The following is a 57124-nucleotide window of genomic DNA, read 5'->3' as shown; positions in this document are numbered from 1 at the left end:
ATCTTCCGACTGCCCTGGTCGCCCGATCCGGAGTACGCCGGTGAGCTACAGGTAGAGGCGTTCGAAGCACTCACGTACGACGCCTACCGCGCGTTGTGGGGCCTGCTACTCGATTTCGACCTCACCAAACGCGTAGTGGCCGGACGGCGCCCGGTCGACGAGCCGCTGCGCTGGATGCTGACGAACTCCCGGGCACTCAAACTGACCCGAACGCGCGACAACCTCTGGCTGCGCATCCTCGACGTACAGCGCGCGCTGGAAGCCCGTACGTACGCCGCGACCGACACGCTGGTGCTCGAGATCGACGGACAGGCCTGGCAACTGGAGGCCGGTCCCGACGGTGCGGTCTGCAACCCGACCTCCCAGGACGCCGATGTGAGCCTCACAGTGAACGAGCTGGGGTCGCTGTACCTCGGCGGCGTCCCGGCAACCAGTTTCCAGTACGCCGGCCGGCTGCAGGAGCACACCGGTGGCGCAGTGACCCGGCTGGACGCGCTGTTACGTCCGGACCGCGCTCCGTACAACGCAGTGGGGTTCTGAGGCCCGTGACTGTACGTGGTGTGACGTAATGGTGACGCACGTGTCGGATGGCGGGGTTGCCCCTGCAGGTTAGGGTGGTCCGCGTTGTTGACCGTGGATCGCGAGAGGCGCAGACCGCGCCGGGATGTTTCGAGGTGCAGGTTCGTGCGCAAGTTGCTGAGTCTGGTCGCTGTGGTGGCCCTGGGGTCGTCGATGGTGGCCTGTGGTTCCGACAAGAAGGACGGCTTCGGAGCCGGTGGAATCAAGGTGACGTCGGAGTTCGGCCAGAAGCCGACCATCACGCACCGCGAGGGTGACCCGGACAAGGCCCTGGTGACCGAGGTCCTCAAGGAGGGCGACGGTCCCGAGGTGAAGAAGGGCGAGCTGCTCACCGCGAACTACCTCGGCCAGATCTGGCGGGACGGCAAGGTCTTCGACAACTCCTACGACCGCGGCGCGCCGTCGTCGTTCCCGATCGGCGTCGGCGGCGTCATCGGCGGCTGGGACGAGGGGCTGGTCGGCAAGAAGATCGGCAGCCGCATCCTGTTGTCGATCCCGTCCGACAAGGGCTACAAGGAGAAGGGCAACGAGCAGGCCGGTATCAAGGGCGACGACACGCTGATCTTCGTCGTCGACCTGGTCGGCTCCGCCGCCAACGACACCAAGCTGGACGCCGACCCGGTCGCCCCGGCCGCGGACGCCAAGATCAAGGTCGCCGGCGAGCTGAACGCCGCGCCGACGGTCACGGTCGCCGCGGGCCTCAAGGCCCCGGCCAAGCCGGGTAAGCCGGTCGTCGTCGCCAAGGGCAAGGGCAAGCCGATCGAGAAGGGCAGCCAGCTGATCGGCCGGTACGTCGTCTTCGACTACACCGGCAAGAAGCAGGCCAGCACCTGGGACGGCCAGCCCGCCAGCCAGACCGCGCCTGCGCAGCCGGGCGCCCCGACCGACCAGCTCCAGGTCGGCCCGGGCCCGAACGGACAGGCCGGCGCCCTCGACGGGCTGGCCGGGGTTCCGGTCGGCAGCCGCGTCCTGGTCGAGCTCCCGGCGTCCAAGGACGCCAAGGGCAAGTCCGTCAGCGCTTTCGCCGTGATCGACGTGCTGAACGCGTTCCCGGCGCCGAAGCAGCAGGGCCAGTAGTTTCCCGCAGACCGCCTGACCACACCCGTGGTCAGGCGGTTTTGTGTTGCTGGAACCACCTGTTGGTCTGTGGGTGGAAGCTGAGCGCCAGAGCGGTCAGTACGGCGGTCAGATGCACGCTGCGCAAGGCGAACGTGAGCACGGACGACGGCGTCCAGTCAAGGCTGCTGAGGTCGTGGTCCAGCAGCCAGGTGATTGGCCCCCAGACGAGTGAGGCGACGCCGACGGTTCCGAGGAGGCCGGCGAGCAGGTAGCGGGACCAGCGGACGCCGTGCCGGAAGTAGCGGTCGATCACGACGAACAGGGCGCCGTACAGGAGGGCGCGGACGGCGACCTGGGCAGCGAGAGCGGGCATCGGAGCGCCGTCCTTGATCGCACCGACAACTCCGACCACGGACTCCGCGACTCCGGCCCCGACGGCGAGCAGCCACAGCATGGTGGCCCACCGTGCGGTCAGTGGGGCTTGGAAGGGGTTCATGCTTCCAGAGTCGGCCGAAAGGCCGTCGCAATCAGGAGTACTGCGACTACACCCCGGGTGGTGGTACGTCCACCAACCGGGCCGCATGCCGGCCCGCAGCGGCCGCGGCCTCGAAGTACGCCCGGTCTTGGTCGAGCGCCCGACCCATGGTGGACAGCTTGACCGGTGCGGCCTGCAGTACGTCGTACAGGCCTTCGACCCCGACGCGGACGACGCGGTGCCGTGCCTTGAGCGGTTCGGCCGCGTCTCGGACCGCATCCCCGAACTCGCCGTCCAGATCCGGTACGACGACGTCCGCGGGCTGGAGCGCGACCCTGCCGTACGCCGTCAGGCTGTGGTGGGAGATACCGCGGTGTCGTGGTCGCGGGTCAGCCTCGGAGATGCGGAGCGATGCGACGGCTCGGCCGCCCAGTGTCCCGACCGCGTTGACGGCCTCACCTGACTGCACGCCGCTGAAGCCCCAGCGGGTGCCTGTCCCCAGATTGCCCGGCCCCTGAGTCAGTACGACCAGCTCGGCTGTCAGGACGTGCACGGCGGTCAGAAGGCCGGTGTGGACCGTAACGGCTTCGCGATCACCGCCGTACGCCTGTCCGACAGTCACAGTGCCGCTCAGCCAGCCGCAGTCCCGTAGCGACGCCACGGTCCGCGAGAAGGCGAGCGGCAGGGCGCCACCGTCAGTCATTACGTACACGACCCGCGTGTTCGGCCGGGCTTCGTACACCCCAGCCAGGACGGCGGGCAGCGCCGAGTGCAGGTCCGCCACGACGACCGGCGTCCCGAACAGGTCGTCCGCATCCCGCAGTACGGCGTGGTCCGGGGAGTCCTGCTCGTCGGCACCCAGCACCATCGCCTGCAGCGGCGTGTAGCGCGCCTTGACCAGATGCCCATGCTCCGGCGGGTCCTCCGGCAGGCGGTCCGGCAGAGCGACCACCAGCGCGTACCCGCCCGTACCGAGCCCTTTGTCGAGTGCGCCGACGTTCAGCAGCACCCGGTCGCCCGCAACCGGCGTACCGACCAGCTCCGGGTACGCCAGCGCCCGAACCGGCTGCTCACCAACCAGCACCATCAGCTCGACCGCACCGGCCCAGCTCCGACCAACCTGCGTCACCAAACCATCCCGCCACCGAATCACAGGGCGACTCTAGGGGACCGAAGTGCGGTCCGAACACTTGTTCGGTGGGGGAGGGGGGATTTGGCTCGGTCAGGCCGTAAGGTGGTCGGGTGTCGGCGCGCAAGAGTGAGCGACTGCTCAACGTGGTCATCTGCCTCCTGGTGGCGCGCACGTATGTGACCAAGGAGCGCATCCGGGAGGTCGTCGAGGGGTACGCCGGTCAGACCGACGACGCCTTCGAGAAGATGTTCGAGCGCGACAAGGACGAGCTGCGCGACCTCGGCATCCCGATCGAGATGGGCACGATCGACAAGTTCTTCTCCGATGAGGTCGGCTACCGGATCCGTCGGGACGTGTTCGAGCTGCCCGAGGTCCAACTGGAGCCGGACGAGGCGGCTGTGCTGGGTGTTGCTGCGCGCGTCTGGCAGCATGCGGGTCTTTCCGAGGCGACGACGTCCGCAGTGCTCAAGCTGAAGGCCGCCGGGATTCAGACCGACCAGTCCGCGCTCAGTGCGATCGAGCCGCACGTCGGGGCCTCGGAGCCGGCGTTCGACCCGCTGTGGGCCGCGGTGGTCAGTCGGCGGGCGGTGCGGTTCCAGCATGTCCGCAGCGGCGCTTCTGAGCCCACGACGCGCACACTCGAGCCCTGGGGCATCGTCTCCTGGCACGGGCGCTGGTACGTCGTCGGCCGGGACAGGGATCGTCAGGCGACCAGGATGTTCCGGCTGTCGCGCATCGGCGGCGACGTGAAGACAGTCGGTGATGCGAACGCGTTCACCGTCCCGGAGGGCACAGACCTGCGTTCGCTGGTCTCCGAGCTCGCACCGCCGCGGCCGACGTCCGAAGCCAAGGTCCGCGCGCGCACGGGCTCGTGCGTCAGCCTGCGCCGCCGCTCGAACGCCATCGAGCCGTACGAAGCGGGCTGGGACCTGCTCCACGTCCCGTACGCCGATTCCGCCGTACTCGCCGAGGAGATCGCCTCCTACGGTCCGGATGCCGTGGTCGAAGGCCCCGGTGAGGTCCTCGACGGAGTGCTGCGGAAACTCCGGACGGTGGCTGGTGTCTAAGAGGACATCTGGCGACCCCACGTCTACTGCGCTGCACTCGGCACGGCATCTCGCCGCACGGGTGCAAAGGGCACGATCCTCCGCATCGAACCCTCCGCCCCCGCACACCGAGCTACCGCACCGAGTACATGCTCGCTACGACGTGGAGTCCCCAGATGTCCTCTAACGCGCGTGACCAGGTGCAGCGGTTGCTCGCCCTGGTGCCGTACCTGCGGGAGAACGACGGCGCCCGCGTCGAGGACGTCGCGAAGGAGTTCGGTGTCCGCCCGAAGCAGATCCTGGCCGACCTGAAGGTGCTGTGGTTCTGCGGGCTGCCGGGCGCCCAGATGGGCGATCTGATCGAGATCGACATCGAGGCCGCCGAGGGCGACGGCGTCATCCACATCAACAACGCCGACTATCTGGCCCGGCCGTTGCGCCTCGCCGCGGACGAGGCGCTCGCGCTGCTGACCGCGCTGCGGACGCTGCGGGAGGTGACCGCGGGTCACGACCGGGACGCCGTCGACCGGGCGATCGCGAAGCTGGAGCGTGCCGCCGGCGAGGCCGCGGCCGCTCACGAAGGCTCCGCCGCACACGTCCACGTCGAGCCGGCCGACCCCGAGATCGCCGCGACGGTCAACCGGGCGCTGGCCGGGAAGCGCCGGCTGCACCTGACGTACGACGTCCCGTCGCGCGACGAGACCACCGAACGGGATGTCGACCCGATGCGCCTGGTCGTCTCCGACGGCCGCAGCTACCTGGAGGCCTGGTGCCGTCTCGCCGAGGACGTGCGCCTCTTCCGGCTGGACCGGATCGCCGCGGTGAAGCTGCTCGACCTGCCGAGCGAGCCGCCGCCTGAGGCGACCCCGCGAGACCTGTCCAACGGCATGTTCCAGCCGTCCGAGCGTGACCTGCTGGCCACCATCCGGCTGGCGCCGCCAGCACGCTGGGTTGCTGAGTACTACCCGAACGAATCGGTCGAGGAGGGCCCGGAGGGCTCGCTGATCGTCAAACTGCGTGTTGCCGACACCGCCTGGCTGCAGCGGCTGGTGCTCCGGCTCGGCGGGGCCGCCACCGTTCTGGACCCGGCTGAGCTGTCGGGCCAGATTGCGGCGACTGCGCGCGCCGCGCTCGACTCCTACGACTTCTGAGCGCTGATCTGCTTCTCCAGCGGGGAGCGGAAGCGCGGCGTGACCCGCACGCCCGCGAGCCACGCCGTCCACCGGGCGGCCTCCGCCTCGATCAGAGCCTCGGTCTCGCGACCGACGTCCGTCAGCAACTGGTAGCGGACCGCGCCGGACTCCGGCTGCCCCCAGGCGCCGATGATGCGCCCGTCGGCCCACACCGTCGAGCCGATGTTGCCCGTGCTGTCGAACAGCTTCGACTTGTGGGCGCCGACGTACCAATCGCGCTCCTTCCAGCCCATCGGCGTCGGGTCCAGCGACGGGAGGAACGCGACCCACGGCTCGACCGGGACCTCCGGCTCCTCGTCGCCAGGTAGTACGTACCCCACCTGACCGTCCAGATCGACGGCGACCGCTTCGACCGCAATCAGGGCCTTCTTCGTCTGCCCCGCCGTCCAGCCGGCCCACCACTGCAGATCGGTCGCCGTCCCCGGGCCGAACGCCGTCAGCCACGAGCGGGCCAGCGTGACCCGAGCCTCCTCCGCAGTGGGCTTCGCGCCGAGGCCGCCGGCCAGCCACGCCTCCGCAGGGGACCACTGGTGTTGGCTGCTCAGCCACGTCCCCACTGGGCGGCCACGGACGATTCGTCCGTCAACAGCGAGCTGGAACAGCACTCGGCTGGTCACGTACGGCGCTGCGGCGTACGGCTTGCCGTCGGCCATGCTGAGCCTGGTCCGCAACCGCGGCTCGTCAGCAGACAGCTCCTGAGCCGTAGCCGAGCCGCGGAGCGCCAGCGCGGTCGCAGTGGACTCTTCGACCGCCCGCAGCCACACCCCGCAGGACTCCGCGTCCGCTGCGACTCCCGCCTCGGTCAGATGCTTCACCAGCAACCGGCGCTGCTTGGTGGCGATGTCGTCCGCACAGGCGGCCTGAACGATCGGCGCGAACCCAGTCGGGACGACGAACACCGTACGGCGCATTCCGAGCAGCCGAATCAGCGCGCGATCGTCGTACAGGGCACGCTCGGTAGCCGCGACGTCACTCCCCGGCACTCGCGCGGCGATGGAGAGGTGCACGGTCGCCGGGTCCGTCGCGTGCAGCGCGACCATCGCCGCGGCCGCCTCGACCGCATCCGCCGCGTGGGCCGACGCGGCGAGCCGGTGCCGCCGCCCGATCCGGGCCCGGCGCTCCTCGACTCCGATCCGGCGCACGCGCGCCCCCTTTCGGTCCTGTTCGAACACCGAGTTTTACCATCACGTTCCGACACCGGACGCCCCCGCGAACGTGGGTCCGGGCCCGGAAGGGGCTAGGCTCCTGATCATGTACTGGTTCCTGCTCTTCCTCGGAGTGGTGGCGGTGTGGCTCCTGGTCCTCGCCCTGCTCGCGCTGAAGCTGTGGGGCCAGGCCAAGGCGCTGACACGTGAGTTGGTCGCCGCCCAGTCCAAGCTGGACGCTGCGCAGTCCCCGGATCGCGTCCGGGCGTAGTATTCGGCACGCAACTCAGGCGTCAGCCCACGAGTAGAAGTCCTGTGAAAGGGAGACCGAGATGAACCCGCTCATCACAATGCCCTCCGGCGCCGAGTGGCTCATTGTCCTCGCGATCATCGTGCTGCTCTTCGGATCGACCAAGCTGCCGGCGCTGGTTCGCCAGCTGGGCAAGTCGAAGAAGATCTGGGAGGAAGAGGTCGGTCCCAAGAAGAAGAGCCCCGAGCTGACCGACGAGGCGAGCGAGCCGCCGGCCCAGGTCCAGCAGCCGGCCCAGCAGGCGCAGCCGAACCAGGCCAACGGCCAGGCGCGCGGCGACGGTCAGCCGCCCACCCACACGGCCAACTGAGCCGAGTCTCCAGCCTTGACGATGGTGAGGTTCGGGCGGCGTAAGGAGAAGAAGGAACGCCGCCCGAAGGACGAAGAGGGTCGGATGACCCTGCGCGAGCACATTGTCGAGCTCCGCAACCGGTTGGTCATCTCGGTGCTCGCGATCCTCGTGATGACGATCCTCGGCTACATCTTCTACGACCATGCCCTCGACTTCCTGAAGCGGCCGTTCGACCAGGGCGTCGCCGATCTGCTCGCGAGCAAGAACGGCGGTAAGCGGCCCGAGCTCACGTTCGGCACGGTGACGGCGCCGTTCACCTTCCAGATCAAGATCTCGCTGGTGTTCGGTCTGGTCCTGGCCAGCCCGGTCTGGCTGTACCAGCTGTGGGCGTTCATCGCGCCGGGGCTGCATCGCAGCGAGAAGAAGTGGGCCTACCTGTTCGCGGCGATCGCCACCCCGCTGTTCGCCGCCGGTATCTGGGTCGCCTACTGGACGCTCCCCAAGGGTATCGAGATCCTGATCGGCTTCACGCCGGACTTCGCGCAGAACCTGATCACCCTGCCCGAGTACCTGGACTTCGTCCTGCGCACGATGCTGGTCTTCGGGATCGCGTTCCTGCTGCCGCTGGTGGTCATCCTGCTGAACCTGGTCGGCGTCGTCCCGGCCGCGGCGCTGTCGAAGTCCCGGCCGTACATCATCATCGGCATCTTCCTCTTCGGCGCGGTCGCGACGCCGTCCGGCGATCCGTTCTCGCTGATGTTCCTCGCGGTTCCGATGTGCCTGTTGTTCTTCGGGGCCGAGATCATCGCCCAGCTGAACGACCGCCGCAAACGCCGCCGGAACGACGCACTGCTGGCCGACTGATGACCCGCAGGATCGCGCTGGTGGTGAACCCCACCAGCGGTAAAGGGCTGGGCGCCCGGGTGGCGCCCGTCGTCCGCGCCCGGCTGGAGTCGGCCGGGCTGAGCGTCGACACCTACGAGACGACCTGCGCCGAGGACGTCGGGCGGATCTCCGCCGACGTGATCGGCTCCGGCGCGGACGCCGTCACGCTGGTCGGCGGCGACGGCACGATCCATCTCGGCGCCCAGGTGCTCGCGAAATCCGGGATGCCGTTCGGCGTCGTCCCGGCCGGTACCGGCAACGACTTCGCCCGCGGTGTCGGCATCCCGCTCAAGGACCCGGCCGCCGCGGCCGACCTGATCATCGCCGGCAACACCCGCTCGGTCGACCTGGCGGTGGCCGAGGGCGAGTTCATCACGACCGTGGTGGCCGGCGGCTTCGACTCCCTGGTGAACAAACGCGCCAATGCGATGAGCTGGCCGAAGGGCAACTCCCGCTACACGGTCGCCACGCTCGCCGAGCTGCGCACCTTCTCCCCGCTCGAGTACATCGTCACGGTCGACGGCGAGGTGATCGAGACCAAGGCCATGCTGGTCGCGGTCGGCACCGGCCCGACGTACGGCGGTGGGCTGCAGATCTGCGCCGGCGCCGAAATCGACGACGGGGTCCTCGACGTCACGATCATCGAGCCGGTTTCCCGGCTGACCCTGCTGCAGCTGTTCCCGAAGCTGTCCAAGGGCACGCATGTCGGCCACCCGGCTGTCCGGGCGCTGCGCGGCCGGTCGGTCCGGATCGAGTCGCCGGGGATCACGGCGTACGCCGACGGCGAGCCGCTGGGACCGCTCCCGGTCGACGTCACGATCGCGCCGGGCGCACTCACCGTTTTCGCGTAGTCCCGGCAAAAACATTTGTTCCCGAACTATTCTCACCTCTGGCTTCCGTCTGATAGTAAAGATTCCTATCAGTTACTAATCCTTCGGACGCCCCACGGAGGTACGGATGGAACCCCGCCCCACGCGCAGGAGTGCGCTCCTGCTCGGCCTGAGCCTGGCCGCCGCGCCGGCTGCCGCGACCCTGCTCGCCCGCTCCGCGAACGCCGCCGTCCAGGCGGTCGATCTCGACGATCCCGCGAAGAAGGAGATCGCGATGAAGATCGTCTGCAGCGCCGAGAACTCGTCGCTGAACTGGAAGAACTACTACAAGTACATCGAGGACATCGAGGACGGCCGCGGCTACACCGCGGGCATCATCGGGTTCTGCTCGGGCACCGGTGACATGCTCGAGCTGGTCGAGCTCTACGCGAGCCGTAAGTCCGGCAACATCCTGCAGAAGTACCTGCCGGCGCTGCGTGAGGTCGACGGCAGCGACTCGCATGCCGGGCTCGACCCGAACTACACCCGGGATTGGGCCACCGCGGCCCAGGACTCCGTGTTCCAGCAGTGCCAGAATGACGAGCGCGACCGGGTCTACTTCCGGCCGGCCGTTTCGCAGGGCAAGTCCGACGGCGTCCGCGCCCTCGGCCAGTTCGCCTACTACGACGCGATCGTCATGCACGGCCCCGGGAACGGCGGGACCAGCTTCGGCGGGATCCGCAGCCGTGCGCTGGGGCAGGCGAAGCCGCCGTCCCAGGGCGGTAACGAGACCACCTGGCTGAACGCCTTCCTGGACGCTCGCGTCTGGGCGATGAAGCAGGAGGAGGCCCACAGCGACACCAGCCGCGTCGACACGGCTCAGCGCGTCTGGCTCCGTAACGGCAACCTCGACCTGAACACCCCGCTCGACTGGCAGGTCTACGGCGACAGCTACCACATCGGCTGAGCGCGGCGGCCGGGTCGCACGCGACGTGCGGCCCGGCCGGCGGTAAGTACGTGGGATTTTGGGGGTGGGCTCGAATAGTGTGGGGGTCATGAGTACCCCGTCCGAGAAGTACGCCGTTTTCCGCTCGGACCAGGAGCATCCTGCCGTCAAGGAGTTCCGCGGGCTCTACGACTTCGCGCTGGACGAGTTCCAGCTGCGCGCGTGCGCCGCCCTGGAGGACGGGCACCAGGTGCTGGTGGCCGCGCCGACCGGCTCCGGTAAGACGCTGGTCGGGGAGTTCGCCGTCCATCTGGCGCTCCAGCGGGGGCAGAAGTGCTTCTACACGACCCCGATCAAGGCGCTGAGCAACCAGAAGTACGCCGATCTGGTCAGCCGGTACGGCGCCGAGCGGGTCGGCCTGCTGACCGGTGACAACTCGATCAACTCCGAGGCCCCGATCGTCGTCATGACGACCGAGGTGCTGCGCAACATGCTGTACGCCGGGTCCAGCACCCTGCTCGGCCTGTCGTACGTCGTGATGGACGAGGTGCACTACCTGGCCGACCGGTCGCGCGGCGCGGTCTGGGAAGAAGTGATCATCCACCTGCCCGATTCGGTCTCGGTGGTCTCGCTGTCGGCAACTGTCAGCAACGCCGAGGAGTTCGGCGACTGGCTGGCGACGGTCCGCGGTAACACGGTCGTCGTGCTGGAGGAGAAGCGGCCGGTGCCGCTGTTCCAGCATGTGATGGTCGGCAAGCGGCTGCACGACCTGTTCGCGGGGGAGACGCCGACCGCCGGCGCCGGCGCGCAGGCGCAGTTCGGCCCGTCGGCCGGGCGGCCGAACCGCTCGGGCAACCCGGCGAAGGCGGCCGCGAAGGGTTCGACGACCGACCTCCGCGATCTGGTGAACCCGCAGCTGGTCAAGATCGCCCGCGACGACAACCGGATCTTCCGCGACGACTCGCGTAAACCGCGCCGCCGTCGCGACCTGCCGAAGGGCCGGCCGACCCGGTCGCATTTCACGCCCTTTCGCTCCGACGTGGTCGAGGAGCTGGATGCCGGCGCGCTGCTGCCGGCGATCTACTTCATCTTCTCCCGCAAGGGCTGCGAGGACGCGATGCTGCAGTGCCTGCGCTCCGGCCTGCGGCTGACCAAACCGTCCGAGCGCGACGAGATCAAGCGGGTGCTCGCCGAGCGGACGATCGACCTGCCCGACGAGGATCTCGGCGTCCTCGGCTACCACGACTTCGCCGAGGCGCTCAGCCGCGGGATCGCCGCCCACCATGCGGGGATGCTGGCGGCCTTCAAGGAGGTCGTCGAGGAGCTGTTCGCGCGCGGCCTGATCAAGGTCGTCTTCGCCACCGAGACGCTTGCCCTGGGCATCAACATGCCGGCCCGCACGGTCGTCCTGGAGAAGCTCTCCAAGTGGAACGGCGAGGCGCATGTCGACATCACCCCGGGGGAGTACACCCAGCTGACCGGCCGGGCCGGGCGGCGCGGGATCGACGTCGAGGGGCACGCGGTCGTGTTGTGGCAGCCCGGGTTCGACCCGCGCGCGGTCGCCGGCCTGGCCTCGACGCGGACGTATCCGCTCCGGTCGTCGTTCTCGCCGTCGTACAACATGGCGGTGAACCTGGTCCGCCAGGTCGGGCGGACGCGCGCCCGCGACATGCTCGAGTTGTCGTTCGCGCAGTTCCAGTCCGACCAGGCCGTGGTCGGGCTGGCGCGGCAGGTGCAGCGCAACACCGAGGCCCTCGAGGGGTACAAGGAGTCGATCGACTGCCACCTCGGCGACTTCCTGGAGTACGCCGCGCTGCGCCGCCGGATCGGCGATCGCGAGTCGTCCGGGTCGAAGGCGCGTAAACAGGATCGGCGCGCCGAGGCGCAGGAGTCGATCGAGAAGCTGCGGATCGGGGACATCATCCGGATCCCGGCCGGCCGGAGCGCGGGCTGGGCGCTGGTGCTCGACCCGGGGATGCGCTCGGAGCGCGAGGGACCGCGGCCGACCGTCCTGACGCTGGACCGGCAGGTCCGCAAGCTGTCGATGATCGACTTCCCGACGCCGGTCGAGGCGATCGGCTCGCTGCGGATCCCGAAGAAGTTCAACGCGCGGAACCCGCAGCAGCGGCGGGAGCTCGCGCAGGTACTGCGGGTGCGCAGCGACATGCTCGGCGAGGACGGCCCGCCCTCGCGGACCCGCGGCCGCGACGTCGTCAGTCACGCCGACGACCCGGAGCTGCAGGCGATGCGGGCCGAGCTGCGCGCACACCCCTGCCACGGCTGCTCCGACCGCGAGGACCACGCCCGCTGGGCCGAGCGGTACTTCCGGCTCGACCGGGAGAACCGCGACGTCCAGCGCAAGATCGAGCAGCGGACCAACACGATCGCCCGCCAGTTCGACCGGGTCTGCCAGGTGCTCGACGCCCTGCACTACCTCGACGGCGACAAGACCACCGAAGCCGGCGACCGGCTGGCCCGGATCTACACCGAGCTCGACCTGGTCGCCGCCGAATGCCTGCGCCAGGGCATCTTCGACGAGCTCACCGTCCCCGAGCTGGCCGCGGCCCTGGCGGCGCTCGTCTACGAGTCCCGCTCCAAGGACGAGCCGACCTCACCCCGCCTGCCGCGCGGCGACGTCCGGATCGCCCTGGAAAAGATGGGCCAGATCTGGCGCGAGCTGTCCGCCCTCGAACGCGATATGCGCGTCGACTTCCTCCGCTCGATGGATCTCGGCTTCTGCTGGCCCGCCTTCCGCTGGTCCTCCGGCGCCTCGCTCGCCGAAGTCCTCTACGAATCCGACCTGGCCGCCGGCGACTTCGTCCGCTGGACCAAACAGCTCATCGACCTCACCGAGCAGGTCGCCGACGCCGCCGGCGACACCCCCCTTCGCAAAACCGCCCGGGCCGTCGTCGAGGAGATCCGCCGCGGCGTCATCTCCTACGCCGCGGTGGTGGACGAATCGTGAGGGAGCTGTCCCGCCGCCGCTTGGGAAAGCTCACGATCGCGACCGGTGCGGCCGCGGCGATGGGGACGGCGGTGGCGGCGTCCGCCGAGGCCGCGACCTGGAAGGTGACCGGCACGGCGGTGCCGGCGCTGGCCGGGTTCGACAATCAGCTGAAGGCCTTCATGCAGGCCCGCGGGGTGTCCGGCGGGCAGCTCGCGGTGACGTACAAGGGCCGGCTGGTCCTCGCCCGCGGGTACAGCACGAGTGCGGCGCTCACCGTGGAGCCGACGTCCTTGTTCCGGATCGCCAGCTTGTCGAAGTCGTTGACCGCCGCGGCGATCCTGCGCCTCGAACAGGACGGCAAGCTGACGCTCTCGGCCAAGGTGGTCGATCTGCTCGGGATCACCGCGCCCGTCGATCCCCGCTGGTCGAACATCACGCTGTGGCGCCTGCTGCAGCATCTGGGCGGCTGGGACCGCGCTGTCTCCGGCGACCCGAACTTCAAGGACGCCGCGATCGCGCAGGCGCTCGGCGTACCGATGGAGCTGAAGCACGCCGACGTCATCAAGTACATGACCGCGCAGAAGCTGGATGTGGCGCCAGGTACGAAGTACGCCTACTCGAATTTCGGATACTTGCTGGCCGGGCGGGTGATCGAGAAGGTCAGTGGGCTGAGCTACGAGGCCTACGTCCAGCAGAAGCTGCTTGCGCCGTTGAAGATCAAGCGGATGGCGCTCGGGTGGAGCATCGCCAAGCACAGCGGTGAGTTGTCGTACGAATCGCAGTACACCGGCCGGACCGTCCTCGACATGTCGGGTCAGACGGTCGCAGCGCCGTACGGAACATTCAGCATGCGGACGCAGGACGCGAACGGCGGCTGGATCGCCAGCGCGCCGGATCTGGTCCGCTGGGCGAAGATGTTCGACGCGCCAGGCGCCGTACTCAACAGCACGTCGCTCGGCCGCGTCTGGGCCAAGCCGGAGACAGGTGTCGAGCCTGGCGGTGCGTACTACGGTCTCGGCTGGAGCGTGCGTCCCGTGACGACCGGCGGCACCGGCCGCAACACCTGGCACACCGGCAGCCTCCCGGGCACCTCCACCCTTCTCGTCCGCACCTACCACGGGATGAGCTGGGCGGTGCTGTTCAACCGCCGTGACGACCCGTCCGGCAAGCCGTACGGCGATATCGACGCGGCGATGTGGACGGCGGCCAACGGCGTCACCACCTGGCCCACTCACGACCTCTTCCCGCAGTACTTCGCCTAGACGGTCTAGGTTGAGACTGATTGGTTTCAGCCGAGTGGGAGGTCGTGGGATGCCGGAGATCATCGAGGTGGCCGAACGGCCGTATGTCGCGTTGCGCGGGACGGTCCGGATGGACGAGATCTCGGCGTTCGCGGATCGGATGCACGAGGTGATCGGGTGGCTGGCGGCGCGGGAGATCGCGCCGAACGACGCGCCGTTCTTCCGGTACGAGGTGGTCGACATGGCGGCCGGGCTCGTGCTGGAGATCGGGTTCCCGGTCGACGACGTCCACAGCGGTGAGGGGGAGATCGTCACCGGCGTGCTGCCGGCTGGGCGGTATGCGAGCGTCGAGCACCACGGTCATCCGGACGGCCTGATGGCGGCCACTCGCGATCTGCTGGCCTGGGGTGAGCAGGAGGGCATCGAATGGGATGCCGAGGGCGACAAGTGGGTGTCCCGGCTGGAGATCTACAAGTCGGACCCGCGTGAGGTGCCGAGCATGGCGGACTGGGACACCGAGCTGCAGTTCAAGCTGAAGGACTGACTCTGCCTACTGTTCTCGCCGGGGCCGGTCGGCTGGCGCCAGAGCGCATCCGGCATGTCGCGTCGCCGTTGATCGAGCTCGGTTGCGCGCTGCATGTGTTGGCTGCGCCGCGACACCACGACCGGGTTGAGTGGGCGTCCGGCGTACCCCTGCCTGTTTCGCTGCGGGAGGAGCTCGCGCAGTGGACGTGGACGGTACGTGCGGTTCGGGCGCGGTTCTTCGTGACCAGCACGGCGACCGGCGTACCGGCTTGGCAGGAGGAGCTGGGTGCGTTGCGTGCGCGGCCGGCGGCCGAGCTGGCCGCGGAGCTGGTCCGGCCGCTGCGGGGGCGGCCGCTGAGCAGCCGCGAGGTCGACACGGACGCCGTCCGGCACTGGTCGCGCAGCCGCGGCCCAGAGGTCTTCGGGCTGGTCACCGCGCTGCTCGACGCGCCTGACGAGCCCGTACGCCGTTTCCTCGACCTGCTCGATTCGTGCTGGACGACGTGGTTCCACGAGGTCTGGGCCGAGTCACGCGACGCCCTGGCCGCCCGCGGTCGCCAAGACCGCGACCTCGCCGTCCGCGACGGAGTCCTGCCGATGCTGGCCTCACTCGACAGCTCCATCGACATCCGCGACAACGACAGCGCCGTCGTCCAAAAGGTTCAGAACAAGCGCATCGACCTGGCCGACCGCTCTCTGCTCCTCGTCCCCAGCAACCACATCGCCCCGCACCTCTTCCTCGGCGAGATCCCCGGCCAGCCCCTCACCCTCATCTACCCCGCCACGGGCCGCGGCCCCGCCGTCCCCACCGCCGCCCAGCTCCGCGCCCGCCTCGAAGCCCTAGCCGCCCCCGACCGCCTCCAGGTCTGCCGCGCCGTAGCCAGCGAACCCCGCACCGCCGGCGAAATAGCCGCCCTCTGGAACCTCCACCCCACCCAGGTAACCCGCCACCTCAAAGCCCTCACCCGAGCCGGCCTCGTCACCGCCGAACGCCAAGGCCGCTTCGTCACCTACCACCTCAACGAACCAGCCCTCCACTCCCTAGGCCCCCACCTCCTCACCCTCATCCTCCGCTGACCACACCGGTCCGGGGTTTCAGGAGGGTGCGGAGGGTGCGGGCGGCGGTGAAGCCGGCTCGGTTGGCGCCGATGGTGGAGGCGGAGGGGCCGTAGCCGATGAGGTGGATGCGGGGGTCGAGGGTGGTGGCGGTGGAGGTCATGCGGATGCCGCCGGAGGGTTCGCGGAGGTGGAGGGGGGTGAGGTGGGCGAGGTCGGCGCGGAAGCCGGTGGCCCAGAGGATGGTGTCGATGTGTTGGTGGCGGCCGTCGGACCAGGTGGGGCCGTCGGGGGTGAGGCGGGCGAACATGGGGTGGCGGGTGTAGACGCCTCGGTCCCAGGCGGGTTGTTCTTGGGGGCGCAGGCGAAGGCCGGTGACGCTGACGACGCTGCGTGGCGGGAGGCCGGCGCTGACGCGTTCTTCGACCTTGGCGATGATCTTGCGGCCCAGCTCGGGGGTGAACTCCTCGTCGTGGTGCCACTCCGGCGGGCGGCGCGTTACCCAGGTGGTCGATGCTACGGCGGAGATTTCGGCCAGGAGCTGGACGGCGGACGCACCGCCGCCGACCACGAGCACCTCCTGGCCTGCCAGCTCAGCTGCGCCGCGGTAGTCCGCGGTGTGCAGCTGGCGCCCGGCGAAGGTCTCGATGCCCGGGTACCAGGGGATGAACGGCCGGTCCCACGTCCCGGTTGCGTTCACGATCGCCGCGGTCTGGTACGTCGTACCGTCGGTGCGGACTTCGAAGCCACCGTCGATCCGTTGCACGCTCTCGACCGCCACCGGCCGCAGTACTGGCAGTTCGAACCGCTTCTCGTACTCGGCGAAGTACGACGGTACGAACACGTTGGCCCGCTCGGAGTCCGCGGACTCCGGCACCGACGTGCCCGGCAGGTTCGCGATGCCGTGGACGTCGTGCATGGTCAGCGAGTCCCAGCGGTGCTGCCACGCGCCACCTGGTGCGGCGTTCCGGTCCAGCACGACGACCTCGTCGTACGGCGCGAAACCCATCCGCACCAGGTGGTAGGCGGCCGACAGCCCAGCCTGGCCGGCTCCGATCACCACGACGTCGAGCATGTCAGGCACAACGCCGCCCGCCCCGAACCTCTTCCCGCGGTGGGCGCCTCAGCTCAGGGGCAGAGGTTCAGAGCAGGCGGTCGATCTTGTCGTGGTAGCGCTGACCGGCCTTACCGCCGATGACCGCGGTCAGCAGTGTCACGACCAACATCGCCGCAGTGGCCAGCACACCGCCGGTCGTCATCGCCTCGGTGGACAGTGCGATGTCAGGACGGCGTACGTCGCTCAGCCAGTCGTACTGACTGTTCAGCAGCGCACCGGCGCCGGCCGCGAGCACCAGCACCAGCAGGGCGACCATCCAGACGCCGAAGCCGTTGCGCGCGCCGTCGAAACGGGCCAGCCGCCCAGCGACGTATCCGCCGCTGTAGAAGGCCACACCCATGACGACGATCGCCATGGTGGCTGCGGTGATCCCAGCGGCGGCGGGCTGCGCAGCGGCGTCACCGCGGCGGTAGTCGAGAATCTCCGCGGTCAGGGCGGCCACTGCGGACACAGCAGCGGACAGCAGCACACCCATCGCGATAGCGATCAGCCAGCCGAAGAAGGCTGCACCGAACTTGAACCCTCGGTAGACCAACAGCTCGTTGTCGGTTGCCGGCTCCGTGTCCGTTGCGACGATCGGTCGCTCCGGAACGGTCGTGACGTTGCTCATCGTCCGATCTCCTCACAGGTCAGCTTCCCCGCGACCAGTACCCGCCTGTGGTCGACCTGACACCGTGAGCGCGACAGATTTAACCTGGATAGCGACGTGGCGTGAAGACCAGCGGCCCGGCCGGACGCGCAACCGTCCGCGTCTGCGACGAGCCGATCAGCAAGAGACACCGCATGTCCACAGTTGCCGGGTCCAGCTCGCCAAGCGTCGTCACGGTCACCGTTTCGCGCGTACCGCCGACGTCACGCCCGACAACGACCGGTGTGTCGGCAGAACGGTGCGCCAACAGCAGGTCACGCGTTGCAGCGACCTGCCAGGTGCGGGTCTTCGAAGCCGGGTTGTAGATCGCGATTGCCAGATCCGCCGCGGCGGCCGCGCTCAGCCGCTGCGCGATCACCTCCCACGGCTTGAGCCGGTCCGACAGTGACAGCACACAGAAGTCGTGCCCCAGCGGCGCACCGACCCGACTGGCCACCGCCTGCGCCGCAGTCATTCCAGGAAGCACCTGTACGGCGATGTCCGCGTACTCCGGCTCCGAGGCGACCTCCGTCACCGCACTGGCCATTGCGAACACACCCGGGTCACCGGACGACACTACGACGACCCTGGACCCCTTGCGGGCCAAGTCGAGCGCAAACGCGGCCCGCTCGGATTCCACCCGGTTGTCCGACCCGTGCTTGCGCTGTCGGGCCCGGTCCGGCAGACGATCGACGTACGGGCCGTAGCCGATCAGATCGTCTGCACCGGCGATCGCGGCGCGCACCTCCGGCGTCATCCACTCCGGCCCGGCCGGGCCGAGCCCGACGACCGTCACCGAGCCCTCAACGGCCGCTGTGACAGCCGGTGCGGTGTGGGTGTTGTTGATCGGGCTGGGCAGCAACGCGAGTGAGAAGTACGGAACGTCGTCCGGATCGACATCTGTCAGCGGAGCAGTCCGCTGCGTCGCGGTGGTTGCGCGTTCGACGTACCAGGCCTCATCGGCGCGGCCGGCCAGCTCGAAGGCCTCGCGGACGTTGGCGAATGTCCGGCCCAGCTTCATGACTGCAGCGGCGTCCGTGTTCCGAAGCCGCTCAGCCAGCACATCCGGCGGCAGCGTTCCCGGCAGCACGGTCAGCACCTCGTCACGCTCACACAGCGGCCGTCCAAGTACGGCGGCCGCCGCACTCACCGACGTCACGCCCGGAACGACCTCACAGGGGTAGCGATCGGCCAACCGCTTGTGCATGTGCATATAGGACCCGTAGAACAACGGGTCGCCTTCAGCCAGGACGACGACGTCGCGGCCGGCATCGAGGTGTGCAGCGAGCCGGGCGGCGCACTCGGCGTAGAAGTCGTCCATGGCGCCCTGATAGCCGCCGGGGTGGTCAGTGGTCTCGGTAGTCAGCGGGTAGACCAGGTGCTCCTCGATCTGCCCGTCCCGCAGGTAGGGCGCCGCGACCGAGCGCGCGATGCTCCGGCCGTGCCGCGCGCTGTGGAACGCGATCACGTCCGCAGCGCCGATCAGCCGGGCGGCCTTGACCGTGACGAGCTCCGGGTCGCCTGGTCCGAGCCCTACACCCCACAGCTGTCCAGTCACTCTTCTTCACTCGCAATCGCGTTCACGGCGGCCGCGGTGATCGCACTGCCGCCCCGGCGGCCTCGGACCACCAGGTACTCCAGACCGAGGGTGTTGGCCGCCAGCGCCGCTTTGGACTCGGCAGCACCAATGAACCCGACCGGAATGCCCAGCACTGCCGCCGGTCGCGGTGCGCCCGCTGCGATCAGCTCCAGCAACCGGAACAGCGTTGTCGGCGCGTTGCCTACTGCAACGACCGCTCCAGCCAGGTGGTCGAGCCACAGGTCGACAGCGGCGGCGCTGCGCGTGGTTTCGAGCTGTTGCGCCAGCTCCGGCACGCCCGGTGCGCTGAGAGTGCAGATCACCTGGTTGTCCGCGGGCAGCCGGCGCCGGGTGATGCCGGCCGCCACCATCTGGGCGTCGCACAGGATCGGTGCACCGCCTTGGAGGGCTGCGCGGGCGTTCTTGACCACGCCGTCCGACCAGGCCAGGTCGGCGACCAGATCGGTCATGCCGCAGGCGTGGATCATCCGGACGGCGATCTGCGCGACGTCGGCCGGCAGGTCGCCGAGCGCAGCCTCGGCCCGGATGGTCGCGAACGACTGCCGGTAGATCTCCGCGCCGTCGCGCACGTACTCGAACCCGCTCACCACTTCTCCCTCGGTTCCCCGTCGACCAGATATCCGTTGCCCACAGCAAGTACGTCGACGAAGTCGCCGACCGGCTTGCCGCACCGGCGCTCACAACCCGACCAATGCACTCGGCGTCCGTCCCGGGGCAGCCGCGGCAGCATGCGCCGCGCATCGGCCCGTACGTCGGCCAGCGCCTTGGCGCACCCAGGGCGGCCCGCACACGCTGTCACAGCATTCCACGGCGATTCAGCGGTTGTGACCAACCCGACAGCCGTCAACGGCTCCACTCCGACCGTTGGGATCACGACAGAACGCCAGGGCGTGACCCGAATCCACGCAGCGTGCTCGGTCAGCGTTACTGCCTGTTCCTGGGTCAGTGAGCCGAGCGGGACGGTCACTGCCAGCGCGCTCCCATGCGCACCAGCCGTGACCGGGAGTCCGACGACCGGCTGTTCGCTACCAGGCCGCAGCCCGAGCCGCTCGAAGATGCGCTGCGCGCCGTCGGCGACCTCAGCGATCCGCCACTCCTGTGCGTCCCGAACCTGAAGAAACGCTGCCGCCGCTGCCAGCAGCGCGTCAACCGCGTTCTCCCAGGTCACGCGCGCGCTGAGCGCGCCGATGCACAACAAGGCTTCGGAGTCGTCAACGGCCTGCAGCAGCACGTCAGCGCCGACCTGGGTCAGGTCACCGCGTCCGTCGTCCACTGCGAACAGGAATCGGCCGGGGAGCGCGGCCAGTTCAGGCCGGGCACACAGCGCCTGGTCCAACGCCTGAGCCACCGGAAGTACGTCGTACCGGCCGTCCAGCCCGGACAACGGTGAAGCGAGGATGTTGCGGACTCGCTCGTGCTCCAGCGACGGTAGTAGGCCAGCGGCAAACAACCGGTCCGAGAGCTCGCGTGGGCCGTCCGGTCGCAGCGCGCGGATCTGGAGGTTTCCGCGCGACGTCAGCTCCAGACGGCCGTCGCCGAGCTCAGCGCTCGCCAGCCGCAGTACCTCAAGCTGCGTGACACTGAGCAACCCCCCGGGCACGCGAACCCGAGCCAAGCCGCCGTCAGCCGCCTGGTGCACTGCCAGTACACCCGGGCACCGGTCGCTCTCGGTCCTCGCCACACGCCGATGCTACGTCCAGCGCGCGGGGGGCGATGATCTGACGCGGGATGATCCGGTGCGGGATGATCCCGCGCTATCCTCGAAAGATGGCGAGTACGCGAGCGGTTCCTGATCTCACCGGCTACCTGAACCACGCAGGGCATGTCCTGGAGACTCAGCTACATGCCGCACTGGCCGAGATCGGGTTGACCACACGGATGCAGTGCGTGCTCGGCCATGCGCTGGAAGCGGAGCGGACGCAGATCCAGCTCGCTGAGCTGTCGTACCTGGACAAGACCACGATGGTGGTCACCGTCGACGCGCTGGAGAAGGCGGGGTACGCCGAGCGCAAGCCCTCGGCCACCGACCGGCGGGCCCGGATCGTCTCGGTGACCGAAGCCGGTGCGAAGCTGGCGCGGGAGGGGCAGGCGATCGTCGACCGCGTGCACCGGGAGACGCTGGCGGCCCTCACTGCAGACCAGCAAGGCCCGTTCGTGGCCGCGCTCGAGACGCTCGTCGACGGCCACCTGGCCACGCCGGTCGAGGCGCAGCCCGTACGCCGTGGGCGGCAGCGGGCCGGCTGACTCCGCGGCCCGGTGACATAGGCTGCCGCGCATGCGGGAGATCGTGGTGATCGGGATCGGGGCCGGTGATCCGGACCAGGTCACGCTGCAGGCCGTCAAGGCGCTCGGCCGGGCAGATGTGTTCTTCGTCCTCGACAAAGGCGACGTCAAGCAGGAGCTGGTCGACCTGCGGACGGAGATCCTGAGCCGGCACGCCAGCGGTCAGCATCGGGTAGTGGTCGGCCGCGACCCCGAGCGGGACCGGACGACGTCGGCGTACGTCGAGGCGGTCGATGACTGGCGGCGGCGCCGGGCCGACGTTTGCGCGGAGCTGATCGCGGCGAACCTCGGTGCGGACGAGGTCGGCGCTTTCCTGGTGTGGGGCGACCCGTCGCTCTACGACAGCACGCTGGCGATCCTCGACGACATCCTGGCCCGCGGTGCGCAGTCCTTCGCGGTAGAGGTCATTCCAGGCATCAGCAGCGTCTCGACGCTCGCCGCCCGGCATCGGATCCCGCTGAACCAGGTCGGCCGCCCGGTCCAGATCACCACCGGACGCCGGTTGGCTCAGGCCTGGCCGGACGGTGTGGACGACGTCGTCGTCATGCTGGACGCGCAGACCGCTTTCAGCGCACACACCGACCAGGATGCCGACATCTATTGGGGCGCCTACCTCGGGACGCCGGACGAGCTTCTGATCGCCGGGCCGGTCAGTGAGGTCGCACCGGAGATCGAGAAGGCTCGGGCCGAGGCGCGCGACCGCAAGGGCTGGATCATGGACACCTACCTGTTGCGGCGTCGTAGTTAGACCAAAGGTGGTGGTGGCCTGACCGTCCGGCCGAAGCTGTGGCGGACCGGACCGGCCGAGGCTGTTGGGTATGAAGATCCTGACAGCATTCGCAGTACTGCCGTTGCTGATCCCCGGAAGCGCCCCACGCCCGGACGTCGTACAGACGGACGCCGGTCAGGTGCAGGCCAAAACCGTTGGCCAGGCCCGCGTTTACGACGGCATCCCGTATGCCGCTCCGCCGGTCGGACATCTCCGGTGGCAGGCTCCGCAGCCGGTGCGGCCGTGGGACGGCGTCCGTGCGTCGAAGCTCGGCAACCCGTGGCCACAGCAACCAAACTCGGAAGTGCCCAAGGGATCCAGTGACGAGGACTGTCTGTACCTCAACGTCACCACACCGGCAGCGCAGTCGGCCAAACCCCGCGCAGTGTTCGTCTGGTTCCCCGGCGGCGGCTTCTTCGAGGGGGCCGGTAACAGCTACGAGGCGTCCAAGCTGGCCAGCCGCGGCGACGTCGTCGTGGTCACAGTGAACTACCGGCTGGGCATCTACGGCTTCTTCGGCTACCCGGGCCTGCCTGGTTCCGGCACCTTCGGACTGCAGGATCAGCAGGCCGCACTGCGCTGGGTGCAGCGCAATGCGCGCGCCTTCGGCGGTGACCCGCGCAACGTGACGATCGCGGGGGAGTCTGCCGGTGGCATGAGTGTCTGCGCGCAACTGACCGCACCGGCCTCGGCAGGCCTGTTCAGCAAGGCGGTCATGCAGAGCGGCTCGTGTGCCTTCGACTGGCCGGCCAACAGCCAGTACCCGGGTCAGGCGGCCGACTCCTTCTGGCATCCGGTTCGGCAAGTCGAGACCGACGGTAAGGAGTGGGCGGCCGCCAAGCGACCTGAGCTGGCCTGCAAACCCGGCCAATCCACCCTTGACTGCCTCCGCGCGACGAAGTCCGACGTACTGCTTGCTGAGACCAAGCAGTTCACTCAGAGCGGGTACGGCGGCGCCGTACTGCCGTTGAGTCCTGCGAAGGCGTTACGGGCCGGGCTGTTCCACCGGGTGCCGATGATCTCGGGGAACAACCAGAATGAGGCGACTCCGTGGCTGGCAGCGTTCGGGGAGATCAAGGACTACCCGAAGCTGGTTACCGACATGGTCGGTGCCAAGCAGGCGGCGAAGGTGCTGCGGGAGTACCCACTCGACCGGTACGAGTCACCGGCTGCTGCCTGGGCGGCAGTCACCACGGACCGGATCTGGTCGTGCACTCAGGTTGCCAGCAGCAGGCAGGCGGCGCGCAAGGTGCCGGTGTACGCGTACGAGTTCGCCGACCAGCACTCGCCGCTCAGCCAGCCCGGTCAGGGCGCAGCGCACGCAGTCGAGTTGCCGTACCTGTTCCGCCTCGGTGGTCTGGACTTCCCGCTCACGGCGACGCAGCAACGCCTGTCCGACCAGATGATCGACTACTGGACGGCGTTCGCCCGCACTGGTGATCCGAACGGCCCCGGCCGCCCACAGTGGTTGCCGAGCGCACCGAAAGGCCTCTCACTGGCTCCGACCGACCAGACCGGTATCCGGCCGGTTGACCTGAGTCAGGAGCATCACTGCGACTTCTGGACCGGGCTCACTCGGTCGAGCACCCGCATCAGCACGGGTGACAGCAGAAGCAGCAGCAACGCGTAGAAGGTCACACCCGGCACGAATGCCGCCAGCAGGAAGGCGAGCAGGGTCAGCCCGGTCAGCACGATGCTGTTTCGCAGCTCACGCGTGCTGACCGGGTCCTCCGGGTTCTCGAGCTCGCGGTGGCCTTTGATCAACCAGGCGAGTGCGGTTTGACAGGAGCTGAGCAACAGGATCGCTCCGGCGTAGAAGCCGGCGGTGAACTGGTCGGCCTTGTAGGCGCCGACGATCTCGGTCGGGAACGGCAGGATGACGATCGCGAGCAGCCACAGCAGGTTCACCCGCAGGATCACCGGGTTGTACGCGCGGACGTGCTCGAAGACCCGATGATGCGCCAGCCAGAAGTTCGCGATCACGGCGAAGCTGAGCAGGAACGAGAAGATCTGCGGCTTGTGGTCGGTGATCACCTCGAGCGCCGTCAGCCCCTCGGCCCGGGACTCGGTGACGACCTCGACCAGCGGCAGGATCAGCAGCGTGATCGCGATCGCCACGACGGCGTCGGTGAACAGGATCAGCCGGTCCGGGTTCCGTGTTCTACTCACGGCCGACAGACTAACTCCGGCGGAGCAGCGTCACCGTCAGCAGCAGGCCCGCCGTAACGAATCCGGCCGCCGAGATCCACGCGACGCCGTACCCGTCGCGCAGCGCCGGCAGATCACCCGCGCCGGCCGACAGTCGATCGGACGTGGTCGCCGCGGCCAGCGTCGCCAGTATTGCGGTGCCGACCGCGGCCCCGGCTTGCTGTGCCGTGTTGGTGACGCCGGAGAGCAGACCGGTCTCGCCGGCGGACGCCTCGGACATAGCGAGCATGATTGCGGCCGGAATGGCGACACCGACCCCCGCGCCCATCACTGCGAGCACCGGTGCGACATTGACGACGTACGTGCCGTCCACTGGGGCCTGGCTCAACCACAGCAGCGCCAGCGCGAAGGCAGCCATGCCGCCAACCAGCACGCGGTGCGCACCGAACCGGACAGTCAGGCGTGGCCCGAGCGACAGCGACATGACCGCGTTGAGGATTGGGGCTGGTAGAAAGGCGAGGCCGGTCGACAGCGAGTCGTAGCCGAGTACCCGCTGCAGATAGAGCGCAGTGGTGAACTGGAAGCCGAAACCGGCGGCGAACAGCAACATGACCACCACGTTCGCGACTGTCACCTGACGGCTGCGGAAGACGCGTAGCGACAAGAGGGGGTTGGCCGCGCGGGCCTGGCGGAGTACGAACGCCGTCAGCAACACGACGGCGACCGCGGTCAGCACCAGCGTGCGTGGCAGCTTGGTGTGCGGCTCGGCGAGCTGAACGATCGTGTAGACCGCGACAGACAGCCCAGCGGTGACCAGCACGGCTCCGAGGACGTCGGCGCCCTTGCCGAGCCCGAGACCGGGCTGACGACGCAGCAAGCGCAGTGCGAAGCCGACTGCGGCCAGACCGATCGGCACGTTGATCAAGAACGCCCACTGCCAGCCGACGGTCTCAGTGATCACACCGCCGAAGATGAGCCCGATCGAGGCGCCGCTGGCCGAGGTGAAGCTGTAGATGCCCATGGCCCGCGCCTGCTCTCCAGGTGCCGGGAAGAGGCCGACGATCATCCCGAGGATGACTGCCGAGGCCAGTGCGCCGCCTACGCCCTGCAGAAACCGCCCGGCGATCAGCAGCTCGGCGCTACCGGCAACCCCGCACAGCAGTGACGCGGCGGTGAACAGACCCAGCCCGGCGATGAACACCTGCCGGCCGCCGACCAGGTCACCCAGCCGCCCGGCGAGCAGGAGCAGCCCGGCGAAGGCGATCAAGTACGAGTTCATCACCCACGCCAGCCCGGCGTCCGAGAAGCCCAGCTCCTGCTGCATCGTCGGCAACGCAACCGTCACCACGGTCCCGTCGAGGATGATCATCAGCTGCATCACGCACAACACGACCAGGGCCTGCATCCGCCCGGTCGCCGGTACCGCATCGGTCGTCGTCATGGATGTGACCATAACAGATAGTTCGATAACAGACGATCTTCTAGTGACCTATGTATCGGGGAGTGAGAACAGCGACCAGGTGACGCGCTGTTTGCCGGGCTGTTCGTCGAGATAGGGGCGGAAGGCGGCCAGAATCCGGTTCCGCAGTTCGGTGAGATCGTCGTCGTCGACGTACAGGGCGAGCTGGCTGTAGCTGAGCTGGTGGATGTGGTCCGCGAGGTCGCCGCGGGCGAGCATGCGGTCGAAGTCGGCCGCCAGTGCGGTCAGCAGCAACAGGAAGGCCTGGCGATGCTGGTCGGGGCTCATCGCGCGCGCCTCGGCGTCGCTCAGCCGGCCGCCGGTGGCCTGATCGAGGGTGAGGGTGCGCTCGGTCGTGCCGCGGATCTTCCGTTCCCGGACGACCGTCAGGACGCCGCCCTCGATCAGCGCGGCCACGTGCCGGTAGAGCGTCGTGACGGGGATGTCGGGCAGCTCCGCCTTGAGGTCGGTGGTGGTCACCTCGCGGCCGAGCGCGCGCTGAGTGATCCGCCAGCGCACCGGGTGCAGCAGCAGGTCGGCGAGCGGAGTTGAGGGTTCGGTCATGGTCTACCCCGATTGTTTCCAAGTCTGGAAATAATATCTTTGGTGGCATCAAAGCCTACTGATCCAGGAGACTGCCGTGTCAGCTCACTCGCAGCCCGATAGTCCGGCTCGATCCACAGGTCCGTCCCGGCGGACCGTACTCGCCGCGGCGGCCGCCGCGGTGCCGGTCGCCGCCCTGACCGCCACCCAGGCCACGGCGGCGCCGACGACGTTGCCCACCGGAGCCGCGCGGCCGGCGTCCGGACGCGAGCCGGCCGCGATCGGCCGCTTGTTCGACAAGGTCGAGGCGGCGATGGCAGCCTCCGCGATCCCCGGTGTCGGGCTGGGCGTCTGGTACCGCGGCCGGGAGTACGTCCGCGGCTTCGGAGTCACGAATGTCGACAACCCGTCGCCGGTGACCGGGGACACGGCGTTCCGGGTCGGCTCGACGTCGAAGACCTTCACGGCGACGGCCATCATGCGGCTGGTCGAGCGCGGCAAGATCAATCTCGACCACCCGGTCCGCAGGTACCTGCCAGACTTCCGGACCGCCGACCCGTCCGTTGGCGGGCGGGTCACCGTCCGGCAGCTGCTGAACCACTCGGCCGGGTGGCTGGGCGACGACTTCACCGACAAGGGCGCAGGTGACGACGCACTGGCCCAGTACGTCGCCAGCCTCGCCGACCTGCCGCAGGTGACGCCGCTGGGCAAGATCTTCTCGTACAACAACGCAGCGATCGGAGTGGCCGGCCGGATCATCGAGGTCGTCACCGGGAAGACGTACGAAGCGGCTGCGCGCGAGCTGGTCATCGACCCGCTCGGACTGGACCACAGCCGCTTCTTCTACAGCGAGCTGGCCGGGCAGAGCGTGGCCACCGGGCACGACTTCGTTGACGGCAAGGTGGTGGCCGTACCGGCGTACGACCAGATGCCGCGCACGCTGAACTCGTTCGGCGGTCTGATCTCCAGCGCGCGCGACCAGCTGCGCTACGCGCGCTATCACCTCGGCCACCGCGCACTGCCGCAGCTGCTGCGGGACAGGTCCCGTCTGGCGATGCAGTCCAACCCCGGCCCGGGCGGCACGCTGTTCGTCGAGCTGAACGGCGCAGGCATCGGCTGGATGCTGCGGCCGACCGCGGAAGGCCCGATCGTCGTGCAGCACGGCGGCGACTGGACCGGGCACCACTCCGGCTTCCTGCTCGTGCCCAAGCGCGACTTCGCCATCACGGTGCTGACGAACTCCGAGAGTGGTCCCGACCTGGTGAGCCAGTTGTGTGTCGACGACTGGGCGCTGCGCGAGTTCGCGGGCGTGAGCAACCAGCGGGCCGTCGTACGAGACATAGCGCCGCACCGGCTCGCGCAGTACGAGGGGACGTACGTGAGCGGCAGCATCGGAATCAACGGCCAGTACGAGGAGTTCGGCTTCGAGCTGGTGGCCGACAAGGGGCAGCTCGCCGCCAAGTTCGAAGGTGAGGTCGCGCTGAAGCTGGGCTTCTACCGGCATGACTACGTCAAGCAGTTCCTGCCGGACGGTACGGACCTGATCGGCCGTGCCAACTTCGTTCGCGGCTCCAACAGCCAGGTGGAGTTCCTGCGCTTCGGCGGCCGTCTGTTCCGCCGTGAGACCGCAGCCCGTCGCTCCAGCGGCGTACGCAGGGACCTCACGAAGCTGCCGCAGCTGACGCGGCCCGTCCGCTGATCAGCAGCACCAAGTCCTGAGCGGTGCCGGTGACGACCTCGCCGGCACCGTAGGACCACTCCAGGTCCGAAGCGCGCAGCGCGGTGTTGGACAGGTCGACACCGAAGTACTTCGCCTGTTTCGGCCGCAATCCCTCGAGGATCGGCCGCAGCCGGTCGAGCGGTACCTGCCGGTCGATGCCCAGCGCAACAGTGATGTCGAGCCCGTGGATCACGTCATGGGCCAGTGCGTCCTCATAGCGCCCGCCCGGTGGCTTCCAGACGTTGTCGACGTTGCTGCGCAGACAGTCGAGTAGATCGGCAGTACTCATCGCCGCAGCATCAGCACGCGCCGCACGATCAGCGAACCGGTTGAAACTACCCCCGGCCTTCGCCATCCCCAACAGCACACGTGGTCCCGAGTAGCGGTAGGCCATCGTGATGTGGGCTACGACTTCGCGAACGCGCCAGCCTGCGCAGAGGCTGGGGCTGTCCCAGTCCGCTGCGGGCAGGGCAGTCAGCAGGTTGAGCAGGTCGGTCCGCTCCGCTGCGATGGTCGTTTGAATATCCGTCATACCCCACCGACGAACGGGTCAGCTCGGAACAGACACCTCGGCCAGCCGTTTCGCCAGGTACTTCCGGTCGCCGTCGGTAGTGGCCAGCTCGAGAGCTTCCCGGTACGCCGCGGCGGCCTCGCCCCGACGGCTCAACCGGCGGAGGAAGTCCGCGCGGACTGCAGGGAGCAGGTAATAGTCGGTGCTGAGCTGTTCGAGGAGCTGAAGACCGACAGCCGGGCCGTCAGCCATGCCGATCGCGACGACCCGGTTCAACGCCACCACTGGAGTCTGGGGGAGTCGCGCGTACAGGGCGGCGATCTGCGGCCAGTCCGTGTCTGTTGCAGTCCGTGCGGTCGCGTGACAGGCCGCAATGGCGGCTTGAACCTGGTATGGGCCGGGCCGCCCAAGCTGCAGCGTCCGATCGAGCAGTGCCTCGGCTTCGGTGATCAGTACGCCGTCCCAGCGCGTCCGGTCCTGTTCGTCGAGGGTGATGAGCGCGCCGTCGGCAGCCAGCCGCGTTTCGCGGCGGGCGTCGTGGAAGAGCATCAGCGCGAGCAACCCGGCGGCTTCTGGCTCGTCGGGCATCAGCTGCACGAGCAGGCGGGCCAGCCGAATGGCCTCCGTGCTCAGGTTGCTCCGGACCACATCGGAGTACCCCTCGTTGAAGAGCAGATACAACACCGCGAGTACGGCAGGTGTGCGTTCCGGTAACAGGTGTGCAGGCGGAACGCGGTACGGAATACCGGCGTGCCGGATCTTCTGCTTGGCTCGGGTCAGCCGTTTCGACATCGTCGTTTCGCCGACCAGGAACGCCTTCGCGATCTCCGCCGTACTTAGACCGGCCAGCGTCCGCAGCGTCAGTGCAACGCGGGCCTCCATCGCCAGCGCAGGATGACAGCAGGTGAAGATCAGCCGCAGCCGGTCGTCCTGGACGTCGTACGCCGGTGCCGGCTCCTGCGTCAGCACGGCAGCCTCCTGAAGCTTCGCGGCCCCGACCGCCTCGCGGCGTAGCCAGTCAATGGCCCGATTGCGCGCCACTGTGGTCAGCCACGCGCCAGGCTTGGCCGGTATGCCGTCACGCGGCCACCGCTCCAGAGCGGCCGCGCACGCCTCCTGGGCGCACTCCTCCGCCAGCTCCCAGTCACCGGTCACCCGGATCAGAGTGGCGACCACCTGACCCCACTCCGCCCGGAAGACCTCGGCGTACGTCACATGACCCCCGGCGGCAACTCCAGGATCGGCCGGATCTCGATCGTGCCGTACCCGGCCGCGGGGTGCTTGGCGGCGATCTCGATCGCCTCATCCAGATCCGCGCAGTCGATCAGCACGAAGCCGCCTACCTGCTCCTTCGTTTCCGCGTACGGGCCATCCGTCAGGAGGAGCTCGTTGTCGCGGACGCGGACGGTGGTCGCCTCGGTCGGCGGGTGCAGTCCGGCACCGCCCTCGATCACACCGCGGGCGATCATCTCCTCCGACCAGCCGTCGCAGCCGTCGTTGGCATGCGCTTCCGCGCTCTCGTCGCCGGCGATCAGCAACAGGTATTTCACAGTCGTCCTCCGAGGTTCTTTCTGGCCTTTACAGTTCACCGACGAACCACCTGATCGGAAACAGACACGACCTACACTGCCTTTATGCCTGACCGTACCCAGACCATCGCCTATCCGTCGCCCGGATCGCGGCCGTCGCGGCGGGATCCGGAGCCGCTGGCGCCGCATGTGATCGTGCTGTTCGGCGCGACGGGCGACCTGGCCAAACGGAAGCTGCTGCCCGGGCTGGCGTACCTGCAGCAGTCGAAGTTCGCGCCGGACGTGCGCATCATCGGGTCCGCCACGGAGGATCTGACCGCCGACGAGTTCCGCGAGCGCGCCAAGCAGGCCGTCGAGACCTACGGCACGCACCGGATGAGCGACGAGGAGTGGGCCCAGTTCGCGAGCCGGCTCGACTACGTGTCGGTGTCGGCTGGTGCGGAGGCGCTGGCCGAGACGGTGCATCGCGCCGAGGAGCTGCTCGGCGCGGGCGTCTGCCGGTTGCACTACCTGTCGGTGCCGCCGAAGGCCGCGCAGGCGGTGATCGCGATGCTGCGCGACGCCAAGCTGGTCGAGCGGGCGCGGGTGGTGATGGAGAAACCGTTCGGCGACGACCTGGCCAGCGCGATCAAGCTGAACGACTTCGTGCACGAGACGTTCGACGAGGCGCAGGTCTTCCGGATCGACCACTTCCTCGGCAAGGAGGCGGCGCTGAACATCCTCGCGTTCCGCTTCGCCAACGGCCTGTTCGAGCCGATCTGGAACCGCAACTTCATCGACCACGTGCAGATCGACATCCCCGAGGAGCTCGGCCTGGACCAGCGGGCCACCTTCTACGAGCCGACCGGCGCCTTCAAGGATATGGTCGTCACGCACCTGATGCAGGTGATGTCGTTCGTCGCGATGGAGCCGCCGACCGCGCTCGAGCCGCGGGCCATCTCCGAGGAGAAGAACAAGGTCTTCCGCTCGATGCTGCCGATCCAGCCGACCGACGTCGTCCGCGGTCAGTACGCCGGCTACCGCGCCGAGGACGGCGTCGCGCCGGACTCCGACACCGAGACCTTCATCGCGCTCAAGGTCGAGATCGACAACTGGCGCTGGGCGGGGGTGCCGTTCTTCCTGCGCACCGGCAAGCGGATGGCGCAGGGCCAGCGGATCATCTCGATCGCCTTCAAGGAGGCGCCGCGGACGATGTTCGGCGTCGGCTCGGGCGTCGGCTCCGAAGGGCCGGACCACCTGACCTTCGACCTGGCCGACTCGTCGCGGGTGTCGCTGTCCTTCTACGGCAAGCGCCCCGGCCCGGGGATGCGGCTGGAGAAGCTCTCGATGCAGTTCTCCACCCAGGAGACCAAGAGCGCCGGCGACGTGCTGGAGGCCTACGAGCGGCTGATCCTGGATGCGATGCGCGGCGATCACACACTGTTCACGACCGCCGAAGGTATCGAGTCGCTCTGGGATCGCTCTGCCCTCCTCCTGGAGGACCCGCCGCCCGTCAAGCCCTACCAGCCCGGCACCTGGGGCCCGAACGCGATCCACCAGCTGATCGCGCCGCGGGCCTGGCGCCTGCCGTTCGAACGCGAGTGGCGCGAGAAGAAGTCCTAGACGTGTACTGCGGCCACCGCGTCCCGCACTGGGCCGCGGTGGACACCGCCGTGCCCGGGGAGGATGACGTCCGCCTCCAGCTCCGCTAGCGGCTGGACGGCGGCGACGAGGTCAGCCGGGTCGCCGTGCTGGAACAGGTACGGGATCAGCTGTGGGCCCTGTGTGGACACGATTTTGTGCCCGGTGACCAGTGCGTCGCCGGTGATCACGACACCGGCCGCCGGGACGTAGTACGCCGTGTGCCCAGCGGTGTGGCCGTGTGTCGGGACCGGCACCGGTTTGCCGGGCAGATCCAGCGCACCGGCGTCCGGGAAGGCCTGGACGTGCGGAGCTGCGACATCCTGCATCGCGCCGTTGCGGACGATGTTGACGGCCCAGGGCAGGACGCCGGGCCGCCACAGGTTGGCGACCAACTTTATCGGTGCGAGCTGGTCCAGGAACTCCCGATGCGCATGCGCCACTTCCGCCGGGTCGGCGTACGCAGGCGTCCCGTAGCGCTCGTGGAACGGGTTCACCGAGCCCATGTGGTCGACGTGCGCATGTGTCAGCAGAATGGCGCGCACGTCCTCGGGACGGCGGCCGATCGCGCGGATCGACTCCTCGACCGCGGTGACGTCACCCGGGTAGCCGCCGTCGATCAGCGTGAGGTCCGCACCCTCGCGGATGAGGACCCAGTTGACTGCCGCGCCCTGGACGAAGAAGACCCCGTCCGCCACCTCGACCAGCTCGCTGTAGTTCACGGCTACATCCTACGAACGGCGCCGCAAACTGAGTTGGGCGACGTCCAGATAGCCAGATGCGAAGCCGGCCTCGCAGTACGCCAGATAGAACTCCCACGTGCGTTGGAACGTCTCGTCGAAGCCCTCGGCTCGGACTGCGGCGCTGTTGGCCTGGAACCGGTGTCGCCAGCGGCGCAGCGTTTCGGCGTAGTCCGGGCCGAAACGGAAGTCCTCCTCCACTGTGAGCGAGGTGTGCGCAGCTACGGTCTGGTCGATCGCTGTGCGGGAGGGGATCAAGCCTCCGGGGAAGATGTACTTCTGGATCCAGCCGTAGGAGTTGCGGGTTGCCAGCAGCCGGTCGTGGTCCATCAGGATCGCTTGGATCGCGATGGTCCCTCCGGGTGCCAGAAGCCCTTCCAGGGCTCGGAAATAGGTAGGCCAGTACTCCTCGCCGACGGCCTCGATCATCTCGACGCTGACGATCGCGTCGTACGTGCCGGTGACAGATCGGTAGTCCTCCAGGCGCAGGTCGATTCGGTCGGTCAGCCCGGCCTCTGCGGCCCTCTTGCGGGCCAGATTGACCTGCTCGATTGCGAGCCCGATACCGGTGACCAGCGCGCCTCGGCGGGCCGCGGCAATCGCCAGCGTGCCCCAGCCGGCGCCAACCTCCAGTACGCGACTTCCGGGGCCGACACCGGCCAGATCGAGGATGCGTTCGACCTTGCGGTGCTGTGCGGTCTCCAGCTCCTCATCGACCTGCTCGAAGAGTGCTGAGCTGTAGGACATGCTCGGGTCCAGGAAGGCGGCGAACAGCTCGTTGCTGAGGTCGTAGTGCGCGCTGATGTTGTCGCGAGAGCCAGCTGGGGTGTTCCGCGTCCGTCGGGGGAGACGTCGGTCCACTACCCGCCGGAAGCGCGTCAGTTGCGGTGGGATCAGCTCAGTGAGCCGCGCGGCGAACGGTGTCATCAACTCGCCGAGATCGGTGCCGTCGGCCACAGTCCAGTCGCCGGCCATGTAGCTCTCGCCAAGGCCGATCTTCGGGCTGCGAGCCAGTCGCTCGAACATCGCCTGCGGACGGACGATCTGAAGCGCCGGCGAGTCCGCCGCTCCGGCACCGCGAACAGTGCCGTCCGGATAAATCGCCCGGACCGGTACCTGATCAAGCATCCGGTCGACGATCAGCCGCGCGAGCCGGGCCCTCATCGGACCGCCTCTCGCGGCACGACGGGTAGACCGCGCGCCCACAGCCAGACGCCGTGGAGTCTGATCAGCGCTGACACCCGCTGCGGCATCAGTGGCATCCGCAGTACGGCGTTGCGCACTGCTCGGGTCGTTGCGGGCGTCGGGGCACCGTCGAAGCTCGCTCCGAAGACAGTACGGCCGGCACGCGACAGGCTCACCTGAACTCGGACCCGATCAGGGTCCAGCTCGAACTGGAGCCGGTAGCGACCGGACACGTCGTTGAACGGCGACACGTAGAACTCCTTCGCGGTTTCGGCAGCGCCGTCGCTGTCCGGGGTCAACAGATAGGTGTGGCGACCGCTGTACGTGTTGTGGACCTCTGCGACGACATAGGGACTGTCGACGCACCAGAACACCGTGAGTGGATCGAAGACGTGACCTAATACCCGAGCGTTGGCGAGCATCAGGACCCGGCCGTCGAACTCGATGCCCTGACTGCGCAGGTAGCGCAGGAGGTCGGCCTTGATGGTTGGACCGGTACCGCTGAGGTGGTCGCGGGCGTCGAACCGGCTGAACGGGCGCAGGTACCACGGCAGCCGGGGCAGGTCGTCCAGGTCGACCAGCCATTGGTAGACGCGGTACTTGAACCGGTGCCGAATCGGAACGGACCGGCCGTGGCCGACATGTCCAGTGACGATGGCCGGCAGTTCGGGCAGGCTCACCAGGCGACTCCCAGGGCAGCCGCCGCAGCGACGCCGGCCCGGCACCCGTCCTCGTGGAAACCCCAGCCGTGGTAGGCGCCGGCGAATGCCGTCCTGCCGCGGTTGAGCGTCGGCAAGCGGCGCTGTGCGGCGACGGCCTCCGGCGTGTAGACCGGGTGCGCGTAGTTCATCCGTGCGAGTACTTTCGCTGGGTCGACGGTCTCTGCGCCGTTCAGCGTGACCAGATAGGTCTCGTCGGTGTCGAGCCCCTGCAGCCGGTTCATCCAGTACGTGGTCAGCGGCGCGCCGGGCCGGATGACGTAGTTCCAGGACGCACGGGCGCCCTTCGTGGCTGGGAGCAACGAGTCGTCGGTGTGCAGCACCGTTGCGTTCTGGCTGTACTCGAAAGCGCCCAGGACGGTCTTCTCGGTCGGCGTGGCGTCGGTGAGCAGGTCGAGGGCCTGATCGGCATGTGCGGCGAGCACGACCCGGTCGAACTCGACGATGTCGCCGTTCGCGACCGCCAGGCTCACACCGTCGGGATGCCGCTGTACGGACCGAACCGGCGTGCCGCTGCGGACCGGGCCGAGTTTTGCGGCGACAGCGTCGACGTACTGGCGGGAGCCGCCGGTGACGGTCATCCACTGCGGCGAGCCGCCGATGGAGAGCATGCCGTGGTGGTCGAGGAAGCGGAACAGATAGCGGGCGGGGTACTCCAGTGCGGAGCGGCCGCCGCACGACCACACACACGACACGACCGGCACGGCGTACAGCCGCACGAAGCGCTGGCTGAAGCCTTCGGCGGTCAGAAAGTCGCCGAGGGTGGTGAGGTCGTCGTCGCCGGTACGGGCGATGTAGTCGGCGGCCCGCTGGTGGAACCGGCGTACCTCGGTCAGCAGGCTCAGAAACCGGGCGTCGACCAGGCGGCGGCGCTGCGCGAACAGACCGGCCGCTCCACGCCCACCGGCGAATTCGAGGCCGCTGGCCGGGTCGCTGATGCTCATACTCATTTCGGTCGGCCGCGCCTGGACGCCGAGTTCGGCGAAGAGCCGGCGCAACAGCGGATAGGTGCGGTCGTTGTGCACGATGAAGCCGGTGTCGATCGCCAGCGGGCGCCCGGCGGGGTCGGTGATGTCGTGGGTGTGCGCGTGGCCGCCCAGGCGGGGCTCGGCCTCGAACAGGGTGACGTCGTACCGCTGGGTGAGCAGGTACGCGGCGGTCAGGCCCGACACGCCGGCGCCGATCACGGCTACGGACTCGGTCATGGGTGGGGCCTCCAGGCTGTTTAGGGTCTGTCTAGAGATTAGGCGGATTGGGCAAGCTTCGTCAAAGGTCTGTCTAATGTCTGTATAGTGACGCTGTGGAGACTTCGGTACCCAACGGGCTGCGGATCGGTGCGCTGAGCAAACGCGCCGGAGTCAGCGAGCACGTACTGCGGGCTTGGGAGACGCGGTACGGACTGCTGTCGCCCGCACGCTCGGCAGGGGGCTACCGGCTGTACTCGGAGGAGGATGTCCGGCGCGTGCAGCGGATGCGCGCGTTCCTCGCCGACGGAATCTCGGCAGCGGAGGCTGCTCGTGCTGTACTGGCGGAGTCGACGCCGCCCCCGGCATTCATCCCGGTCGTGGGCCCGTCGACTCAGCCAGTCGGTGTGACCGCCCTCGGCGAGGCATTGGAGCAGTTGGACGAGCCGGCCGCGCACATCGTGCTCGACCAACTGTTCAGCACGCTGACCATTGAGGCTGTCATCCGCGACGTGCTGCTGCCGTACCTGCACGGGCTGGGGGAGCGGTGGGCGCGGGGTGAGGTGACCATCGGCCAGGAGCACTTCGCCAGCCAGGTCATCCGTACCCGGCTCGCAGCGATGTCTCCAGGGCTCAGCGGCGGCCACAATCGCGCGCTGCTCGCCTGTCCGCCCGGAGAGCTGCACGACATCGCACTGCTGTCGTTCGGTCTGGTGCTACGGCGAGCCGGCTGGCGCGTGGTCTTCCTTGGCGCCGACTCGCCGATGTCCGAGGTTGCAAGCACCGCAGCGATCCTGAAGCCGGATCTGGTGATGCTGGCGTCATCCGATCCGGCGGTGTTCGAGGCTGTCCGGTCAGAACTTGTTCAACTCGCGGAGGAACGGGCACTGGCAATCGCGGGGCGCGGCGCCTCTGTCGAGCTCGCTACCGCGGTCGGCGCCGAGTACGTCGACGTCGACCCGGTCACTGCTGCCCAACGCTGGAGTGAACGATGAGTCGCGTCCTGGTCACCGGAGCCACCGGATACATCGGTGGGCGGCTGGTGCCTGAGTTACTTGCCGCCGGGTACGACGTCCGCGTGCTGGCCAGACATCCCGACCGCCTCGCCGACCGGCCGTGGCGATCGCGGATCGAGGTCGTCGAAGGGGATGCGGTCGACTCCGCCGTCCTGGCCAAGGCGCTGGATGGTGTGGATGTCGCCTACTACCTGATCCACGCGCTGGGGACCGGTCGTCGGTTCGAGGAGCTGGATCGGCGGACGGCGCTGGCCTTCGGTGCGGCGGCTCGTGAGGCCGCTGTCGGTCGAATCGTCTACCTGGGCGGTTTGCACCCGGACAACCAGGAGCTGTCGCCACATCTCGGTTCACGTCGTGAGGTGGGCGAGATCCTCTTGGCCAGCGGCGTTCCGACCACTGTGCTGCAGGCTGCGGTGATTCTGGGCTCTGGCTCGGCGTCGTTCGAGATGCTGCGCTACCTGACCGAGCGGCTGCCTGTCATGGTCACACCGCGCTGGCTGGACACGAGGATCCAGCCGATCGCCGTCCGCGACGTACTGCGCTATCTGGTCGAGTCGGCGCGGATGCCGGCGGCTGTCAGCCGGCCGTTCGACATCGGCGGGCCGGACGTTCTGACGTACCGGGAGATGATGCAGCGCTACGCCGAGGTGGCTGGTCTGCAGCGCCGGCGGATCGTCGCGCTGCCGCTGTTGACGCCGCGGCTGTCGAGTCACTGGGTCGGTCTGGTCACGCCGGTGCCGAGCGGGATCGCGAAGCCGCTGGTCGACAGCTTGGTGCATGAGGTCGTCTGTAAGGACAGCGACATCGACCAGTACGTCGAGCCGGCTGAGATCGGCTTCGACCGCGCAGTGCAGCTGGCTCTGCAGAAGATCCAGGACCTCGACGTCAGTACGTCGTGGGCGTCCGCCTCTACTCCCGGAGCGCCGAGCGACCCGCTCCCCGGCGACCCGGACTGGTCCGGCGGCTCTCTGTACGTCGACGAACGCGAAAGCGTTGTGGCCACCACGCCGGAACGCCTGTGGCAGATCATCGAGGGCATCGGCGGCAGGCGCGGCTGGTACTCCTGGCGGCTCGGCTGGTGGACGCGCGGCGTTCTGGATCGTGTCGTCGGCGGGCCAGGCCTCCGACGCGGACGCCGGCACCCGGACACTCTCTCGGTAGGCGATCCGTTGGATTGGTGGCGCGTCGAAACGCTCGAGCGCGGCCACCTCCTGCGCCTGCGCGCCGAGATGCGGCTGCCGGGTGAGGCCTGGCTCGAACTGCACTGCGGCACCGACTCCGCGGGCCGCACGCTGTTCCGGCAGCGCGCCCTCTTCCATCCCCGCGGCCTGCCCGGAGAGCTCTACTGGGCCGCCATCCGTCCGTTCCACGACGTTGTCTTCGGCGGCATGCAGCGCAACATCGCGCACGCCGCCGAAGCCCCGAAGGAGCAGCCATGATCGTCATCGAGCGCGACGTCACCGTCGCAGCGCCCGCCGAGCGCGTCTTCGACTACCTCGCCGATTTCGAGACCACCGAGGAGTGGGATCCGGGCACGGTCCGGACGCGCCGCGTCTCCGGAGCCGGCGGCGTCGGGACGACGTACCAGAACATCTCGCAGTTCTCCGGACGGGAGACTCAGCTGACCTATGTCGTCGAAGAGTTCGACCGGCCGGGGCGGATCGTGTTGCGCGGCGAGAACAAGACAGTGGTCGCTCGCGACACCATGACGTTCGACGGCGGTGCCGGCAGCACGCGGGTGACCTATCGCGCCGAGTTCCAGCTGAAGGGGCTCGCACGGTTCGCGGAACCCTTTCTGCGCAAGGCTTTCGACCGCCTCGGCGAGGAGGCCGAGGAAGGGCTGCGCAACGCACTGGGGAAGCTGGCTGCATGATCGACACGTTGCTGGATCGCAGTATCGTCCTGGGCTACTCCCGGCTCGGCTACGGTCTCCGCAGTCGGAGCTGGTCGGCGGCAGACCCGCGACGGGATGCGCTTGCCGGTAAGACCGCTGTGGTCACCGGAGCGCGTTCAGGGCTGGGGAAAGCGACGGCGGCCGGGCTGGCCCGGTTGGGCGCGACTGTCCACGTCGTCGTCCGTTCTGCTGCCAAAGCGGCCGATGCGGTTGCTGACTTGCGGAGTGAGGTGCCGGGTGGTGAGTTTGTCGTCGACGAGTGTGACGTGTCTGATCTGGACGCCGTGCGGCGCTATGTCGACAAGGTGACCGACCGCATCGACGTACTGGTTCACAACGCCGGCGTGATGCCGCCGCAGCGGACGGAGAGCGCCCAAGGGCATGAGCTCACCTTGGCGACGCATGTGCTCGGTCCGTTGCTGTTGACTGAGCTGCTCCGTCCGCAGCTCGCCAATGGGCGCGTCATTCTGGTCGCGTCGGGTGGGATGTACACGCAGCGACTTCCGGCCGATCTGGAGTACCGGGAGACGCCGTACAAGGGCGCTGTTGCGTATGCACGGTCGAAGCGAGTGCAGGTCGCGCTGACGCCGCTGCTGGCTACGCACTTGCCGGAGTTGACCGTTGCCACCATGCATCCCGGGTGGTCGGCCACTCCAGGCCTGACGGACTCGCTGCCGTTGTTCACCAAGCTCACGCAGCCAGTACTGCGTACTCCGGAGCAAGGCATCGACACCACGCTGTGGTTGGCCGCTACGCATCCCGCTCCGCCCTCGGGTCACTTCTGGCACGACCGAGCCATTCGGCCGACGCACTATCTGAATCGGACTCGTGACACGGCAGCCGAGCGCCGTCGGACGTGGGAGTACTGCCGAGCCGCGCTAGCGCTGTAGTAGGGCGCGGACTCGCGCGGTCGCGACCACGAGTCCGGCAATGGCTGTCAGGCCGGTTGCGGCGAGAAAGGTCGGCCAGAGGTGGGAGAGCAGTAAGAACGTGACTCCGCGGCCGCCTGTGACCAGTTCGAGGATGCGAGGCAGGAAGGCGAGAAACGGTGTGGGTAGTAGGTAGGGCAGGGTTCGGAGCGCCGCTGTCCACCAGGTACGACGACGTCGCGCCCAGTTGCTGGCTCGGCGTACTGCAATTACTGCGCCGACGGCGAGCAGGGTTGCGCCGGTAAGGGCGAATGCATCAGCTAGGAAGGCCAGCGGTAGTGGTGCGTCTGGTGCGGGAGCGCCTTCGGTGAGAGCGATCAGGCCGGACATGATCGCCTCTGCGTCGGACTCCAGTGGCATGCGGCTGTTGGAGAGCAGCGCGATGCCGTAGCCGGTGTTGGGTAGCAGGACCATCGTGGCCGTTGAGGTGAAGGACGAGCCGTTGTGGGCGACCTGATCTGGTTCGGGGTTGTCCCAGCCGAGGGCGTAGTGGCCGTCTGGTGCGCTGGGGCGGTGTAGCTCGCGCAGCCCGGCGGGGGAGAGGACTGGGCTCGCCGATTTGCTGGTGTGCAGGGCGAGCCAGGCGGCGAGGTCTGTCGCCGTGGTGACGATCCCTGCGGAGCCGGCGACGAAGCGGTGTGGCTCGGAGCGCGGCTGGGTGAAGCCGAGGAAGCGGTTGTGGCCGTCCACCAAACCGGGAACTGCAGCGCCCCAGTCGTTCACGGTCTGCGTCGACGACATCCCGAGCGGGTGGAAGACCTGCTGCTGGAGGTAGTCCGCGAAGGGGCGGCCGCTCACCACCTCGACAACTCGCGCAGCGACCCAGTAGTTGGGGTTGTGATACGCATGCTGCTCGCCGGGCGCACTGGTGAGTTTGACCGGGCGCAGAGCAGCTACGGCCTGTTGCAGCGACTCCGGTTGGCGGACGGCGGCTTCGGGGTAGCTCTTGTCGGACATGCCGGAGCTGTGGTCGAGTAGCTGCCGGATGGTGATCCGGCCGGCTCTGGCGTCTGACATCGCGAACTCGGGCAGACGTCGTACGACGGGGTCGTCGAGACGTAGCCGGCCGGCTTCGGCCAACTGCTGTACGGCTAGTGCGGTGAATGACTTGGACAGCGACGCGATGCGCATCGGCGTCCGGCTGCTGACCGGTTCGCCGTTCGCTTGGCGGCCGTAGCCGCCGGTGTGGACGACGCGGCCGTCCTTGACCACTGCGACCGCGACGCCGGGGAGGCGGGTCGGGCCGAGGTTGCGCTCGACGACTGCGGCGATCGAGGCGGGTTCGGGTTGGGCTGCGGGCAGGCCGGTCCACAGAGTGGCGACGGCCGTGCAGGCAGCCAGAAGCCTGGTGTGCACGGGTGAAAGTCCTTCAGGCGTTGAGGAAGCGGATGATCGCCAGAGCGCGTCGGTTGAAGCCGTCGGCGTCGTTGAGCCGGAGTTTGTCGAAGATCGCGTTGGCATGTTTCTCGACGGCGCTGCGCGAGATGTAGAGCCGGGCGGCGATGGAGTCGTTGGTGTGACCCTGGGCCATCAGTTCGAGCACGTCGTACTCGCGGCTGGTGAGACGGGCGAGCGCTTCGGTGTCGCGGGCCCGGTTGAGCAGCCGCCGGACCACCTCGGGGTCGAACGCCGTACCGCCGGCCGCTACCCGGTGCAGGGCCTCCAGGAAGTCTTCGACCTCGACCACGCGGTCCTTCAGTAAGTAGCCGACGCCGCGGGCCTCTCCGTCGAGCAGTTGGCCGGTGTAGCGCTTGTCGACGTACTGCGAGAGGACGAGGACGCCGATGCCGGGGTGTGCCTGCCGGATGGTGAGGGCGGCTTGCAGACCTTCGCTGGTGAACGTCGGGGGCATGCGGACGTCGGCGATCACTACGTCCGGGAGGTGCTCCGCACAGGCGGCTATGAGCGCATCGCCGTCGCCGACCGCTGCTGCGACGTCGTGGCCGGCTTCGCGCAGCAGACTGATGAGGCCGGCGCGCAGGAGCGTGCTGTCTTCGGCGAGCACTATCCGCATGGAAGCTCCACTCGCAGGGTCGTCGGGCCACCGGCCGGGCTGGTGAGCACGAACTGGCCGTCGTACGCCGCTACCCTGCGGGCCAGGCCGGACAGGCCGCCGCTGCGCACTCGGGCGCCGCCGGTGCCGTTGTCGGTCACCTCAACCAGTAGGACGTCGTCTGTGCGTCGGACGGTGATGTCGACGCGTGTGGCTTGGCTGTGTTTGAGGGCGTTGGTGAGAGCCTCGCGGACGACGAAGTACGCGACGGTCTCCGACGCGGGGTGGGGTCGGGTTGGTACGTCGTACGTGAGGGTGGTGGGGACGGCGGAGCGTTCGACCAGCTCCTCCAGAGCGACGGACAGGCCGCCGTCGTCGAGGGCTACTGGGTGGATCCGCCAGGAGACCTCCCGCAGCTCGGCGAGGGCACGCTGGGTTTCCTCCTGGGCCTGGCGGACGAGAGCTCTTGCCGCTTCGTCGTCCAGCCGCTGGGCACGGCCGAGCAGCATGCCCAGGCCGACCAGCCGCTGCTGTACGCCGTCATGCAGGTCGCGCTCGATGCGTCGGCGCTCGCTGGTCACCGCCTCCAGCACCTCCGACCGGCTACGGGTCAACTGCTCCACCCGCAGCCGCCAGGCCTCCCGCTCACCAGGAGCCAGCCGCCACAACGCAACCCACCGCTGCACCCCGACCAGCCCGACAACCCCCACCGCGGCCAGAAACACCACCAACACCCCGAACCCGGCCCAAGTAATCGGATCCCACCAGCTCCGCTCGGCCTCCCCACCTCCCAGCGCCCGCACACTCAGCACCACCCAAACTCCCACCAGCACCACCACCCCACCCCCCAACCCACCCACAACCCCACGCCCCACCCCAACCCCCCACCGCCGCCGCCAGCCGCCCATCCCCAAACCGTAATCACCCCACCCCGCCACCACCCTGCGGCTTCCCACAAACCTCCCTCCCTCAGCCGAAGGCGGCCGACCCCCTCGCCTGGCCCCAGCAACCACCGGCCGCTGGAAGTTGGCCGAGGTGCCGAGCCGCCGGGGTTGGGGTGCTGTGGGTCAGTTGGCTGAGGGCGGCCGGTGCCTTTGCTTGGGTCAGGTAGCCGTCGGCCGCTGGAGGGGGCGCGGCTGCCGAGCCCGGTGGTGTCGGTGACGGGGGCTGTGGGTTGGGCGGGAGCTGCTGGGGGCGTGAGGCCCGGGAGGGCCGGGGGCGACCACGGAGGGGGTCCGGGGGGCGGAGCCCCTCCGGGCGGGGTGTGGGGGCTGCGCCCCCACAAAGCACGAAGGGCGATCCGAGTCAGCGCAGTTTGCTGACATGGATCGCCCAGATCGGGCGGGGTGTGGGGGCTGCGCCCCCACAAAGCACGAAGGGCGATCCTAGTCAGCGCAGTTTGCTGACATGGATCGCCCAGATCGTCCGCGCGCCCCCGGCAGGATTCGAACCTGCGCACCCGCCTCCGGAGGGCGGTGCTCTATCCCCTGAGCTACGGGGGCTCAGGAACGAGGTGAACAGTAGCAGCATGTTCGTGCCAAGTTCGAATTGGGGGCTGTTCGGCGGGGTAGAACTCTGGGCATGCGCAGACTGGGGATTGTTCTCATGGTGGTGGTGGGTGCCGTGTTGTGGCCGGCACAGGCTCATGCTGTGGACGGGTGGCGGTTGGTGGGGTCGGACAATGCGCGGCCGCTGGACGAGGGGCAGGGGCTCGCTACGGTGACTCGGGGCGGGGTGACGCAGTACCGGTACACGGGGTCGGGGACGGTGCCGGCGGATCTGTTGTTCCGCGGGTGGAACCATGTGGGGGATCCGGGGGCGGCGGAGGGGTGGTACGTCGAGCCGTACCAGCGGGACGATCGGGGCGGGAAGCTGTTCCGGGTGCAGTCGCCGACGGGGGCGTGGGCCAGCTACACGCACGCGCTGGAGTCGTGGGAGGCGACCAACAACAGCTGGTCGGCGGTGTCGCCGGACACGCAGTGGATGGTGAACGGCGAGTGGGGGACGATGGACCGGCTGCTGGTGTTCCCGATGCCGGGGGTACGGGCGACGAACCCGGCGCAGAACCTGCCGCTGGCGTCGCGGGTGAACCTGGATCGGCCGGTGCGCGACGTCCAGGGCTGTGACTTCGTGACGGCGACGCGGCTGCTGTGCGCGTCGGACGACCCGGCCGGCACGCTGTTCGGTACGACGAAGCCGCTGCTGCAGGTCGACCTGTCGGCGCCGGTCGGTGCGAGCGACGTGACCGGGCGAGTCACCTCGCTGGGCCAGCTCCCGCTCAAAAGCGGCTGCACCGGCAGCTTCGAGGTCGAGGGCATCGACTACTACGAGCCGGACGGGACGCTACGCGTCATCGTGCTCTCGCCGAGCGTCTGCATCACGATCGACAGCAAGACCTACCGCTTCCAGCGATAAGAGCTAAGGGCTAAGGGCTCTCCCTGAGGAGACCCTGGAAGACCGGTGCGGCGGGATCCCAGCGGGTACCAGTGTCGTCATAGTGGACGTAAGCCCCCCACGAAAGGATGTCGGTACTCATGGCTAGCGCTCTGGTTCGCCCGTCGCACGGTCGCTGGTTCGGCGGTGTCTGCGCCGGACTGGCCCGTCGGTTCGGTATGAAGCCCAACACGATGCGCCTGATCTTCGTGGTCAGCTGCATCCTGCCGGGTCCGCAGGTGCTCATCTACCTCGCACTCTGGATCATGGTGCCGGCCGAGAAGTACTAATCTGACCCTTCGTGAGAGCAGAAGTGGGTGCGCTGGCCGCGGTACTTCTGCTCGCCAGTTGCGGAGTCGGCCCCGCCAAACCGGCGGCGGCCGACCTCCGCACCACCGCCCCGCCCTGGGACGCTCCCCGGGACGCCGTCTCCTACATCGAGAAGGCCGGGTTCGAACGACTCCCGCTCGACTTCTCCGGGCCGTCGCCGTACACGCTGCGGGTCAAGGTGATCGTGGACGGCAATCCGGTCCAGGTCCCGGCCGGGATCGGCGTCGACCGGATCCGGGCCGAGCAGGCCGCCGTCCACACCCACACCACCGATGGACTCGTGTACGTGGAGGCCAAGACCACCTCCGAGCAGCCGACGCTGGCCCAGTTCTTCACGCTCTGGGGGCTCAAGTACGACGAAAAATGCCTCGCCGGAGCGTGTAAGAACCTCAAGATCACCGTCGACGGGCAGCCGGCGCCGTGGGATGTCCGGTTCACCGGTGGCGCCAGGATCACGGTGAGTGTCGACAGGTGACCCGTTCCGGGCTGTGGATGGCGAGTCCAAGGATCGGGCCGGTCGCCATTAGGCTGGGGCGGTGACCCCGGAACAGCTCGCTGAGAAGATCCTGCAGGCCCTGACCGCACTCGCCGCCGACGGCGCCATCACTGTCGAGGGCGGGCTGCCGCGCGAGCTGAAGGTCGAGCGGCCCAAGAACCCCGAGCACGGGGACTACGCGACCAACGTCGCCATGCAGCTCGGCAAGCGCGCCGGGATGAACCCGCGCCAGTTCGCCGAGCTGCTGGCCGCCAAGCTGACCGACGACGAGGCGATCACCGAGGTGTCGATTGCCGGCCCCGGCTTCCTCAACGTCCGGGTCGCGGCCGATGCCCAGGGCAAGATCGCCCAGGTGATCCTGGACGCCGGCCCGGCGTACGGGACGACGGACACCCTGCAGGGCGTCGCGGTGAACCTGGAGTTCATCTCGGCCAACCCGACCGGCCCGCTGCACCTCGGCCACACCCGGTGGGCCGCCGTCGGCGACGCGCTGGCCCGGGTGCTGATCGCCGCCGGCGCCAAGGTGACCCGCGAGTTCTACATCAACGACCGCGGTAACCAGATGGACAAGTTCGGCGCCAGCCTGCAGGCCGCGGCCACCGGGCAGCCCATCCCCGAGGACGGCTACCACGGCGAGTACATCGGCGAGCTGGCCCAGCGGATCGTCGCCGAGGTGCCCGGTATCACCGAGCTGCCCGCCGACGAGCAGGCCGTCGCGTTCCGCGAGGCGGGGTACGAGCGCCAGCTCAAGGAGCAGCAGAGCCAGCTGGAGCACTTCCGGACGAAGTTCGACGTCTGGTACTCCGAGCGCAGCCTGCACGAGCAGGACGGCGTCGGCCACGCGATCGAGAAGCTCCGCGCCCAGGGCCACCTCTACGAGGCCGACGACGCGCTCTGGATGCGGACGACGGATTTCACCGACGACAAGGACCGGGTCATGATCCGGTCCAACGGCGAGCCGACGTACTTCGCCTCCGACGCCGCCTACTACGTGAACAAGCGCGAGCGCGGTTTCGAGGTCTGCATCTACCTGCTCGGCGCCGACCACCACGGCTACGTGAACCGGCTGAAGGCGATCGCGGCCTGCGCGGGCGACGACCCCGGGCACAACATCGAGATCCTGATCGGCCAGCTGGTGAAGATCCTCAAGGGCGGCGCGGAGATGCGGCTGTCCAAGCGGGCCGGCACCATCGTCACGCTGGCCGAGCTGGTCGAGGAGGGCGGCGTCGACCCGCTCCGGTACACACTGTGCCGCTATCCGGTCGACTCGCCGCTGACGCTGGACATCGAGGAGATGACCAAGCAGGTCTCGGAGAACCCGGTCTACTACGTGCAGTACGCGCACGCCCGGCTGGCCTCGATCCTGCGCAACGCCGACGAGCTCGGCATCAAGCTGGACGAGTTCGCGCCCGGCCTGCTCAGCCACGAGCGCGAGGGCGATCTGCTCCGCGCGCTGGCCGAGTTCCCGCGGATCGTCGCGACGGCGGCCGAGCTGCGCGAGCCGCACCGGATCGCCCGCTACCTCGAGGACACCGCCTCGGCGTTCCACAAGTTCTACGACAGCTGCCGGGTGCTGCCCCGCGGCGACGAGGAGGTGGAGCCGGTGCACAAGGCTCGCCTGACCCTGGTGTCCGCGACGCGGACCGTGCTGGCCAACGGCCTCGACCTGCTCGGCGTCTCCGCCCCGGAGCGGATGTGAGGGCCCACGAGGCGGGCGCGCTGCACGCCCAGGCCGGCCACCGCGGCCCGTCCTGGCTGCACACCCCCGGTAACGTCAACGACCTGGTCCCGCAGCTCTGGTCCGGGACGGCGAAGAAGACCGCGGAGGGCTCGCTGGTGATCGGCGGCGTCGACGTCCGCGAGCTGGTCGCCGAGCACGGCAGCCCGGCCTTCGTCCTGGACGAGGAGGACTTCCGCGCCCGCGCCCGCGCCTTCAAGACCGCCTTCAAGGATTTCGACGTCTTCTACGCCGGTAAGGCGTTCCTGAGTACGACGGTCGTCCGCTGGGTGATGGAGGAGGGGCTGAACCTCGACGTCTGCAGTGGCGGCGAGCTGGCCGTCGCGCTCCGCGCGGGCGCCGACCCGAAGCGCCTCGGGCTGCACGGCAACAACAAGTCGGTGGCCGAGCTGACCCGCGCGCTGGACGCCGGCGTCGGCCGGATCGTCGCCGACTCGCTGTTCGAGATCGACCGGCTGATCGCGCTGGCCCGCGAGCGCGGCATCGTCGCGCCGGTGATGGTCCGGGTCACCGCGGGCGTCGAGGCGCACACCCACGAGTACATCGCGACCGCCCACGAGGACCAGAAGTTCGGCTTCTCGATCGCCTCCGGCGCGGCCTTCGAAGCCGTTGCCCGGGTCAACGAAGCGCCCGAGCTGGAGCTCCTCGGCCTGCACTCGCACATCGGCTCGCAGATCTTCGACTCGGCCGGTTTCGAGGTGGCCGCGAAACGCGTGATCTCCTTGCACGCAAGGGTTTCCGAGGAGCTTGGCGTCGATATGCCGGAGCTCGACCTGGGCGGCGGGTTCGGGATCGCCTACACCACCCAGGACGACCCGTCGGACCCGGCGCAGCTGGCCACCGAGCTGGGCAAGATCGTCGAGCACGAGTGCCGCGCGTTCGGCGTCGGCGTCCCGAAGGTCTCGATCGAGCCCGGCCGGGCGATCGTCGGCCCGGCGATGTGCACGGTCTACTCGGTCGGCACGGTCAAGGAGGTCGCGCTCGACAACGGCGCCGCCCGGACGTACGTCTCGGTCGACGGCGGGATGAGCGACAACATCCGCGCCGCGCTGTACGACGCCGACTACTCCTGCACGCTCGCGAACCGGTACTCCGACGCCACGCCGACCCTGGCCCGGGTCGTCGGCAAGCACTGCGAGTCCGGCGACATCGTCGTCAAGGACGAGTTCCTGCCCTCCGACGTCGGCCCCGGCGACCTGGTCGCCGTACCGGGGACGGGCGCGTACTGCCGCTCGATGGCGAGTAACTACAACCACGTACCGCGGCCACCGGTGATCGCGGTCAAGGACGGGCAGACGCGTGTCGTCCTGCGCCGTGAGACCGAGGACGACATGCTGCTGCTGGACATGGGGGTCGAGGGATGAGTGCGAAACCTCTGAAGGTCGGCCTGCTCGGTTGCGGAGTGGTCGGCACCGAAGTGGTGCGGATCCTGACCGAGCAGGCGGATCACCTGGAGGCCCGGGTCGGCGCCCGGCTGGAGATCGCCGGGATCGCCGTCCGCCGGGCCGGCCGGGAGCGTGACATCGCGGTCGACCCGGCGCTGGTCACGACCGACGCGCAGGCGCTGGTCTCCCGCGGCGACCTGGATCTGGTGATCGAGGTCATCGGCGGCCTGGAGCCCGCGCGCGGCCTGATCCTGACCGCGCTGGAGCACGGCGCCTCCGTCGTCACGGCGAACAAGGCGCTGCTCGCCGAGGACGGCCCGACGCTGTTCGCGGCCGCGGAGAAGTACCAGCGCGACCTGTACTTCGAGGCCGCCGTCGCCGGCGCGATCCCGATCCTGCGGCCGCTGCGCGAGTCGCTGGCCGGTGACGACGTGACCAAGGTGATGGGCATCGTCAACGGCACGACCAACTACATCCTCGACAAGATGGACTCCACCGGCGCCGGTTTCGACGAGGCGCTCGAGGAGGCGCAGGCCCTCGGGTACGCCGAGGCCGACCCGACCGCCGATATCGAGGGGTTCGACGCGGCCGCGAAGGCGGCGCTGCTGGCCAGCCTGGCCTTCCACACCCGGGTCTCGATCGCCGATGTGCACCGCGAGGGCATCACCGAGGTGACCGCGACCGATATCGCCTCGGCCCGGGAGATGGGCTGCGTGGTGAAGTCGCTGGCGATCTGCGAGCTCGACGAGGCGACCGACTCGGTCAGCGCCCGCGTCTACCCGGCGATGATCCCGGTGACGCATCCGCTGGCCAGCGTCCGGGACGCGTACAACGCCGTTTTCGTGGAAAGTAAGGCGGCCGGCCAGCTGATGTTCTATGGTCGTGGTGCCGGCGGCGCCCCGACGGCCAGCGCAGTCCTCGGGGATCTCGTGTCCGCCGCGCGGAACCGGCTCAAGGGTGTGCCGGGGGTCGGCGAGTCGTCGTACACCCAGCGGGCCGTGCGTCCGGTGGGCCAGGCGATGACCCGCTACCACGTGTCCCTGGACGTGGCCGACAAGGCCGGTGTGCTGGCGGCCGTGGCCCAGGCCTTCGCCGAGCACGACGTGTCGATCCAGACCGTCCGCCAGGAGGGCCGGGGCAGCGACGCCGAGTTGGTGGTCGTCACCCACACCGCGACCGACGCGGCCCTGTCCGGAACCGTGGAGGCCTTGCGGGACATGGACATCGTCCGTGAAGTCAGCAGTGTGATGCGGGTAGAAGGCGAGTAGGAACATGGCTCACCAGTGGCGTGGCGTGATCGAGGAATACCGCGACCGGCTCCCGGTCTCGACGGACACTCCGGTGGTCACGCTCGGCGAGGGCGGTACGCCGCTGGTGGCCGCGCAGTGGCTGAGCGAGCAGACCGGGTGCGAGGTCTGGCTGAAGATCGAGGGCAACAACCCGACCGGCTCCTTCAAGGACCGCGGGATGACGGTCGCGATCTCGCTGGCCGCGCAGGCCGGGGACAAGGCCGTGGTCTGCGCCTCGACCGGGAACACCTCGGCCTCGGCCGCGGCGTACGCGTCCCGGGCCGGGATGCTGCCGCTGGTGCTGATCCCGGCCGGCCGGATCGCCAAGGGCAAACTCGCGCAGGCGATCCTGCACGGCGCCAAGCTGGTCTCGATCGACGGCAACTTCGACGACTGCCTGCGGATCGTCCGCGAGCTCGGCAAGAACTACCCGGTCGCGCTGGTGAACTCGGTGAACCCGGTCCGCCTCGAGGGCCAGAAGACCGCGGCGTTCGAGGTCTGCGACGCGCTCGGCGACGCCCCCGACCTGCACCTGCTGCCGGTCGGCAACGCGGGCAACCTGCCGGCGTACTGGAAGGGCTACGTCGAGTACGCCAAGGACAAGCTGGCCACCAGGACGCCGCAAATGTGGGGTTTCCAGGCCGAGGGCGCGGCGCCGATCGTGCGCGGCTCGATCGTCGAGCGGCCGGATACCGTCGCGACCGCGATCCGGGTCGGCAACCCGGCGTCCTGGACGCTGGCCGAAGCCGCGCGGGACGAGTCCGGCGGGCGGATCGAGATGGTCGCCGATGCCCAGATCCTCGACGCGCAGCGGGAGCTGGCGGCCAAGGAGGGCGTGTTCGTCGAGCCGGCGTCGGCGGCCGGGGTCGCCGGCCTGCTGCACGCGAAGGCGCAGGGCCGGCTGCCGGGCGGCTCGACCGTCGTCATCACGGTCACCGGCCACGGCCTGAAGGACATCGACACCGCGCTCGACCACGCCAAGGTGGACAAGTCGCCGGTGACCCCTGCCGATACCGACGCCGTCGCCCGCGTCGCAGGTCTGGTCTGACGGCGTGGGGGACGAGCGCCGCCCGTGTGACCAGGTTCGCGTCCGCGTCCCCGCGACGAGCGCGAACCTCGGGCCCGGTTTCGACGCCTTCGGGCTCGCGCTGGAGCTGTACGACGAGCTGGTCGTCACCCCGGGCGGCTCCGGGGTGACCGTCCAGGTCACGGGTTGCGGGGCCGGCGACGTACCGCTCGACGAGTCGCATCTGGTCGTCCGGTCGATCCGGGCCGGGCTGGCGGCGCTCGGCGTACCGGTGCCTGGTTTCACGTTGCGCTGTGAGAACCGGATTCCGCACGGCCGTGGGCTCGGGTCGTCGTCGGCGGCGATCGTCGGCGGGCTCGCCGCGGCGTACGGGCTGGCCGGTGAGCCGCTCGATCGGGAGCGGCTGCTCCTGCTGGCCAACGAGATCGAAGGTCATCCGGACAACGTGGCCGCCGCGGTGTACGGCGGTTTCACGATCGCCTGGGTGGACGGCGACGCGGGGCGCGCCGTCCGGCTGGAGCCGGCGGACGGCGTCGGCGCGGTGGCCTACGTGCCGGCCAATCGCGTGCTGACGAAGGAGGCTCGGGGTTTGCTGCCGAGCGTCGTACCGCATGCGGACGCCGCGGCGAACGCCGGCAAGGCCGGGTTGCTGGTGGCCGCGCTGACGCAGCGGCCCGAGCTGCTGCTGACCGCGACCGAAGACCGGTTGCACCAGGAGTTCCGGGAGCCCGCGATGCCCGAGAGCTTGGCCTTGGTGCACAAGCTTCGGGGCAGCGGGCTGGCCGCGATCGTCAGCGGCGCGGGGCCGACCGTCGTCGTACTCGGAGGTAGCCCGTGCCCGCCCGCGCCGGACGGCTGGGAGCGGCACGAGCTGCGGATCGATCCAGTCGGCGTACAGGTCTGGTCGATGGAGGCCGGGTGAGGCGGGGAACAAGCCGGAGCTGACACGCGTTGAACCCCCTGAGTCGCTCTGACGACCCGCTGAGGTGCTAGTCTCGACTCACCCGATCCCCTCCAGGTGATCGGTGAACTCTCGTCACGATCCGGGCTGTGCTCCCGGCACCCTGTGTTGTGTGGCGACCCCCCAAGTGAACGTGATCTTGCGCCGCCTGCGCCGGGGATGTCCGGGGGGACTCAGATCGAGCGAGAGCCTGTGAACCCACGTGCCGTTTCGTTCGGCCGTGGCGATGAAACTGTCGATGGTGCTGTCCGCATCTCGACGATCCGTGTGGGAAGGACCTCACGTGACAGAAACTGTTGAAGCCGCCGGTTCCGACGCTGCCGCATCGCCGGCGCGTCGCCGCAAGGCCGGTGGCGGCCTCGAGGGCATGCTGCTCCCCGAGCTCAAGCAGCTCGCCGGGACGCTCGGCATCAAGGGCACCGGCGCACTGCGCAAGGGCCAGCTGATCGAGGCGATCAAGGCCGCTCAGACGGGCGGCGCCGCGGGTGGTTCCACCGGCGGTTCCCGGGCGAAGGCGACCCAGCCGACGCTCGACGAGAGCGTGGCGGCCCCGGCGGCGAAGACCGCTCCGGTCAAGCGCGAGGGGGGTAGCCGGCGGACGCGTGCCGCAGCCGCGGCCGAGGCGCCGAAGACCGAGACTCCGGCGGAGGCTCCGAAGCTCGAGAGCGCGCCGGTCGCCGAGGCACCGGCCGTTCAGGTCGCCGCGCAGAACGGTACGGCCGTCGAGAGCCGCGGTGAGCAGCCCGCGGACCGCGGTGAGCGGGAGAGCCGCGACCGCAACTCCGGCCGCGATCGGGAGCGCAACCGCGACCGGAACCGGGACAACTCCGGCCGGGACGGCAACCGCGACAACCAGTCCCGCGGTGACCAGGCCCGCGGCGAGCAGGCCCGGGACAACTCCGGTCGGGACCAGCAGGGCCGGGACGGCGGTCGCGACGGCCGGGACAACTCGGGCCGCGACCAGAACCGTGACCAGGGCCGTGACCAGGGTCGGGACAACCGGCAGGACCAGACCGGCGAGGAGGGCGAGGGCCGTCGCCGCCGCCGCCGGGGCCGCGACCGGGACCGGGATCGCACCCGTGAGGGCCAGCCGGCGACCGGCGGCCGCGAGCGTGACCGCGACCGCGAGTCCGGCCGTAACCGGGGCCGCGGCGAGCGGTTCGACGCCGAGCCGACGATCAGCGAGGACGACGTCCTCGTCCCCGCGGCCGGCATCCTCGACGTCCTCGACAACTACGCCTTCGTCCGGACCAGCGGCTACCTGCCCGGCCCGAACGACGTGTACGTCGCGCTCTCGATGGTCAAGCGCTACGGCCTGCGCAAGGGTGACGCGATCACCGGCGCGGTGAAGCAGCCGCAGGAGGGTGAGCGCAAGGAGAAGTTCAACCCGCTGGTCCGGATCGACACCGTCAACGGGTCGGACCCGGAGATCGCCAAACAGCGGCAGGACTTCAACAAGCTGACCCCGCTGTACGCGACCGAGCGGCTCCGGCTGGAGACCGAGCCGGGCGTGCTGACCACCCGGATCGTCGACATCGTCAGCCCGATCGGCAAGGGCCAGCGCGGTCTGATCGTCTCGCCGCCGAAGGCCGGTAAGACGATGGTGCTGCAGGCGCTGGCGAACGCCATCACCACGAACAACCCCGAAGTGCACCTGATGGTCGTGCTGGTCGACGAGCGGCCCGAAGAGGTCACCGACATGCAGCGCACGGTCAAGGGCGAGGTCATCGCCTCGACGTTCGACCGGCCGGCCGACGACCACACCACGGTCGCCGAGCTCGCCATCGAGCGGGCCAAGCGGCTGGTCGAGCTCGGCCACGACGTCGTCGTCCTGCTCGACTCGATCACCCGGCTCGGCCGCGCGTACAACATCGCGGCCCCGGCCAGCGGCCGGATCCTGTCCGGCGGCGTCGACTCCTCGGCGCTCTACCCGCCGAAGCGGTTCTTCGGCGCGGCCCGCAACATCGAGGACGGCGGCTCGCTGACCATCCTGGCCACCGCGCTGATCGAGACCGGCTCGAAGATGGACGAGGTGATCTTCGAGGAGTTCAAGGGCACCGGCAACATGGAGCTCCGGCTGCGCCGCGAGTTCGCCGACCGGCGGATCTTCCCGGCCATCGACGTCGTCGCCTCCGGCACCCGCCGCGAGGAGCTGCTGATGTCGAAGGACGAGACCCAGGTCGTCTGGAAGCTGCGCCGGGTGCTGTCGGCCCTCGACGGCCAGGCCGCCCTGGAGCTGCTGATCGGCAAGCTCAAGGAGAGCAAGTCGAATATCGAGTTCCTGCTCCAGGTCAACAAGACCACGCCGTCGACCAGCACCGCCCACAGCACCACCAACGGCGACTGAAGTACCCCTGATTACCGGTTTGCCGCCAACGGGTGGCAAACTGGTATGTCGGTTCCGGTTCACGTTCACACCCGTGGACGACCCGGGGCACCTGATTCCTAGGAGATTGTCTTGAAGAGCGACATCCACCCGACGTACGTGAACACGAAGGTGACCTGCTCCTGCGGCGCGTCCTTCGAGACGCGGTCCACGGCGGAGAGCGGCGCGATCCACTCCGACGTGTGCTCGCAGTGCCACCCGTTCTACACCGGTAAGCAGAAGATCCTCGACACCGGCGGCCGGGTCGCTCGCTTCGAGAAGCGCTACGCGGCCAAGAAGTAGCTTTTCCACCGCGCGCCGGTTCGCCCTCACGGGTGGACCGGCGCGCGGTTCGTATGTCCAGGGAGTTCCCGAGAGGAGGAGTGCACAATGTTCGAGGCGGTTGAGACGCTCAAGGCGGAGTACGCCGAGCTGGAGCGGCAGATGTCCGACCCGGAGCTGCACTCCGACCAGGCGAACGCCCGGCGGGTCGGCAAGCGGTACGCCGCGCTGGCGCCGGTGGTGCGGACCTACGACGAGTGGCTGCAGACCGGGGACGACATCGAGGCGGCCCGGGAGCTCGCGGCGGAGGATCCGGCGTTCGCCGAGGAGGCGACCAAGCTGACCGCGCGCCGGGAGGAGCTGAGCGAGAAGCTGCAGGTCCTGCTGGTGCCGCGCGATCCGAGTGACGACAAGGACGCCATCCTCGAGATCAAGGCCGGTGAAGGCGGCGACGAGTCGGCGCTGTTCGCGGGTGATCTGCTGAAGATGTACCTGAAGTACGCCGAGTCGCAGAACTGGAAGACCGAGGTGCTCGACTCGGCGGAGTCCGATCTGGGCGGGTACAAGTCGATCACGGTCGCCGTGAAGGCGAAGGGCACGCCGGAGCCGGGTGAGGCGCCGTACGCGAAGTTGAAGTTCGAGGGCGGTGTGCACCGCGTGCAGCGGGTGCCGGTGACCGAGTCGCAGGGCCGGATCCACACGTCGGCGGCCGGGGTGCTGGTGTTACCCGAGGCTGAGGACGTGGATGTCGAGATCGACCTGAACGACCTGCGGATCGATGTGTTCCGTTCGTCCGGTCCGGGTGGTCAGAGCGTCAACACGACCGACTCCGCCGTCCGCATCACGCACCTGCCGACGGGCATCGTCGTCTCGATGCAGAACGAGAAGTCGCAGCTGCAGAACCGGGAGCAGGCTATGCGCGTCCTGCGGGCGCGCCTGCTGGCCGCTGCACAGGAGGCGGCTGACCAGGAGGCGTCTGACGCCCGCCGCTCGCAGATCCGCACGGTCGACCGCTCCGAGCGCGTCCGCACCTACAACTTCCCCGAGAACCGCTTCTCCGACCACCGCGTCGGCTACAAGGCCCACAACCTCGACCAGGTCCTCGGCGGCGACCTGGCCCCCGTCATCCAGGCCCTCACCGAAGCCGACCTGGCCGCCCGCCTAGAGGCCGTAGAAGCCCAGTGAGGGACGACGAGCGCCGCCCCCTCGCTCCGCTCGGGGGCGGGGAAGAGGGGCGGAGCAACGCCCCCGGTGGGGGAGAGATCGCCGGCGGGGGAGAAACTGCCGCTGGGCGAGAGCGTTCGGCCGGGGTCGAGCGCGGCTCCGGCGGTGGGCGAGAGCGTTCTGCCGGGGATGAGCGCGGCTCCGCCGCTGGTGTGCGGGCGCTGGTTGCTGCCGCCGCCGAGCGGCTGCGAGGCGCCGGCGTCGCATCGCCGGACTTCGATGCGGCTGAGCTGCTCGCGTTTGTGACCGGCAGCAGCCGCATGTACCTGAGCGAGCCGACTGGCGAGCAGCAGCGGCGGTACGACGAGTTGGTTGGTCGGCGGGCTGGGCGGGAGCCTTTGCAGCATCTGACCGGGACGGCGGCGTTCAGGTATCGGGAGCTGGTGGTGGGGCCGGGGGTGTTTGTGCCGCGGCCGGAGACCGAGGTGATGGTCGGGTGGGTGCTGGAGCGGATTGCGGGGGTGACGGCGCCGCTGGTGGTGGATCTGTGTTCTGGGTCGGGGGCTATTGCGGGGGCGGTGGCTACGGAGCGGCCGGATGCGGTGGTGCATGCGGTGGAGCTGTCGCCGGAGGCTTGTGTGTGGGCTCGGCGGAATTTGGCCGGGACGGGCGCGACCCTGCATGAGGGCGACATCGACGGGTGCCTGCCGGAGTTCGACGGCCAGGTGGACGCGGTGATCAGCAACCCGCCGTACATCCCGCTGACGGCCTGGGAGTCCGTGACGGCCGAGGTGCGCGACCATGACCCGGCCCTCGCGCTCTGGTCGGGGGACGACGGGCTGGACGAGATCAAGGTGGTCGCGGCGACCGCGGGCCGGCTGCTCAAACCCGGTGGCTGGTTCGCGTGTGAGCACGCGGATGTGCAGGGGGAGTCGGCGCCGGCCGTCTTCGCCGCGACCGGTCTGTACGCCGAGGTCCGCGACCAGCTCGACCTCGCCGGCCGGCACCGGTTCGCGACCGGCCGCCGGATCTGACCCCTGTATTCAGGGTCGAAAGCCTCGCCCCTGACCTGGTGCATACCGCAGGATGGCGCGGTATGTGATCGGTTCGTCGCCCACCGTCAGCACCCGGCTGCCGGTCGAGCCGGTCGCGGGTGAGGAGCGCACGAGTCATGTCCGTCCTGTCCAAACTGGGGGTGCTGGCCGCGACGGTCGCGCTGGCGACGCCTGTGCTGACCGCACCGGCTGAGGCCGCCCCGCCGAATCCGCAACCGAAGACCGAGGCTGAGCTCTGTGCGGGCCTACAGCGGGTAGCACTAGCCGGAATAGACCAGTGCACCCGTGGGCCCGAGGTGATCCCGTACGCCGATCTGAGCGCGAAAGCCCAGCCGCTGCCGAAGAGCGTTGCCGAAGCGACCATGGCCGCCAACGCGATCGTCTGTGACGGCAATGGCACCAGCGGCAAGCGAGTGCAGGTCCTGTACGCACGGGAGTCACAGCAGGCCAGCCGCTTGCAGCACTACCTGCCCTCCTTCCGTGCCTGGGCGCACGAGATCGACGCCGCTTTCAACGACAGCGCGTTCCAGACCGGCGGCAGCCGACACGTCCGCTACGTGACCGACGCGGTCTCCGGTGGCTGCCAGGTGAACGTCCGTGAGGTCGTCGTACCGACCGGCCAGCTCGACAACTGGGACAAGATGGTGACCGCCCTGCAGAGCCAGGGCTACCGCGACAACACCCGCAAGTACCTGGTGTTCGCCGACGTCCAGAAGGTGTGCGGCGTCGCCACTCTGTACGGCGACGATCGTCCCGGCCTGGACAACGCGAACAACACCAACACCGGCTACGCGCGTGTCGACGCCTCCAAGGGCTGCTGGGGCTTCAATGCGGCCGCCCACGAGCTCGGCCATACCCTGGGCGCCGTCCAGTCGTCTGCGCCGAACTACAACGGTCACTGCACGGACGAGTGGGACCTGATGTGCTACGGCTCGGACACCCGCGTCGTATGTGCCGACAAGGACAACGACCGGCTGCTCGACTGCAACAAGGACGACTACTTCAACACCAACCCGCCGGCTGGCAGCTACCTCGCAACGCACTGGAACCTGGCCAACAGCGACTGGCTGATCAAGAGCGCCACTCCGGACCCGCGGCCCGGCCCACGGCACGGACAGGTCTACGAGTTCGTCAACCCGGCTACCGGTGAGGCCATCGACGTAGCCAACGGTTCGGTCGACAACCTGGCCGACCTGAGCCACCGGCCGCGCAGCGGCGCGAAGAGCCAGCAGTGGCGCTTTTTGTACGAGACGGGCTGGCAGTTGCAGAACGTCAACAGCGGCAAGTGTGCAGACAGCGCCTACAGCGGCACGGCTCCCGGCACGAAGGTGCTGCAGTACACCTGCAACAGCCAGGACGGCATGCGCTGGAC

General features: G+C 69.0%; 56 protein-coding genes and 1 tRNA gene (2 of these 57 only partly in view). 35 read left to right on the top strand and 22 right to left on the bottom strand.

What is annotated here, in order from left to right; translation table 11 throughout:
* Window positions 1–540, top strand: the 3' portion of a protein-coding gene (locus HPO96_RS27760) for a GNAT family N-acetyltransferase (protein ID WP_171677277.1). The gene continues 726 nt to the left of window position 1, outside the view; 540 of the gene's 1266 nt are visible here — the last part of the coding sequence; the start codon falls outside the window, past its left edge; the stop codon is at window positions 538–540.
* Between the two features lie 144 nt (window positions 541–684).
* Window positions 685–1656, top strand: coding sequence for an FKBP-type peptidyl-prolyl cis-trans isomerase (locus HPO96_RS27755; protein WP_171677276.1), 972 nt, complete (start codon window positions 685–687; stop codon window positions 1654–1656).
* A 31-nt stretch (window positions 1657–1687) separates the two neighbouring features.
* On the opposite strand, the gene HPO96_RS27750 is transcribed toward HPO96_RS27755, so the two are convergent.
* Window positions 1688–2134, bottom strand: coding sequence for a hypothetical protein (locus HPO96_RS27750; protein WP_171677275.1), 447 nt, complete (start codon window positions 2132–2134; stop codon window positions 1688–1690).
* 46 nt (window positions 2135–2180) lie between these two features.
* Window positions 2181–3242, bottom strand: coding sequence for a DUF3866 family protein (locus HPO96_RS27745; protein ID WP_337796836.1), 1062 nt, complete (start codon window positions 3240–3242; stop codon window positions 2181–2183).
* Window positions 3243–3355: 113 nt separating this feature from the next.
* Here HPO96_RS27745 and HPO96_RS27740 point away from each other — a divergent pair, with 113 nt between their 5' ends.
* On the top strand, window positions 3356–4312 hold the full coding sequence (locus tag HPO96_RS27740; RefSeq protein WP_171677273.1) for a WYL domain-containing protein: 957 nt from the start codon (window positions 3356–3358) through the stop codon (window positions 4310–4312).
* Between the two features lie 155 nt (window positions 4313–4467).
* Window positions 4468–5442, top strand: a complete 975-nt coding sequence (locus HPO96_RS27735; protein WP_171677272.1) for a helix-turn-helix transcriptional regulator — start codon at window positions 4468–4470, stop codon at window positions 5440–5442.
* Here the strand turns inward: HPO96_RS27735 and HPO96_RS27730 are convergent.
* Window positions 5430–6626: a DNA glycosylase AlkZ-like family protein gene (locus HPO96_RS27730; protein ID WP_171677271.1), complete on the bottom strand. Its 1197-nt coding sequence runs from the start codon at window positions 6624–6626 to the stop codon at window positions 5430–5432. The genes HPO96_RS27735 and HPO96_RS27730 overlap by 13 nt on opposite strands.
* A 109-nt stretch (window positions 6627–6735) precedes the next feature.
* Here HPO96_RS27730 and HPO96_RS27725 point away from each other — a divergent pair, with 109 nt between their 5' ends.
* The 9 genes from HPO96_RS27725 (at window position 6736) to HPO96_RS27685 (ending at window position 15661) form a co-directional block, all read left to right on the top strand.
* Entirely contained in the window at window positions 6736–6900 is a 165-nt protein-coding gene (locus HPO96_RS27725; protein WP_171677270.1) for a hypothetical protein, read from the top strand.
* A 61-nt stretch (window positions 6901–6961) separates the two neighbouring features.
* Window positions 6962–7249 carry a twin-arginine translocase TatA/TatE family subunit gene (locus HPO96_RS27720; RefSeq protein ID WP_171677269.1) on the top strand — a complete coding sequence of 96 codons (288 nt, stop codon included), beginning with the start codon at window positions 6962–6964 and terminating at the stop codon, window positions 7247–7249.
* 21 nt (window positions 7250–7270) lie between these two features.
* A complete protein-coding gene (gene tatC / locus HPO96_RS27715) occupies window positions 7271–8095 on the top strand; it encodes a twin-arginine translocase subunit TatC (protein ID WP_238355607.1) in 825 nt (274 codons plus the stop codon).
* Window positions 8095–8967, top strand: a complete 873-nt coding sequence (locus tag HPO96_RS27710) for a diacylglycerol/lipid kinase family protein (protein WP_171677268.1) — start codon at window positions 8095–8097, stop codon at window positions 8965–8967. Before tatC ends, HPO96_RS27710 begins: the two co-directional genes overlap by 1 nt.
* A gap of 106 nt (window positions 8968–9073) precedes the next feature.
* A complete protein-coding gene (locus HPO96_RS27705; protein ID WP_171677267.1) occupies window positions 9074–9892 on the top strand; it encodes a chitosanase in 819 nt (272 codons plus the stop codon).
* Between the two features lie 88 nt (window positions 9893–9980).
* On the top strand, window positions 9981–12836 hold the full coding sequence (locus tag HPO96_RS27700; protein ID WP_171677266.1) for a DEAD/DEAH box helicase: 2856 nt from the start codon (window positions 9981–9983) through the stop codon (window positions 12834–12836).
* Window positions 12833–14080 (top strand): serine hydrolase, encoded by a 1248-nt coding sequence (locus HPO96_RS27695; RefSeq protein WP_202886464.1) that lies wholly within the window; start codon window positions 12833–12835, stop codon window positions 14078–14080. The genes HPO96_RS27700 and HPO96_RS27695 overlap by 4 nt, the downstream gene beginning before the upstream one ends.
* 49 nt (window positions 14081–14129) lie before the next feature.
* Window positions 14130–14603, top strand: a complete 474-nt coding sequence (locus tag HPO96_RS27690; protein ID WP_171677265.1) for a GyrI-like domain-containing protein — start codon at window positions 14130–14132, stop codon at window positions 14601–14603.
* Entirely contained in the window at window positions 14567–15661 is a 1095-nt protein-coding gene (locus tag HPO96_RS27685; protein ID WP_337796843.1) for an ArsR/SmtB family transcription factor, read from the top strand. Before HPO96_RS27690 ends, HPO96_RS27685 begins: the two co-directional genes overlap by 37 nt.
* Here HPO96_RS27685 and HPO96_RS27680 read toward each other — a convergent pair.
* From HPO96_RS27680 to HPO96_RS27660, 5 genes are all read right to left on the bottom strand, one after another.
* Window positions 15648–16715, bottom strand: a complete 1068-nt coding sequence (locus HPO96_RS27680) for an FAD-dependent oxidoreductase (RefSeq protein WP_171677264.1) — start codon at window positions 16713–16715, stop codon at window positions 15648–15650. The two genes, HPO96_RS27685 and HPO96_RS27680, sit on opposite strands and share 14 nt — an antisense overlap.
* Before the next feature lie 67 nt (window positions 16716–16782).
* Window positions 16783–17367, bottom strand: a complete 585-nt coding sequence (locus tag HPO96_RS27675) for a hypothetical protein (RefSeq protein WP_238355548.1) — start codon at window positions 17365–17367, stop codon at window positions 16783–16785.
* A 79-nt stretch (window positions 17368–17446) separates the two neighbouring features.
* Complete coding sequence (locus HPO96_RS27670) at window positions 17447–18943, bottom strand: precorrin-2 C(20)-methyltransferase (protein ID WP_171677263.1); 1497 nt, start codon at window positions 18941–18943, stop codon at window positions 17447–17449.
* Window positions 18940–19575 carry a precorrin-8X methylmutase gene (locus HPO96_RS27665; protein ID WP_171677262.1) on the bottom strand — a complete coding sequence of 212 codons (636 nt, stop codon included), beginning with the start codon at window positions 19573–19575 and terminating at the stop codon, window positions 18940–18942. The genes HPO96_RS27670 and HPO96_RS27665 overlap by 4 nt, the downstream gene beginning before the upstream one ends.
* Window positions 19569–20666, bottom strand: a complete 1098-nt coding sequence (locus HPO96_RS27660; RefSeq protein ID WP_171677261.1) for a precorrin-3B synthase — start codon at window positions 20664–20666, stop codon at window positions 19569–19571. Before HPO96_RS27660 ends, HPO96_RS27665 begins: the two co-directional genes overlap by 7 nt.
* 86 nt (window positions 20667–20752) lie before the next feature.
* Here HPO96_RS27660 and HPO96_RS27655 point away from each other — a divergent pair, with 86 nt between their 5' ends.
* The 3 genes from HPO96_RS27655 (at window position 20753) to HPO96_RS27645 (ending at window position 23667) form a co-directional block, all read left to right on the top strand.
* Window positions 20753–21229: a MarR family winged helix-turn-helix transcriptional regulator gene (locus HPO96_RS27655; RefSeq protein WP_171677260.1), complete on the top strand. Its 477-nt coding sequence runs from the start codon at window positions 20753–20755 to the stop codon at window positions 21227–21229.
* Window positions 21230–21260: 31 nt separating this feature from the next.
* Window positions 21261–22016 carry a precorrin-6A synthase (deacetylating) gene (gene cobF, locus HPO96_RS27650; protein WP_171677259.1) on the top strand — a complete coding sequence of 252 codons (756 nt, stop codon included), beginning with the start codon at window positions 21261–21263 and terminating at the stop codon, window positions 22014–22016.
* Between the two features lie 70 nt (window positions 22017–22086).
* The gene (locus HPO96_RS27645) at window positions 22087–23667 is read left to right on the top strand and encodes a carboxylesterase/lipase family protein (RefSeq protein WP_171677258.1); all 1581 of its coding nucleotides are present in this window, start codon (window positions 22087–22089) and stop codon (window positions 23665–23667) included.
* On the opposite strand, the gene HPO96_RS27640 is transcribed toward HPO96_RS27645, so the two are convergent.
* From HPO96_RS27640 to HPO96_RS27630, 3 genes are read right to left on the bottom strand one after another with little or no spacing between them, the layout of a single operon-like run.
* Complete coding sequence (locus HPO96_RS27640) at window positions 23586–24206, bottom strand: TMEM175 family protein (RefSeq protein WP_171677257.1); 621 nt, start codon at window positions 24204–24206, stop codon at window positions 23586–23588. The genes HPO96_RS27645 and HPO96_RS27640 overlap by 82 nt on opposite strands.
* 10 nt (window positions 24207–24216) lie before the next feature.
* Complete coding sequence (locus HPO96_RS27635; RefSeq protein WP_238355547.1) at window positions 24217–25626, bottom strand: MFS transporter; 1410 nt, start codon at window positions 25624–25626, stop codon at window positions 24217–24219.
* A 48-nt stretch (window positions 25627–25674) separates the two neighbouring features.
* Window positions 25675–26208, bottom strand: a complete 534-nt coding sequence (locus HPO96_RS27630; protein ID WP_171677256.1) for a helix-turn-helix domain-containing protein — start codon at window positions 26206–26208, stop codon at window positions 25675–25677.
* A gap of 76 nt (window positions 26209–26284) precedes the next feature.
* On the opposite strand from HPO96_RS27630, the gene HPO96_RS27625 reads away from it, so the two are divergent.
* Entirely contained in the window at window positions 26285–27886 is a 1602-nt protein-coding gene (locus tag HPO96_RS27625; RefSeq protein WP_202886462.1) for a serine hydrolase, read from the top strand.
* Here the strand turns inward: HPO96_RS27625 and HPO96_RS27620 are convergent.
* From HPO96_RS27620 to HPO96_RS27610, 3 genes are read right to left on the bottom strand one after another with little or no spacing between them, the layout of a single operon-like run.
* On the bottom strand, window positions 27849–28439 hold the full coding sequence (locus HPO96_RS27620; protein WP_171677255.1) for a maleylpyruvate isomerase family mycothiol-dependent enzyme: 591 nt from the start codon (window positions 28437–28439) through the stop codon (window positions 27849–27851). The genes HPO96_RS27625 and HPO96_RS27620 overlap by 38 nt on opposite strands.
* An 18-nt stretch (window positions 28440–28457) precedes the next feature.
* The gene (locus HPO96_RS27615; protein ID WP_171677254.1) at window positions 28458–29633 is read right to left on the bottom strand and encodes a sigma-70 family RNA polymerase sigma factor; all 1176 of its coding nucleotides are present in this window, start codon (window positions 29631–29633) and stop codon (window positions 28458–28460) included.
* On the bottom strand, window positions 29630–29968 hold the full coding sequence (locus HPO96_RS27610) for a YciI family protein (protein ID WP_171677253.1): 339 nt from the start codon (window positions 29966–29968) through the stop codon (window positions 29630–29632). Before HPO96_RS27610 ends, HPO96_RS27615 begins: the two co-directional genes overlap by 4 nt.
* 84 nt (window positions 29969–30052) lie before the next feature.
* Here HPO96_RS27610 and zwf point away from each other — a divergent pair, with 84 nt between their 5' ends.
* The gene (gene zwf, locus HPO96_RS27605) at window positions 30053–31549 is read left to right on the top strand and encodes a glucose-6-phosphate dehydrogenase (RefSeq protein ID WP_171677252.1); all 1497 of its coding nucleotides are present in this window, start codon (window positions 30053–30055) and stop codon (window positions 31547–31549) included.
* Here zwf and HPO96_RS27600 read toward each other — a convergent pair.
* The 4 genes from HPO96_RS27600 to HPO96_RS27585 are packed head-to-tail and all read right to left on the bottom strand — an operon-like array spanning window position 31546 to window position 35416.
* Entirely contained in the window at window positions 31546–32289 is a 744-nt protein-coding gene (locus HPO96_RS27600) for an MBL fold metallo-hydrolase (protein WP_171677251.1), read from the bottom strand. The genes zwf and HPO96_RS27600 overlap by 4 nt on opposite strands.
* A gap of 9 nt (window positions 32290–32298) precedes the next feature.
* Window positions 32299–33471: an SAM-dependent methyltransferase gene (locus tag HPO96_RS27595; protein WP_171677250.1), complete on the bottom strand. Its 1173-nt coding sequence runs from the start codon at window positions 33469–33471 to the stop codon at window positions 32299–32301.
* On the bottom strand, window positions 33468–34172 hold the full coding sequence (locus HPO96_RS27590) for a DUF1365 domain-containing protein (RefSeq protein ID WP_337796835.1): 705 nt from the start codon (window positions 34170–34172) through the stop codon (window positions 33468–33470). Before HPO96_RS27590 ends, HPO96_RS27595 begins: the two co-directional genes overlap by 4 nt.
* Window positions 34169–35416, bottom strand: a complete 1248-nt coding sequence (locus tag HPO96_RS27585) for an NAD(P)/FAD-dependent oxidoreductase (RefSeq protein WP_171677249.1) — start codon at window positions 35414–35416, stop codon at window positions 34169–34171. Before HPO96_RS27585 ends, HPO96_RS27590 begins: the two co-directional genes overlap by 4 nt.
* A 95-nt stretch (window positions 35417–35511) precedes the next feature.
* Here HPO96_RS27585 and HPO96_RS27580 point away from each other — a divergent pair, with 95 nt between their 5' ends.
* Genes HPO96_RS27580 through HPO96_RS27565 form a run of 4 tightly spaced genes read left to right on the top strand, consistent with a single transcriptional unit; the run spans window position 35512 to window position 39195 of the window.
* Window positions 35512–36390 carry a MerR family transcriptional regulator gene (locus HPO96_RS27580; RefSeq protein ID WP_171677248.1) on the top strand — a complete coding sequence of 293 codons (879 nt, stop codon included), beginning with the start codon at window positions 35512–35514 and terminating at the stop codon, window positions 36388–36390.
* Window positions 36387–37850: an SDR family oxidoreductase gene (locus HPO96_RS27575; RefSeq protein WP_171677247.1), complete on the top strand. Its 1464-nt coding sequence runs from the start codon at window positions 36387–36389 to the stop codon at window positions 37848–37850. Before HPO96_RS27580 ends, HPO96_RS27575 begins: the two co-directional genes overlap by 4 nt.
* A complete protein-coding gene (locus HPO96_RS27570; protein ID WP_171677246.1) occupies window positions 37847–38284 on the top strand; it encodes an SRPBCC family protein in 438 nt (145 codons plus the stop codon). Before HPO96_RS27575 ends, HPO96_RS27570 begins: the two co-directional genes overlap by 4 nt.
* Window positions 38281–39195, top strand: coding sequence for an SDR family NAD(P)-dependent oxidoreductase (locus tag HPO96_RS27565; protein WP_171677245.1), 915 nt, complete (start codon window positions 38281–38283; stop codon window positions 39193–39195). The genes HPO96_RS27570 and HPO96_RS27565 overlap by 4 nt, the downstream gene beginning before the upstream one ends.
* On the opposite strand, the gene HPO96_RS27560 is transcribed toward HPO96_RS27565, so the two are convergent.
* The 4 genes from HPO96_RS27560 to HPO96_RS27545 form a co-directional block, all read right to left on the bottom strand.
* On the bottom strand, window positions 39184–40590 hold the full coding sequence (locus HPO96_RS27560; RefSeq protein ID WP_171677244.1) for a serine hydrolase: 1407 nt from the start codon (window positions 40588–40590) through the stop codon (window positions 39184–39186). The genes HPO96_RS27565 and HPO96_RS27560 overlap by 12 nt on opposite strands.
* Window positions 40591–40603: 13 nt before the next feature.
* Entirely contained in the window at window positions 40604–41248 is a 645-nt protein-coding gene (locus HPO96_RS27555; RefSeq protein WP_171677243.1) for a response regulator transcription factor, read from the bottom strand.
* Window positions 41239–42054, bottom strand: a complete 816-nt coding sequence (locus HPO96_RS27550) for a histidine kinase (RefSeq protein WP_171677242.1) — start codon at window positions 42052–42054, stop codon at window positions 41239–41241. The genes HPO96_RS27555 and HPO96_RS27550 overlap by 10 nt, the downstream gene beginning before the upstream one ends.
* A 603-nt stretch (window positions 42055–42657) precedes the next feature.
* Window positions 42658–42729 (bottom strand) — tRNA-Arg (locus tag HPO96_RS27545).
* Window positions 42730–42877: 148 nt separating this feature from the next.
* On the opposite strand from HPO96_RS27545, the gene HPO96_RS27540 reads away from it, so the two are divergent.
* The 13 genes from HPO96_RS27540 to HPO96_RS27480 all read left to right on the top strand — a co-directional run.
* Entirely contained in the window at window positions 42878–43642 is a 765-nt protein-coding gene (locus HPO96_RS27540; protein ID WP_238355545.1) for a hypothetical protein, read from the top strand.
* A gap of 119 nt (window positions 43643–43761) precedes the next feature.
* Window positions 43762–43950 (top strand): PspC domain-containing protein, encoded by a 189-nt coding sequence (locus HPO96_RS27535; RefSeq protein WP_171677240.1) that lies wholly within the window; start codon window positions 43762–43764, stop codon window positions 43948–43950.
* An 11-nt stretch (window positions 43951–43961) separates the two neighbouring features.
* A complete protein-coding gene (locus HPO96_RS27530) occupies window positions 43962–44465 on the top strand; it encodes a hypothetical protein (RefSeq protein WP_171677239.1) in 504 nt (167 codons plus the stop codon).
* Between the two features lie 61 nt (window positions 44466–44526).
* Entirely contained in the window at window positions 44527–46185 is a 1659-nt protein-coding gene (gene argS, locus HPO96_RS27525; RefSeq protein ID WP_171677238.1) for an arginine--tRNA ligase, read from the top strand.
* On the top strand, window positions 46182–47588 hold the full coding sequence (gene lysA / locus HPO96_RS27520) for a diaminopimelate decarboxylase (protein WP_171677237.1): 1407 nt from the start codon (window positions 46182–46184) through the stop codon (window positions 47586–47588). Before argS ends, lysA begins: the two co-directional genes overlap by 4 nt.
* The gene (locus HPO96_RS27515; protein ID WP_171677236.1) at window positions 47585–48877 is read left to right on the top strand and encodes a homoserine dehydrogenase; all 1293 of its coding nucleotides are present in this window, start codon (window positions 47585–47587) and stop codon (window positions 48875–48877) included. Before lysA ends, HPO96_RS27515 begins: the two co-directional genes overlap by 4 nt.
* Window positions 48878–48881: 4 nt before the next feature.
* Window positions 48882–49946 (top strand): threonine synthase, encoded by a 1065-nt coding sequence (gene thrC, locus HPO96_RS27510; RefSeq protein WP_171677235.1) that lies wholly within the window; start codon window positions 48882–48884, stop codon window positions 49944–49946.
* A 4-nt stretch (window positions 49947–49950) separates the two neighbouring features.
* The gene (thrB, locus tag HPO96_RS27505; protein WP_171677234.1) at window positions 49951–50847 is read left to right on the top strand and encodes a homoserine kinase; all 897 of its coding nucleotides are present in this window, start codon (window positions 49951–49953) and stop codon (window positions 50845–50847) included.
* Window positions 50848–51169: 322 nt separating this feature from the next.
* A complete protein-coding gene (rho, locus tag HPO96_RS27500; RefSeq protein ID WP_337796834.1) occupies window positions 51170–53233 on the top strand; it encodes a transcription termination factor Rho in 2064 nt (687 codons plus the stop codon).
* 111 nt (window positions 53234–53344) lie between these two features.
* Entirely contained in the window at window positions 53345–53554 is a 210-nt protein-coding gene (gene rpmE / locus HPO96_RS27495) for a 50S ribosomal protein L31 (RefSeq protein ID WP_171677233.1), read from the top strand.
* 87 nt (window positions 53555–53641) lie between these two features.
* Window positions 53642–54718, top strand: a complete 1077-nt coding sequence (prfA, locus tag HPO96_RS27490) for a peptide chain release factor 1 (protein ID WP_171677232.1) — start codon at window positions 53642–53644, stop codon at window positions 54716–54718.
* Window positions 54719–54909: 191 nt separating this feature from the next.
* The gene (gene prmC, locus HPO96_RS27485) at window positions 54910–55731 is read left to right on the top strand and encodes a peptide chain release factor N(5)-glutamine methyltransferase (protein ID WP_171677336.1); all 822 of its coding nucleotides are present in this window, start codon (window positions 54910–54912) and stop codon (window positions 55729–55731) included.
* Between the two features lie 137 nt (window positions 55732–55868).
* A protein-coding gene (locus tag HPO96_RS27480) for an RICIN domain-containing protein (protein WP_171677231.1) crosses the window boundary here: on the top strand, window positions 55869–57124 show its 5' portion. The gene runs 577 nt beyond the window's last position; 1256 of the gene's 1833 nt are visible here — the first part of the coding sequence; the start codon lies at window positions 55869–55871; its stop codon lies off the right edge, out of view.

The sequence above is a fragment of the Kribbella sandramycini genome, assembly GCF_013131805.1.
GTDB classification, from domain to species: domain Bacteria; phylum Actinomycetota; class Actinomycetes; order Propionibacteriales; family Kribbellaceae; genus Kribbella; species Kribbella sandramycini.
This window is presented reverse-complemented; position numbering and strand designations above follow the sequence as displayed.

What these genes read in the sequence shown, in the direction of transcription:
- HPO96_RS27710 (WP_171677268.1), top strand. Translation starts at nt 8,095, where the DNA reads ATGACCCGCAGGATCGCGCTGGTGGTGAACCCCACCAGCGGTAAAGGG.
- prfA (WP_171677232.1), top strand. Translation starts at nt 53,642, where the DNA reads ATGTTCGAGGCGGTTGAGACGCTCAAGGCGGAGTACGCCGAGCTGGAG.
- HPO96_RS27630 (WP_171677256.1), bottom strand. Translation starts at nt 26,208, where the DNA reads ATGACCGAACCCTCAACTCCGCTCGCCGACCTGCTGCTGCACCCGGTG.
- HPO96_RS27635 (WP_238355547.1), bottom strand. Translation starts at nt 25,626, where the DNA reads ATGACGACGACCGATGCGGTACCGGCGACCGGGCGGATGCAGGCCCTG.
- HPO96_RS27720 (WP_171677269.1), top strand. Translation starts at nt 6,962, where the DNA reads ATGAACCCGCTCATCACAATGCCCTCCGGCGCCGAGTGGCTCATTGTC.
- HPO96_RS27750 (WP_171677275.1), bottom strand. Translation starts at nt 2,134, where the DNA reads ATGAACCCCTTCCAAGCCCCACTGACCGCACGGTGGGCCACCATGCTG.
- HPO96_RS27595 (WP_171677250.1), bottom strand. Translation starts at nt 33,471, where the DNA reads ATGAGGGCCCGGCTCGCGCGGCTGATCGTCGACCGGATGCTTGATCAG.
- HPO96_RS27655 (WP_171677260.1), top strand. Translation starts at nt 20,753, where the DNA reads ATGGCGAGTACGCGAGCGGTTCCTGATCTCACCGGCTACCTGAACCAC.
- HPO96_RS27675 (WP_238355548.1), bottom strand. Translation starts at nt 17,367, where the DNA reads ATGAGCAACGTCACGACCGTTCCGGAGCGACCGATCGTCGCAACGGAC.
- HPO96_RS27645 (WP_171677258.1), top strand. Translation starts at nt 22,087, where the DNA reads ATGAAGATCCTGACAGCATTCGCAGTACTGCCGTTGCTGATCCCCGGA.
- HPO96_RS27555 (WP_171677243.1), bottom strand. Translation starts at nt 41,248, where the DNA reads ATGCGGATAGTGCTCGCCGAAGACAGCACGCTCCTGCGCGCCGGCCTC.
- HPO96_RS27585 (WP_171677249.1), bottom strand. Translation starts at nt 35,416, where the DNA reads ATGACCGAGTCCGTAGCCGTGATCGGCGCCGGCGTGTCGGGCCTGACC.
- HPO96_RS27705 (WP_171677267.1), top strand. Translation starts at nt 9,074, where the DNA reads ATGGAACCCCGCCCCACGCGCAGGAGTGCGCTCCTGCTCGGCCTGAGC.
- tatC (WP_238355607.1), top strand. Translation starts at nt 7,271, where the DNA reads ATGGTGAGGTTCGGGCGGCGTAAGGAGAAGAAGGAACGCCGCCCGAAG.
- HPO96_RS27535 (WP_171677240.1), top strand. Translation starts at nt 43,762, where the DNA reads ATGGCTAGCGCTCTGGTTCGCCCGTCGCACGGTCGCTGGTTCGGCGGT.
- cobF (WP_171677259.1), top strand. Translation starts at nt 21,261, where the DNA reads ATGCGGGAGATCGTGGTGATCGGGATCGGGGCCGGTGATCCGGACCAG.
- HPO96_RS27680 (WP_171677264.1), bottom strand. Translation starts at nt 16,715, where the DNA reads ATGCTCGACGTCGTGGTGATCGGAGCCGGCCAGGCTGGGCTGTCGGCC.
- HPO96_RS27690 (WP_171677265.1), top strand. Translation starts at nt 14,130, where the DNA reads ATGCCGGAGATCATCGAGGTGGCCGAACGGCCGTATGTCGCGTTGCGC.
- thrC (WP_171677235.1), top strand. Translation starts at nt 48,882, where the DNA reads ATGGCTCACCAGTGGCGTGGCGTGATCGAGGAATACCGCGACCGGCTC.
- HPO96_RS27725 (WP_171677270.1), top strand. Translation starts at nt 6,736, where the DNA reads ATGTACTGGTTCCTGCTCTTCCTCGGAGTGGTGGCGGTGTGGCTCCTG.
- zwf (WP_171677252.1), top strand. Translation starts at nt 30,053, where the DNA reads ATGCCTGACCGTACCCAGACCATCGCCTATCCGTCGCCCGGATCGCGG.
- HPO96_RS27735 (WP_171677272.1), top strand. Translation starts at nt 4,468, where the DNA reads ATGTCCTCTAACGCGCGTGACCAGGTGCAGCGGTTGCTCGCCCTGGTG.
- HPO96_RS27620 (WP_171677255.1), bottom strand. Translation starts at nt 28,439, where the DNA reads ATGACGGATATTCAAACGACCATCGCAGCGGAGCGGACCGACCTGCTC.
- HPO96_RS27565 (WP_171677245.1), top strand. Translation starts at nt 38,281, where the DNA reads ATGATCGACACGTTGCTGGATCGCAGTATCGTCCTGGGCTACTCCCGG.
- HPO96_RS27515 (WP_171677236.1), top strand. Translation starts at nt 47,585, where the DNA reads ATGAGTGCGAAACCTCTGAAGGTCGGCCTGCTCGGTTGCGGAGTGGTC.
- HPO96_RS27570 (WP_171677246.1), top strand. Translation starts at nt 37,847, where the DNA reads ATGATCGTCATCGAGCGCGACGTCACCGTCGCAGCGCCCGCCGAGCGC.
- HPO96_RS27575 (WP_171677247.1), top strand. Translation starts at nt 36,387, where the DNA reads ATGAGTCGCGTCCTGGTCACCGGAGCCACCGGATACATCGGTGGGCGG.
- HPO96_RS27700 (WP_171677266.1), top strand. Translation starts at nt 9,981, where the DNA reads ATGAGTACCCCGTCCGAGAAGTACGCCGTTTTCCGCTCGGACCAGGAG.